The organism is Roseateles sp. P1_C1_2 (genome assembly GCF_056406535.1).
Genome location: NZ_JBFUAB010000017.1, coordinates 114,579 through 168,985, shown reverse-complemented (window position 1 = coordinate 168,985; position 54,407 = coordinate 114,579). Strand labels below are relative to the sequence as shown.

54 protein-coding genes, 1 tRNA gene and 1 riboswitch (2 of these 56 cut by a window edge) are annotated in these 54,407 nt (G+C 68.9%); of the genes, 27 read left to right on the top strand and 28 right to left on the bottom strand.

What is annotated here, in order from left to right; all coding sequences use genetic code 11:
• The 3 genes from AC1D2H_RS18250 to ampC all read left to right on the top strand — a co-directional run.
• Nucleotides 1-739, top strand: partial view of a M56 family metallopeptidase gene (locus AC1D2H_RS18250; protein ID WP_477934580.1) — the final stretch only. 986 nt of this gene lie to the left of the window's left edge; 739 of the gene's 1,725 nt are visible here — the last part of the coding sequence; the start codon falls outside the window, past its left edge; the stop codon is at nucleotides 737-739.
• 125 nt (nucleotides 740-864) lie between these two features.
• Nucleotides 865-1,992: an FAD-dependent oxidoreductase gene (locus AC1D2H_RS18245; RefSeq protein ID WP_477934578.1), complete on the top strand. Its 1,128-nt coding sequence runs from the start codon at nucleotides 865-867 to the stop codon at nucleotides 1,990-1,992.
• 14 nt (nucleotides 1,993-2,006) lie between these two features.
• Nucleotides 2,007-3,158, top strand: coding sequence for a class C beta-lactamase (ampC, locus tag AC1D2H_RS18240; RefSeq protein ID WP_478011954.1), 1,152 nt, complete (start codon nucleotides 2,007-2,009; stop codon nucleotides 3,156-3,158).
• Nucleotides 3,159-3,170: 12 nt separating this feature from the next.
• On the opposite strand, the gene AC1D2H_RS18235 is transcribed toward ampC, so the two are convergent.
• From AC1D2H_RS18235 to mutM, 4 genes are all read right to left on the bottom strand, one after another.
• Complete coding sequence (locus AC1D2H_RS18235) at nucleotides 3,171-4,943, bottom strand: methyl-accepting chemotaxis protein (protein WP_478011953.1); 1,773 nt, start codon at nucleotides 4,941-4,943, stop codon at nucleotides 3,171-3,173.
• A gap of 86 nt (nucleotides 4,944-5,029) precedes the next feature.
• Complete coding sequence (locus tag AC1D2H_RS18230; protein WP_477934572.1) at nucleotides 5,030-5,332, bottom strand: hypothetical protein; 303 nt, start codon at nucleotides 5,330-5,332, stop codon at nucleotides 5,030-5,032.
• Nucleotides 5,333-6,361: an A/G-specific adenine glycosylase gene (gene mutY / locus AC1D2H_RS18225; RefSeq protein ID WP_478011952.1), complete on the bottom strand. Its 1,029-nt coding sequence runs from the start codon at nucleotides 6,359-6,361 to the stop codon at nucleotides 5,333-5,335. It lies immediately after the preceding gene.
• A complete protein-coding gene (mutM, locus tag AC1D2H_RS18220; RefSeq protein ID WP_478011951.1) occupies nucleotides 6,346-7,164 on the bottom strand; it encodes a bifunctional DNA-formamidopyrimidine glycosylase/DNA-(apurinic or apyrimidinic site) lyase in 819 nt (272 codons plus the stop codon). The genes mutY and mutM overlap by 16 nt, the downstream gene beginning before the upstream one ends.
• 41 nt (nucleotides 7,165-7,205) lie before the next feature.
• On the opposite strand from mutM, the gene AC1D2H_RS18215 reads away from it, so the two are divergent.
• From AC1D2H_RS18215 to AC1D2H_RS18190, 6 genes are all read left to right on the top strand, one after another.
• Nucleotides 7,206-8,948 (top strand): tetratricopeptide repeat protein, encoded by a 1,743-nt coding sequence (locus tag AC1D2H_RS18215; protein ID WP_478011950.1) that lies wholly within the window; start codon nucleotides 7,206-7,208, stop codon nucleotides 8,946-8,948.
• The gene (locus AC1D2H_RS18210) at nucleotides 8,945-9,463 is read left to right on the top strand and encodes an outer membrane lipoprotein LolB (RefSeq protein ID WP_477934565.1); all 519 of its coding nucleotides are present in this window, start codon (nucleotides 8,945-8,947) and stop codon (nucleotides 9,461-9,463) included. The genes AC1D2H_RS18215 and AC1D2H_RS18210 overlap by 4 nt, the downstream gene beginning before the upstream one ends.
• Entirely contained in the window at nucleotides 9,460-10,353 is an 894-nt protein-coding gene (ispE, locus tag AC1D2H_RS18205) for a 4-(cytidine 5'-diphospho)-2-C-methyl-D-erythritol kinase (RefSeq protein ID WP_478011949.1), read from the top strand. Before AC1D2H_RS18210 ends, ispE begins: the two co-directional genes overlap by 4 nt.
• Nucleotides 10,354-10,393: 40 nt before the next feature.
• Nucleotides 10,394-10,470 (top strand) — tRNA-Gln (locus tag AC1D2H_RS18200).
• Between the two features lie 65 nt (nucleotides 10,471-10,535).
• Nucleotides 10,536-11,498 carry a ribose-phosphate pyrophosphokinase gene (locus tag AC1D2H_RS18195; protein WP_477934561.1) on the top strand — a complete coding sequence of 321 codons (963 nt, stop codon included), beginning with the start codon at nucleotides 10,536-10,538 and terminating at the stop codon, nucleotides 11,496-11,498.
• A 144-nt stretch (nucleotides 11,499-11,642) separates the two neighbouring features.
• Nucleotides 11,643-12,263, top strand: a complete 621-nt coding sequence (locus AC1D2H_RS18190) for a 50S ribosomal protein L25/general stress protein Ctc (protein WP_477934559.1) — start codon at nucleotides 11,643-11,645, stop codon at nucleotides 12,261-12,263.
• A gap of 51 nt (nucleotides 12,264-12,314) precedes the next feature.
• Here AC1D2H_RS18190 and AC1D2H_RS18185 read toward each other — a convergent pair whose 3' ends face one another.
• From AC1D2H_RS18185 to AC1D2H_RS18170, 4 genes are all read right to left on the bottom strand, one after another.
• A complete protein-coding gene (locus AC1D2H_RS18185; protein ID WP_478011947.1) occupies nucleotides 12,315-13,700 on the bottom strand; it encodes an efflux transporter outer membrane subunit in 1,386 nt (461 codons plus the stop codon).
• A 4-nt stretch (nucleotides 13,701-13,704) separates the two neighbouring features.
• On the bottom strand, nucleotides 13,705-16,818 hold the full coding sequence (locus AC1D2H_RS18180; protein WP_478011946.1) for a multidrug efflux RND transporter permease subunit: 3,114 nt from the start codon (nucleotides 16,816-16,818) through the stop codon (nucleotides 13,705-13,707).
• Nucleotides 16,815-19,934, bottom strand: coding sequence for an MdtB/MuxB family multidrug efflux RND transporter permease subunit (locus AC1D2H_RS18175; protein ID WP_478011945.1), 3,120 nt, complete (start codon nucleotides 19,932-19,934; stop codon nucleotides 16,815-16,817). The genes AC1D2H_RS18180 and AC1D2H_RS18175 overlap by 4 nt, the downstream gene beginning before the upstream one ends.
• Before the next feature lie 162 nt (nucleotides 19,935-20,096).
• On the bottom strand, nucleotides 20,097-21,536 hold the full coding sequence (locus AC1D2H_RS18170; protein ID WP_478011944.1) for an MdtA/MuxA family multidrug efflux RND transporter periplasmic adaptor subunit: 1,440 nt from the start codon (nucleotides 21,534-21,536) through the stop codon (nucleotides 20,097-20,099).
• A gap of 82 nt (nucleotides 21,537-21,618) precedes the next feature.
• Here AC1D2H_RS18170 and pth point away from each other — a divergent pair, with 82 nt between their 5' ends.
• The 13 genes from pth to AC1D2H_RS18105 all read left to right on the top strand — a co-directional run bounded on the left by pth (nucleotide 21,619) and on the right by AC1D2H_RS18105 (nucleotide 33,635).
• The gene (gene pth, locus AC1D2H_RS18165; protein WP_478011943.1) at nucleotides 21,619-22,251 is read left to right on the top strand and encodes an aminoacyl-tRNA hydrolase; all 633 of its coding nucleotides are present in this window, start codon (nucleotides 21,619-21,621) and stop codon (nucleotides 22,249-22,251) included.
• On the top strand, nucleotides 22,248-22,655 hold the full coding sequence (locus tag AC1D2H_RS18160; protein ID WP_478011942.1) for a hypothetical protein: 408 nt from the start codon (nucleotides 22,248-22,250) through the stop codon (nucleotides 22,653-22,655). The genes pth and AC1D2H_RS18160 overlap by 4 nt, the downstream gene beginning before the upstream one ends.
• Nucleotides 22,651-22,884: riboswitch (cobalamin riboswitch) on the top strand. Its footprint overlaps the gene before it by 5 nt.
• Nucleotides 22,885-22,961: 77 nt before the next feature.
• Nucleotides 22,962-24,830: a TonB-dependent receptor domain-containing protein gene (locus tag AC1D2H_RS18155; protein WP_478011941.1), complete on the top strand. Its 1,869-nt coding sequence runs from the start codon at nucleotides 22,962-22,964 to the stop codon at nucleotides 24,828-24,830.
• Between the two features lie 7 nt (nucleotides 24,831-24,837).
• The gene (cobU, locus tag AC1D2H_RS18150) at nucleotides 24,838-25,386 is read left to right on the top strand and encodes a bifunctional adenosylcobinamide kinase/adenosylcobinamide-phosphate guanylyltransferase (RefSeq protein WP_478011940.1); all 549 of its coding nucleotides are present in this window, start codon (nucleotides 24,838-24,840) and stop codon (nucleotides 25,384-25,386) included.
• Entirely contained in the window at nucleotides 25,379-26,233 is an 855-nt protein-coding gene (locus AC1D2H_RS18145; protein WP_478011939.1) for an ABC transporter substrate-binding protein, read from the top strand. Before cobU ends, AC1D2H_RS18145 begins: the two co-directional genes overlap by 8 nt.
• Nucleotides 26,233-27,213 carry a FecCD family ABC transporter permease gene (locus AC1D2H_RS18140; protein WP_477934539.1) on the top strand — a complete coding sequence of 327 codons (981 nt, stop codon included), beginning with the start codon at nucleotides 26,233-26,235 and terminating at the stop codon, nucleotides 27,211-27,213. Before AC1D2H_RS18145 ends, AC1D2H_RS18140 begins: the two co-directional genes overlap by 1 nt.
• Complete coding sequence (locus AC1D2H_RS18135) at nucleotides 27,210-27,968, top strand: ABC transporter ATP-binding protein (protein ID WP_478011938.1); 759 nt, start codon at nucleotides 27,210-27,212, stop codon at nucleotides 27,966-27,968. The genes AC1D2H_RS18140 and AC1D2H_RS18135 overlap by 4 nt, the downstream gene beginning before the upstream one ends.
• Complete coding sequence (locus tag AC1D2H_RS18130; protein WP_478011937.1) at nucleotides 27,965-29,398, top strand: cobyrinate a,c-diamide synthase; 1,434 nt, start codon at nucleotides 27,965-27,967, stop codon at nucleotides 29,396-29,398. Before AC1D2H_RS18135 ends, AC1D2H_RS18130 begins: the two co-directional genes overlap by 4 nt.
• Before the next feature lie 5 nt (nucleotides 29,399-29,403).
• On the top strand, nucleotides 29,404-29,973 hold the full coding sequence (gene cobO, locus AC1D2H_RS18125; RefSeq protein ID WP_478011936.1) for a cob(I)yrinic acid a,c-diamide adenosyltransferase: 570 nt from the start codon (nucleotides 29,404-29,406) through the stop codon (nucleotides 29,971-29,973).
• Nucleotides 29,973-30,317 (top strand): DUF1636 family protein, encoded by a 345-nt coding sequence (locus AC1D2H_RS18120; protein WP_478011935.1) that lies wholly within the window; start codon nucleotides 29,973-29,975, stop codon nucleotides 30,315-30,317. The genes cobO and AC1D2H_RS18120 overlap by 1 nt, the downstream gene beginning before the upstream one ends.
• Nucleotides 30,314-31,225 (top strand): adenosylcobinamide-phosphate synthase CbiB, encoded by a 912-nt coding sequence (gene cbiB, locus AC1D2H_RS18115; protein ID WP_478011934.1) that lies wholly within the window; start codon nucleotides 30,314-30,316, stop codon nucleotides 31,223-31,225. Before AC1D2H_RS18120 ends, cbiB begins: the two co-directional genes overlap by 4 nt.
• Complete coding sequence (locus tag AC1D2H_RS18110; protein ID WP_478011933.1) at nucleotides 31,222-32,196, top strand: aminotransferase class I/II-fold pyridoxal phosphate-dependent enzyme; 975 nt, start codon at nucleotides 31,222-31,224, stop codon at nucleotides 32,194-32,196. Before cbiB ends, AC1D2H_RS18110 begins: the two co-directional genes overlap by 4 nt.
• Entirely contained in the window at nucleotides 32,193-33,635 is a 1,443-nt protein-coding gene (locus tag AC1D2H_RS18105; protein ID WP_477934525.1) for a cobyric acid synthase, read from the top strand. The genes AC1D2H_RS18110 and AC1D2H_RS18105 overlap by 4 nt, the downstream gene beginning before the upstream one ends.
• Here the strand turns inward: AC1D2H_RS18105 and AC1D2H_RS18100 are convergent.
• On the bottom strand, nucleotides 33,632-34,492 hold the full coding sequence (locus AC1D2H_RS18100; protein ID WP_477934523.1) for an OmpA family protein: 861 nt from the start codon (nucleotides 34,490-34,492) through the stop codon (nucleotides 33,632-33,634). The genes AC1D2H_RS18105 and AC1D2H_RS18100 overlap by 4 nt on opposite strands.
• Nucleotides 34,493-34,603: 111 nt before the next feature.
• Here AC1D2H_RS18100 and AC1D2H_RS18095 point away from each other — a divergent pair, with 111 nt between their 5' ends.
• Complete coding sequence (locus AC1D2H_RS18095) at nucleotides 34,604-35,611, top strand: S1/P1 nuclease (protein ID WP_478011932.1); 1,008 nt, start codon at nucleotides 34,604-34,606, stop codon at nucleotides 35,609-35,611.
• On the opposite strand, the gene AC1D2H_RS18090 is transcribed toward AC1D2H_RS18095, so the two are convergent.
• The 6 genes from AC1D2H_RS18090 to hisF form a co-directional block, all read right to left on the bottom strand.
• Entirely contained in the window at nucleotides 35,608-36,942 is a 1,335-nt protein-coding gene (locus tag AC1D2H_RS18090; RefSeq protein WP_478011931.1) for a DUF1501 domain-containing protein, read from the bottom strand. The two genes, AC1D2H_RS18095 and AC1D2H_RS18090, sit on opposite strands and share 4 nt — an antisense overlap.
• Nucleotides 36,939-38,675, bottom strand: coding sequence for a DUF1800 domain-containing protein (locus AC1D2H_RS18085; RefSeq protein ID WP_478011930.1), 1,737 nt, complete (start codon nucleotides 38,673-38,675; stop codon nucleotides 36,939-36,941). Before AC1D2H_RS18085 ends, AC1D2H_RS18090 begins: the two co-directional genes overlap by 4 nt.
• A 77-nt stretch (nucleotides 38,676-38,752) precedes the next feature.
• Nucleotides 38,753-39,010 carry a YfhL family 4Fe-4S dicluster ferredoxin gene (locus AC1D2H_RS18080; protein ID WP_477935747.1) on the bottom strand — a complete coding sequence of 86 codons (258 nt, stop codon included), beginning with the start codon at nucleotides 39,008-39,010 and terminating at the stop codon, nucleotides 38,753-38,755.
• A gap of 2 nt (nucleotides 39,011-39,012) precedes the next feature.
• Nucleotides 39,013-39,513: a pantetheine-phosphate adenylyltransferase gene (gene coaD, locus AC1D2H_RS18075; RefSeq protein WP_477935748.1), complete on the bottom strand. Its 501-nt coding sequence runs from the start codon at nucleotides 39,511-39,513 to the stop codon at nucleotides 39,013-39,015.
• Entirely contained in the window at nucleotides 39,510-40,058 is a 549-nt protein-coding gene (gene rsmD, locus AC1D2H_RS18070) for a 16S rRNA (guanine(966)-N(2))-methyltransferase RsmD (RefSeq protein ID WP_478011929.1), read from the bottom strand. Before rsmD ends, coaD begins: the two co-directional genes overlap by 4 nt.
• Nucleotides 40,059-40,820, bottom strand: coding sequence for an imidazole glycerol phosphate synthase subunit HisF (gene hisF / locus AC1D2H_RS18065; protein WP_478011928.1), 762 nt, complete (start codon nucleotides 40,818-40,820; stop codon nucleotides 40,059-40,061).
• Nucleotides 40,821-40,931: 111 nt separating this feature from the next.
• Here hisF and AC1D2H_RS18060 point away from each other — a divergent pair, with 111 nt between their 5' ends.
• Nucleotides 40,932-41,537 carry a CHRD domain-containing protein gene (locus AC1D2H_RS18060; RefSeq protein ID WP_478011927.1) on the top strand — a complete coding sequence of 202 codons (606 nt, stop codon included), beginning with the start codon at nucleotides 40,932-40,934 and terminating at the stop codon, nucleotides 41,535-41,537.
• A 3-nt stretch (nucleotides 41,538-41,540) separates the two neighbouring features.
• On the opposite strand, the gene hisA is transcribed toward AC1D2H_RS18060, so the two are convergent.
• From hisA to AC1D2H_RS18025, 7 genes are read right to left on the bottom strand one after another with little or no spacing between them, the layout of a single operon-like run.
• Nucleotides 41,541-42,290 carry a 1-(5-phosphoribosyl)-5-[(5-phosphoribosylamino)methylideneamino]imidazole-4-carboxamide isomerase gene (gene hisA, locus AC1D2H_RS18055; RefSeq protein WP_477935756.1) on the bottom strand — a complete coding sequence of 250 codons (750 nt, stop codon included), beginning with the start codon at nucleotides 42,288-42,290 and terminating at the stop codon, nucleotides 41,541-41,543.
• A gap of 60 nt (nucleotides 42,291-42,350) precedes the next feature.
• On the bottom strand, nucleotides 42,351-42,998 hold the full coding sequence (gene hisH / locus AC1D2H_RS18050; protein WP_478011926.1) for an imidazole glycerol phosphate synthase subunit HisH: 648 nt from the start codon (nucleotides 42,996-42,998) through the stop codon (nucleotides 42,351-42,353).
• Nucleotides 42,995-43,591: an imidazoleglycerol-phosphate dehydratase HisB gene (gene hisB / locus AC1D2H_RS18045; RefSeq protein WP_477935759.1), complete on the bottom strand. Its 597-nt coding sequence runs from the start codon at nucleotides 43,589-43,591 to the stop codon at nucleotides 42,995-42,997. The genes hisH and hisB overlap by 4 nt, the downstream gene beginning before the upstream one ends.
• Complete coding sequence (gene hisC, locus AC1D2H_RS18040; RefSeq protein WP_478011925.1) at nucleotides 43,588-44,667, bottom strand: histidinol-phosphate transaminase; 1,080 nt, start codon at nucleotides 44,665-44,667, stop codon at nucleotides 43,588-43,590. Before hisC ends, hisB begins: the two co-directional genes overlap by 4 nt.
• Nucleotides 44,664-45,092 (bottom strand): PIN domain-containing protein, encoded by a 429-nt coding sequence (locus tag AC1D2H_RS18035; RefSeq protein WP_477935763.1) that lies wholly within the window; start codon nucleotides 45,090-45,092, stop codon nucleotides 44,664-44,666. Before AC1D2H_RS18035 ends, hisC begins: the two co-directional genes overlap by 4 nt.
• Complete coding sequence (locus AC1D2H_RS18030) at nucleotides 45,089-45,310, bottom strand: CopG family transcriptional regulator (protein ID WP_477935765.1); 222 nt, start codon at nucleotides 45,308-45,310, stop codon at nucleotides 45,089-45,091. Before AC1D2H_RS18030 ends, AC1D2H_RS18035 begins: the two co-directional genes overlap by 4 nt.
• Nucleotides 45,311-45,368: 58 nt before the next feature.
• A complete protein-coding gene (locus AC1D2H_RS18025; protein ID WP_478011924.1) occupies nucleotides 45,369-46,220 on the bottom strand; it encodes a substrate-binding periplasmic protein in 852 nt (283 codons plus the stop codon).
• An 88-nt stretch (nucleotides 46,221-46,308) separates the two neighbouring features.
• On the opposite strand from AC1D2H_RS18025, the gene AC1D2H_RS18020 reads away from it, so the two are divergent.
• Nucleotides 46,309-47,625 (top strand): GNAT family N-acetyltransferase, encoded by a 1,317-nt coding sequence (locus AC1D2H_RS18020; RefSeq protein ID WP_478011923.1) that lies wholly within the window; start codon nucleotides 46,309-46,311, stop codon nucleotides 47,623-47,625.
• Nucleotides 47,626-47,628: 3 nt separating this feature from the next.
• On the opposite strand, the gene hisD is transcribed toward AC1D2H_RS18020, so the two are convergent.
• The 6 genes from hisD to AC1D2H_RS17990 all read right to left on the bottom strand — a co-directional run bounded on the left by hisD (nucleotide 47,629) and on the right by AC1D2H_RS17990 (nucleotide 53,422).
• Nucleotides 47,629-48,936: a histidinol dehydrogenase gene (hisD, locus tag AC1D2H_RS18015; RefSeq protein WP_477935770.1), complete on the bottom strand. Its 1,308-nt coding sequence runs from the start codon at nucleotides 48,934-48,936 to the stop codon at nucleotides 47,629-47,631.
• Nucleotides 48,933-49,601, bottom strand: a complete 669-nt coding sequence (gene hisG / locus AC1D2H_RS18010) for an ATP phosphoribosyltransferase (protein WP_477935772.1) — start codon at nucleotides 49,599-49,601, stop codon at nucleotides 48,933-48,935. The genes hisD and hisG overlap by 4 nt, the downstream gene beginning before the upstream one ends.
• Entirely contained in the window at nucleotides 49,598-49,840 is a 243-nt protein-coding gene (locus AC1D2H_RS18005; RefSeq protein ID WP_056193694.1) for a BolA family protein, read from the bottom strand. Before AC1D2H_RS18005 ends, hisG begins: the two co-directional genes overlap by 4 nt.
• Nucleotides 49,841-50,024: 184 nt before the next feature.
• On the bottom strand, nucleotides 50,025-51,599 hold the full coding sequence (locus AC1D2H_RS18000) for an outer membrane protein assembly factor BamB family protein (protein ID WP_478011922.1): 1,575 nt from the start codon (nucleotides 51,597-51,599) through the stop codon (nucleotides 50,025-50,027).
• A gap of 150 nt (nucleotides 51,600-51,749) precedes the next feature.
• Nucleotides 51,750-52,505 (bottom strand): ABC transporter permease, encoded by a 756-nt coding sequence (locus AC1D2H_RS17995; protein ID WP_477935776.1) that lies wholly within the window; start codon nucleotides 52,503-52,505, stop codon nucleotides 51,750-51,752.
• Nucleotides 52,502-53,422: an ABC transporter ATP-binding protein gene (locus tag AC1D2H_RS17990; protein WP_477935778.1), complete on the bottom strand. Its 921-nt coding sequence runs from the start codon at nucleotides 53,420-53,422 to the stop codon at nucleotides 52,502-52,504. Before AC1D2H_RS17990 ends, AC1D2H_RS17995 begins: the two co-directional genes overlap by 4 nt.
• Before the next feature lie 61 nt (nucleotides 53,423-53,483).
• Here AC1D2H_RS17990 and AC1D2H_RS17985 point away from each other — a divergent pair, with 61 nt between their 5' ends.
• Together AC1D2H_RS17985 and AC1D2H_RS17980 are read left to right on the top strand one after the other, a co-directional pair.
• Nucleotides 53,484-54,137: a TetR/AcrR family transcriptional regulator gene (locus tag AC1D2H_RS17985; protein WP_477935780.1), complete on the top strand. Its 654-nt coding sequence runs from the start codon at nucleotides 53,484-53,486 to the stop codon at nucleotides 54,135-54,137.
• A gap of 10 nt (nucleotides 54,138-54,147) precedes the next feature.
• Nucleotides 54,148-54,407 carry the beginning of a hypothetical protein gene (locus AC1D2H_RS17980; RefSeq protein WP_478011921.1) on the top strand. 514 nt of this gene lie beyond the right edge of the window, so the window shows 260 of its 774 coding nt (coding positions 1-260); it begins with the start codon at nucleotides 54,148-54,150; the stop codon falls past the right edge of the window.

Genomic DNA, 54,407 nt, shown 5'->3' with positions numbered 1-54,407 from the left:
CCTGCCCGTCAACGCCAAGCATGTCGTCGTCATCGACGACGCCACGGGCAAGGTGCTGATGGCCCGCGACGCCGATGCCGTCGTGCCCATCGCCTCGCTGACCAAGCTGCTGACGGCCATGGTCGTGCTGGACGCCAAGCTGGACCCGAACGAGAAGCTGCGCATCACGAGCGACGACGTCGACACCCTCAAGCACAGCCGCTCGCGGGTGCGCGTGGGCACGCAGATGAGCCGCCAGGCAGCGCTGGAGCTGGCGCTGATGGAATCCGAGAACCGTGCGGCCGCGGCGCTGGCACGCACCTATCCGGGTGGTGACGCAGGCTTCGAGAAGGCCATGCTGGCCAAGATCCGCGCTCTGGGCCTGAAGCACACCGCCATCACCGACCCGACCGGCCTGTCGCCGGCCAACACCTCGACGGCCACTGAGATGGCGGCCATCACGGCCGCGGCGGCGCGCTACGGCGAGATCGAGCGCATCACCAGCGTCAAGAAGACCAAGGTGCCCGTGGACGGCCGCCAGCGCGAAGTGCGCAACACCAACCGTCTCGTCGGCGCCAAGGGCTGGAACATCCGCGTCTCCAAGACAGGTTACACCGAGGAAGCCGGCCGCTGCCTGGCGATGCGCATCCTGAACGGCAAGCGCCCGGTCACCGTCGTGCTGCTGGACGCCGATGGCTCGGCCAACCGCCTGCGCGATGCGGCGCTGATCCGAAAATCGCTGGCCAAACAAGCTTCATGAAGCCCCTCGTCCAAGGAGTACCTTGGCCGGCCCCCCGCGGGGACGGCGATGCTTGCCGGCTCGACCGGCAAGCACATCACCAGAGCGGGCCGGCTCGGGAGCGGCTCGTCGCTCGGCCCGCAAGCGTGCACCGCCGCCATTTGCTCGCAGCGGGCAGCGCCACGCTGACCCTGCCAGCCTGGGGTCTGGACTTCGCCGCACCGCGCGCGCCGGCCGCCATGCGCGCCAGCGTCGACCGCATCATCGACATCGCCGTCGGCATCCGCCCCTTCCGCGCCCAGGGGCCGCGCATCGAGGCCGAGAAGCGCTTTGGCAAGACCCTGGTCCACCACTACGGCCATGGCGGCAGCGGCTGGTCGCTGTCCTGGGGCTCGGCGCAGCGCGCGCTGGCGCTGATCCAGGCCAGCGGCATGCGCCCGGGCGAGCGCATCGCCGTCATCGGCTGCGGCGCCATCGGCCTGACGACGGCACGCACCGCCCAGCAGGCAGGCTACAAGGTCAGGCTCTACGCCAAGGATCGCCCGCCCCGCGTGCATTCCTCGGCCGCCACCGGGCTGTGGACGCCAGACTCGCGCATCGTCACCGAAGAGCACGCCAGCGAGACCTGGACGGCCGACTGGGAGGCGATGGCGCGCGCCTCGTTCAAGGTGCACCAGGGCTATCTCGGCCTGCCATCGGGCCCCGTTGAATGGCATGACGGCTATGTCGTCGCCGACGAGGATTTCAACCAACCCCTGCCCGGCCATATCGGCGAGCCCGACTACCCAGAGCTCGCGTCGCGCATCGCCGATCTGCGCCCGCAGGGCAAGGCGCTCTCGCCCGCGGAGCATCCTTTTCGCACGCCCCACGCACGCCGCTTCACCCAGCTCATCTTCAACATCCCGGCCTATCAACGCCTGCTGCTGGACGACTTCGCCCGCGACGGCGGCGAGTTGGTGCAGCGCGAGTTCCAGCAGCCGCGCGACTTCGCACGCCTGCCCGAGCGTGTCATCGTCAACTGCACCGGCGACGGCGCGCGCAAGCTGCTCGGCGACACGGGCATGACGCCGGTACGCGGCCAGACGGCCCGGCTGATTCCACAGCCCGAGGTGGACTACGCACTGATCTACCGCGGCCAGAACCTCGTCGTGCTGCCGCGCCGCGACGGGCTGCTCGTCGCCGCCATGGGCGAGCACGACTTCGGCAACGCCGACCTCACGCCCGACCGGGCCCAGTCCGAAGACGCCGTGCGGCGTCTGGCCGCGCTGTTCTAGCCGGGGTGGGAGCTATGCACCGCTTCATGAGGACGCCTCTCATCCTCTGCGCATTGCTGGGGCCTGCCGCGGCCCACGCCGTAGATGAAGGCCGCATCCGCGCCGCCGTGGAAGCCGCCCTCCTGCCGATGATGTCGCGCCACGACATCCCCGGCATGGCCGCAGCCTTGACCGTGGACGGCCGCGCCTACGTCTTCAACTTCGGCGTCACCTCGAAGCAGGCCCAGGCGCCCGTCACGGATGCCACGCTGTTCGAGATCGGCTCGGTGAGCAAGACCTTCACGGCCACCCTGGCGGCCTACGCACAGAGCACCGGCAAGCTGTCGCTGGACGACCATCCCGGCAAATACCTTCATGAACTGACGGGCACGGCCATCGACAAGGCCACGGTGCTGCATCTGGCCACCTATACCGCCGGCGGCCTTCCGTTGCAGTTCCCGGATGCGGTGGTGGGTGACGCCGCGACCTTGCGCTACTTCCGCGACTGGAAGCCGACGGCGCGGCCGGGCAGTGTGCGCGGCTACTCCAACCCCAGCCTGGGCCTGCTGGGTCTCGTCACGGCGAAGGCGCTCGGCGAAGACTTCGCGACGGCGCTCGAGACGCGGCTGTTCCCTGCGTTCGGCATGGCCCACAGCCACGTCCGCATGCCCGAGCACGCCATGAAGGACTACGCCTGGGGCCATCGCGAAGACAGGCAGGTCAGGATGCAGCCCGGGCCGCTCGCCGAACCCACCTACGGCATCAGGACGACCGCCTCGGACCTGCTGCGCTTCGTGCAGGCGAACATCGATCCGAGCTCATTGGCGCCCGCGATGCGCCGCGCCGTCGAGGCCACGCAGGTCGGGCACTTCCGCTCGGGGCCGCTCGTCCAGGGGCTGGGATGGGAGCAATACCCCTTCCCCGTCTCGCGCGAATGGCTGCTGGGCGGCAACTCGGCGGAAATGATCTTCGACGCACGGCCTGCAGAGCGCCTGCCTCGCACAACGCCGGGCGAACCTCGACTCTTCAACAAGACGGGTTCGACGGGAGGTTTCGGCGCCTATGTCGCCTTCATCCCCTCGCGGCGCGTGGGCCTCGTGCTGCTGGCGAATCGGAACTACCCGATTCCGGCACGCATCGAGGCGGCGTGGTCCATCCTGCAGGCCTTGACCGAAGCGCCCGACTGAGACGCGCGGCGCTCAGAAGGTTTCCCAGTCGCCTTCGCTGGTGCTGGGTGTCGGTGCAGGCGCGGGCCTGGGTGTCGGCGCCACGACGGCAGCCGTCGCAGGCGCGGGCCTGGGCGCCGCGGGCCTGGCGGCCGGCCTGGCTGCCGCCTTGGGCGCGGCGGCAGGCCTGGACGCCGGCTTGGGCGAACTGCGCGGCGCGGCGCTGGCGTGGCCCGCCATGTGCGCTTCCACGCGGAAGGCCGCCACCGCTTCGGACAATTTGGCCGTCTGCATGCGCATGCTCTCCGCCGCGGCCGCCGTCTGCTCCACCAGGGCCGCGTTCTGCTGGGTGGCCTGGTCGAGCTGGCTGACGGCGGCATTGATCTGGCCCACACCCTCGCTCTGCTCGCGGCTGGACACCGTGATCTCGCCGACGAGATCGGTCACCTTGCGCACCTCGTTGACCATCTGGCCAATGGTCTCGCGCGCGGCCAGCACCTGGGCACTGCCGCTCTCGACCTTGCCGACGCTGTCGCCGATCAGGCTCTTGATCTCCTTGGCTGCCTCGGCGCTGCGCTGTGCCAGCAGGCGCACCTCGCCGGCCACGACGGCGAAGCCGCGCCCCTGCTCGCCCGCCCGCGCCGCCTCGACGGCCGCGTTCAGCGCGAGGATATTGGTCTGGAAGGCGATGCCGTCGATGGTGCCGATGATGTCGGAGATCTTGCGGCTGGAGGTCGAGATGGCATCCATCGTCGTGACGACCTCACCCACCGCAGTGCCGCCGGCGCCGGCCACTTCGGAGGCATGGTTGGCGAGCTGGTCGGCCTGGCGGGCGTTGTCGGCATTGGCCTTGATCTGCGCGGCCATCTGCTCGACCGAAGCAGCCGTCTCTTCCAGGCTGGAAGCCTGGCTCTCGGTGCGCGCCGACAGGTCGGCATTGCCCTGGGCGATCTCGGCCGCGGCGACATTGAGCTGGTCGCAGCCCTGGCGCACGCCCGACACCATGCGCGCCAGGTTCTGCGTCATCTCGTCCAGCATGTTCACCAGCTGGCCGAGCTCGTCGCGCGAACTGCTCTGCAGGCGCATCGTCAGGTCACCGGCCGCCACGGCCTTGACGGCCTCGGAGGCGCGTTGCACCGGGCCGGTGATGGAGCGGGTGATCCACAAGGCCGCGAACACGCCGATGACCAGGGCAACGACGGATGCGATACCGAAGATCAGCAACACGCGCCGGTAGGCACTCTCTGCGGACGCCGTCGTCTGCGCGGCCAGCTTCTCGTTGTAGTCCCACCACTTGTTGACGTTCTGGCGCAGCGGCAGAAACGTGCTGCGGACGGCGGTGGCGCTCATCTCGCGGGCGGCGGTGCCCTGGGTCGGGTCGGCAGCGCTTTCTTCGGAGGCCTTGAGGACTTTTTCCTGCCCCGTGAAATAGGCCTCGGCGCCCTCGCGCACCGTCTTCAGCAGCCCACGATCCTCGTCGTCCGCCGCCAGCAGCTCATAGTCCTTGAGGCGCTGCCTGATGTCGTCGCGGGCCTTGGCAATCTGTGCGCCGAGCGCCTTCTTCTCCTTGTCGTCATCGGTCAGGATGTGCTGTTGCTCAAGCCGCCGCGAGTCTGAGACCGTGCCGTCGATCAGGTGAATGATGCGCAGCGACGGCAGGATGTTCTCGGGGTAGTACTCGGCGTAGTAGTTGATCGACTTCGCGAGCAGCGTTCCCACGCCGGCCATCGCGAGCATCAACACCAGCAGGATGGCGAATGCAAGGCCAAGGCGCGCACCGACGCGCAGGTTCTTCAAGGCATCCAAGGCTGTCCCCTCTCATTGTTGTTCGGGGGACTTTGCTCCTTTCAGCGCGGGCAGGCAATGCGCTGGAGCGTGAAGAGTGCGCAGTGTCAGCTTTCCGCCGCGTCCGACTCGCCGAGCAGTTGGGCCAGCAACACGGCCGTGCCTATGGGCGCGAAGATGACGATGGCAATGAACCAGGGCCAAAAGCGCCGGCCGGTGCGCCGCACCAGTTGCATCATGAAGACGCAGTGCATGCTGCTGGCAATCATCAGCCCCAGCCCCAGAAGCGCGAGCTTGGACGCCGGTGGCTCATCGTCCTGCGTGCTGCTGATGAGCTGCCACAGGCACAGGCCGGCGACGAGCAGGGTGATCACCGCGTACTCGATGCCGCTCTTGATTGCGGGTTTCATTCAGCTTTCCTCGATCAGTTTCTTCAGCGGCGCTGGCAGCGCGTAACTCGCGAGTTTCTCCCGGGCGACCCAGGTGCCCGAGCCAAATTCGGGCAGGTTTCCCCCAAGCGCCTCGACCCGCATCGTGTGCAGCACCCAGTCGAAATGGGTCAGCGCATGCTCGATGCGCGGCAGCGTCTCCAAGGCGACATCGGGCAGGGCCGCGCGGGCGCTGGCCTCATCGTCGAACATGGGCAGCGTCCACAGGCCCGCCCAGACGCCCGTCGCGGGCCGCTGCTGCAGCAAGACCTGGCCCTCTGCACCGGCCACCCACAGCCACCAGTTCTCGCGGCGGCCGCGCTTGAGCTTCCTGGTCTTGACCGGATAGCGGGTCGGGTCACCGGCATGCTGGGCGCGACACATGGGCTGCACCGGGCAGAGCAGACAGTCCGGCGCGCGCGTGCTGCAGATGGTGGCGCCCAGGTCCATCAGGCCCTGGGTGTAACGGTCCACGTCCAGGTCGGGCAGCAGCTCGGTGGCGCAGCTCCACAGCTTCTTCTCGGCCGCGCCGCTGCTGAGGTCGCCGTCGAAGGCCAGCACGCGTGACAGCACGCGCTTCACATTGCCGTCCAGGATGGCGACGCGCTCGCCGAAGCAGAAGGCCGCGATCGCCGCGGCGGTGGAGCGGCCGATGCCCGGCAGCGTCTGCAAGCCGGCCGCCGTGCCCGGGAACGCGCCGCCGTGCAAGGTCGCCACGGCCTGGGCGCAGGCATGCAGATTGCGCGCCCGGCTGTAGTAGCCCAGGCCCGCCCACTGCGCCAGCACCTCGTCCAGCGTCGCCGCGGCCAGGTCGGTGACCTTGGGCCAGCGCGCCAGGAAGCGCTCGTAGTAGCCGAGCACGGTGTTCACCTGGGTCTGCTGCAGCATGACTTCCGACAGCCAGACGCGGTAGGGGTCGCGCGTGTTCTGCCAGGGCAGGGTGTTGCGGCCATGGCGGCGCTGCCAGGCGACGACGGTCCTGCCGAAGTCCTTGATCAGCGCTTCTGGCATTGGGGGCAGAAAAAGGTGGAACGCTGGCCCTGCACGATGCGCTTGATGAGGGTGCCGCAGCGCCGGCAAGGCTCGCCCTCGCGGCCATAGACCTGGGCCTGCATCTGGAAGCTGCCGGCCACGCCGTGGGCATCGCGGAAGTCGCGCAGCGTCGTGCCGCCGGCTTCCAGCGCCTGGCCGAGCACCGTGCGCACGGCGGCGGCCAGTTTGTCCGCCCGTGGACGGCTGAGCTTGCCGGCAGGCAGGCGGGGGTCGATGCCGGCCATGAACAGCGCCTCGCAGGCGTAGATGTTGCCGGCGCCGACGACGATGTCGCCCGCCAGCAGCGCCTGCTTGATGGCGACGCGCCGGCCGCTCAGGGCCGCATGCAGGTGCAGGCCGTCGAAGCGCTCGTCGAAGGGTTCCAGGCCCAGGCTGCCCAGCAGCGTGGCGACGGGCTCGGCATCCAGGGCCGCGCCCCAGACGACGGCACCGAAGCGGCGCGGGTCGGTCAGGCGCAGCAGGCCGTGGTCGGTATGCAGGTCGAAATGGTCATGCGCGCCCGCTGCCGGTGTCGTGTCCAGGAAGGCCAGCGACCCCGACATGCCCAGGTGCATCAGCAGGCCGYCGCGCTCATCGAGCGGCAGCCACAAATATTTACCCCGCCTTTGCGTGCTGCCGACGCGAGCGCCGAGCAGGGTTTCCGGGTCCACGCCGAGGGGCCAGCGCAGCGGTTTTCCCAGGCGCAGACCGGTCACCCGGGCGCCTTGGATGGCATCCGCAAAGCTGCGGCGCGTGACTTCGACTTCAGGTAACTCGGGCATGGGCTGGAAATCATAATCAGCCCCTGCCCCCTGGAGTTCGAATGCCCCTGCCTTACCGTCGCGTGATCGCCGCCGCCGCCCTGCTGGCCGTGCTGCAAGCCCACGCCCAGGATGTCGCCCCCAGCGCGCCTGCCGAACCGACTGCCAACTCGGCCATGGACGCGCCGCTGTTCTACCAGCTGCTGATCGGCGAGCTCGAATTGCAGAACGGCCAGGCCGGCGTCGCCTTCCAGGTGCTGCTGGACGCCGCCCGCCGCACCGGGGACGAGGAGCTGTTCAAGCGCGTCGTCAACATCGCCGTGCAGGCCCGCGCCGGCGACCAGGCCCTGATGGCCGCCCGCGCCTGGGCCGAGACCGTGCCGACCTCGTCGGAGGCCCTGCAGAACTGTGTGCAGTTGCTGGCCGTCATGAACAAGCCCGCCGAGGTGCCGACGCCGCTGGCCAGCCTGCTGCGCGTCGCGCCCGCGCCGCAGCGCCCCAGCCTGATCCTCGCGCTGCCGCGCCTGTTCCAGCGCTCGCCCGACCCCAAGTCCGTGCTGACAGCGCTGGCGCCAGTGCTGCAGACCCAGACCGGCCCGCTCAAGCCCGCCGCCCTCTATACGGAGGCGCGCCTGGCCATCAATGCGGGCCAGAGCGCCCGCGCGCTGGCGCTGACCCGCGAGCTCAACCAGCTCGTGCCCGAGAACGACGACGCGATGCAGTTGGCCGTCGACCTCATGCCCACCGAGCCGCAGGCCGAGGCACTGATCACCGCGCGGCTGCAGCAGAACCCCGCGCAACACGGGCTGCGCCAAGCCTATGCCCGCTCGCTGATCCTGACCCAGCGCCCGACCGAAGCCGCTCGCGAGTTCCGCCTGCTGACGGAGGCCACGCCCGACAACCCCGCGCCCTGGCTGGCCCTGGGCGCCATCGAACTGGAGCTCAAGCACTTCGCCGCCGCCGAGACGGCCCTGCGCGAGGCGCTGAAGCGCCTGGACACGCCGGCCTCGGGCACCGACGCCGAGATCCGCGCCCGCGGCGAAGGCCGCCAGCAGGCCTGGCTGATGCTGTCCCAGACCGCCGAGCAGCGCGGTGACTTCAAGGCCGCCGAGGCGGCGCTGCAGAAGGTCGACGGCAACAGCCTGGAGCTGCGCTACCGCCGCGCCAGCCTGCTGGCCCGCCAGGGCAAGCTCGGCGATGCGCGCAAGCTGCTGCAGCCGGCCGCCGACGCCAGCGACGCCGACGCCCGCGCCACGCTGCTGGCCGAGGCCCAGTTGATGCGTGAGCAGCGCGACTACGCCGCCTCCCTCACCGTCCTCAAGGCGGCGACGACCCGCTTTCCCGCCGACCCCGATCTGGTCTACGAGCAGGCCATGATGACCGAGAAGGTCGGCAAGTTCGACGAGATGGAGACGCTGCTGCGCAAGGTCATCGAGATCAAGCCCGACTATCACCATGCCTACAACGCCCTCGGCTATTCGCTGGCCGAGCGCAATCTGCGCCTGCCCGAGGCCAAGCAGCTCATCGAGCAGGCACTCAAGCTGGCGCCTGGCGAGCCCTTCATCGTCGACAGCCTGGGCTGGGTGGAGTACCGCCTGGGCAACCTGGGCGAAGCCACCAAGCTGCTGCGCCAAGCCCATGGCAGCCGGCCCGACGCCGAGATCGCCGCCCACTTCGGCGAGGTGCTGTGGGCCAGCGGCGCGGAAGAAGAGGCCCGCCGCGTCTGGCAGGACGCCGCCCAGCGCGAACCGCGCAACGAGGCCCTGCGCGAAACGCTGGACCGGCTGAAGGTCAAGCCGCGATGAGACGCGTCGCCACTCTCCTGCTCGCCCTCGCCTTGGCCGGCTGCGCCCAGCTGCCGCAGACGCCGCCGGCCGCATCGGCCGAAGCCCGGCTCGGCGGCCGCATCAGCGTGACCGTGGCCGGCGACGTGCACAACCGCGGCACCGGCGGCGCGGCCAGCTTCGAGCTCTTTGGCGGCCCGCAGGCCGGCCGGCTGGAGCTGACCTCGCCGCTGGGTGCGTTGGTGGCCCGCGCGAACTGGCAGCCGGGCCGCGCCACGCTGCAGACGCCCAGCGAAGAGCGCCGCTTCGATGACCTCGATGCGCTGACCCGCGAGCTGCTCGGCGAGCCGGTGCCGATCGCCGCCCTGTTCGACTGGCTGCAGGCCCGCCCCTGGCCGGCCGCGCCGCATCAGAAGACGCCGGGCGGCTTCGAGCAACTCGGCTGGCGCATTGAGCCCAAGCTGCCCGCCCTCGTCGCCACGCGCCTGGCCGCGCCCACCGTCACGCTGCGCGCCAGGCTGGACAGCGGCGAATGAAGGCGCTGTACGACCTGGCCGCGCCCGCCAAGCTCAATCTCTTTTTGCACGTCGTCGGCAAGCGGCCCGATGGCTATCACCTGCTGCAGTCGCTCTTCGTGCTGGTCGACTGGGCGGACACGCTGCATGCCGAGGCCCGCACCGACGGGCGGCTGCGGCGTCACGACGTGCTCGGTGGTGACCTGCCCGCCGACGATCTCTGCCTGCGCGCCGCGCGCCTGCTGCAAACCGAAACCGGCTGCACGCTCGGCGCCGACATCCACCTCGAGAAGCGCCTGCCCGCTGGTGCCGGCATGGGCGGCGGCTCGTCCGACGCGGCGACGACACTGCTGGCGCTGAACCGCCTGTGGGATCTGCGCCTGCCGCTGAAGCGGCTGCTCGCTCTCGGGCTCAAGCTCGGCGCGGACGTGCCCTTCTTCCTCGGCGGTGGGCCGGCCTTCGTCGAAGGCATAGGCGAAATCCTGCACCCGCTGGCCTTGCCCGAGCAGCGCTTCGCCGTCATCAAAGGCCCGGCCGGACTGGCCACCAAGGACATCTTTTCAAGCCAACTCTTGGCAAGGAGCGAAAACCTGGCTATAGTCGCGGGCTTTCCCGCCCTGGCTGGAACTGCAGAAAACCTGGTTACAGGCTTTGGTCGAAACGATCTTCAGCCCGCAGCCGAAAGTATCAGCAGTGAAGTGCGAGATGCGTTGGTTCTGATGTCGAAGCGATTCGGCAACGCCCGGATGACGGGCTCCGGGGCCGCTGTGTTTTCAGTGCTCGCCGGAGATGGAAAAAATGGCAATGACGACCAGTCCCTGGCGACACTGCTGCAGGCCCAGCCCGCAGCATGGACCGGTCGAATCTGCCGCAGCTTGGCTCAACACCCGCTTGCGGGCTGGGCTGACTGAAAACGGTTATGGGGTGCAGCAGCTCTGCTGTGTCCTGTGTAGGGGAGTCGCCAAGTTGGTCAAGGCATCGGATTTTGATTCCGACATGCGAGGGTTCGAGTCCTTCCTCCCCTGCCAAAGTTTTTCTGTAATTCGCTGAACCGGCTTGCGCTTCAGCGAGCCACTGACACCAGAGGCTCCAAGTGCTGCTCAACACGGTTCTCTTCACCGGCAACGCGAACCCGGTCCTCTCCCAGGAAATGGCGACCCATCTCGGTCTCGAGCTGGGCAAGGCTGTCGTCGGGCGTTTCTCCGATGGCGAAGTCGCCGTCGAGATCCAGCAGAACGTGCGCGCCCGTGACGTCTTCGTCATCCAGCCCACCTGCGCGCCGACGAACGAGAACCTGATGGAGCTGCTGATCATGGCTGATGCCTTGAAGCGCTCCAGTGCCCGCCGCATCACCGCCGTCATCCCCTACTTCGGCTATGCCCGCCAGGACCGCCGCCCGCGTTCCACCCGCGTGCCCATCTCGGCCAAGGTCGTCGCCAACCTGCTGGAAACCGTCGGCGTCGAGCGCGTGCTGACCATGGACCTGCACGCCGACCAGATCCAGGGCTTCTTCGACATCCCGGTCGACAACATCTACGCATCGCCGGTGCTGCTGTCGGACCTGAAGAGCCGCAACTACCAAGACCTCGTCGTCGTTTCGCCCGACGTCGGCGGCGTGGTGCGCGCCCGTGCGCTGGCCAAGCAGCTCGGCTGCGACCTGGCCATCATCGACAAGCGCCGTCCGGCCGCCAACGTGTCCGAAGTGATGCACGTCATCGGCGAGATCGACGGCCGCAACTGCGTGATCATGGACGACATGATCGACACCGCCGGCACCCTGGTGAAGGCGGCCGAGGTGCTGAAGGCCCGCGGCGCCAAGAGCGTCTTCGCCTATTGCACCCACCCGATCCTGTCGGGCCCGGCCATCGAGCGCATCGCCGGTTCGCAGCTGGACGAAGTCGTCATCACCAACACCATTCCGCTGACCGACGCGGCCAAGGCCTGCAAGAAGATCCGCCAGCTGTCGGTGGCCTTCCTGTTTGCCGAGACCATCCGCCGCATCTCTGATGGCGAGTCGGTCACCTCCCTTTTCTCGGAACAAAACAACAATTTCTAGTCAGTCCGAGTAGGGTCCCTCCCGCAAGCGGGGCCCTCCCTTTTCTCCGAGCAGAACAACTTCTGATCGGAATACATGGCTGTCGCAAGACGGCTTTTTCAAACGGCGCCTGGTCGCGGGTGCCGTTCTCTTTTGGAGAAAACCATGAAGTTTGTCGCTTTTGAGCGCAAGTTGCAGGGGACCGGAGCGAGCCGCCGCCTGCGAGTGGCCGGCAAGGTGCCGGGCATTGTTTTTGGCGCCGGTGAGCCCGTCATGATCGAACTCGATCACAACGCGCTGTTCCACGCCCTCAAGAAGGAAGCCTTCCACAGCTCGCTGCTGGACATGGAACTGGCTGGCGCCACCACGCAAGTGCTGCTGCGCGATTTCCAGATGCACCCGTACAAGCCGCAAGTCCTGCACTGCGACTTCCAGCGCGTGGACGGCACGACCAAGATCACGAAGAAGGTGCCTTTGCACTTCATCGGCGAAGAAACGTCCGTGGCCGTCAAGACCGACCACTGCACGGTCAACCACGTCGTGACCGAGCTGCTGATCACCTGCCTGGCCAAGCAACTGCCCGAGTTCATCGAGGTGGATCTGTCTGGCCTGACCCAGGGTCACTCGCTGCACGTCAACGACATCAAGCTGCCGGAAGGCATCAAGGTCGTGACGCACGGCAAGCCGAACCCGGTCATCGCCACGCCGATCGCTCCGGCTGCTGAAGAAGTCATCGTCGTCGCCGCTCCGGTCGCCGACGACGGCAAGAAGAAGAAGAAGAAGTAATTTCTTCCCGGCTTCATGCCAACGACGAGGGGCTCCGCAAGGAGCCCTTTTTCATTGCGGCGGCAGCCGGCCGCCCAGGTTCTTCAACAGCAGATTGGCCGCCACGAGCTGGCGGTTGCGGGAAGACAGCAGATTGCCCTCGGCCGACAGCGCCGAGGCCTGGGCGGCACTGACGTTGAGGAAGCTGACCGTGCCGGCGCGGTACTGGGCCAGCACGATCTCGAGATTGCGACCCGCCGCCTCGAAGGCATCGCGCTGCAGCGCCAGCGCGGCGCCGGATTCGGCGAACTGCACGAGGTTGTCCTCGACCTCCTGGAAGGCCGTCAGCACCGCCTGGCGGTAGTTGGCCGTCGCCACGTCCGCCGAGGCGCGGGCCTGGGCCGAGGCCAGCTTGCGTTGGCCGCCGTCGAAGATGGGCTGCGCCACCGCCGCGCCAATGCTCCACAGCAGATTCGGTGCCGACACGAGGTTGGACCAGGACGAGCCGCGGTAGCCGGCGCTGGCCGACAGGTCGATGGAGGGGAAGAAGGCCGCGTCGGCGATGCCGATCTGCGCATAGGCCGCTGCCTGGCGGGTGCGCGCGGCGGCGATGTCGGGGCGCTGGGCCAGCAGCGCCGACGGTACCAGGTCGGGTACCGGCGGCAGCTCGGGCAGGCGCGCGTTGGGCAACAGCTGGAACTGGCCCGCCAGCTTGCCGACCTGGGTGGCGATGGAATGTTCCAGCTGGGCACGCTCGGCGCGCATGTCGCTGAGCTGGGATTGCGCGCTGCGCAACTGGGTGCGGGCCTGCAGCACATCGGTCTGCGCGACGACGCCGCTGGCGTAGCGCACCTCGGTCAGCTCCAGCGCGCGCTGATTGGAAGCAACCGTGCGCTCCAGCAGGGCCTGCTGGGCCTCGGCCGTGCGCAGCGCGAAATAGCTCTGCGTCAGCGTCGCCTGCGCCGACAGGCGCAGCGCGGCGAGGTCGGCCTCGCTGGCCCGGTAGTTCGCGCCAGCCGCCTTGACGCCTTCGGCCAGGCGCCCCCACAAGTCGATCTCCCAGGCCGCGTTGGCCGTCAGCGAGTTGTTGGTCTGCACGGTGCGCTGGCCGTTGCCGTTCTCGGCCGTCGCCGAGCGGGTGCTGCTGCCGTTGACCGACAGCGTCGGGAAGATGGCCGAGCGGCTGGCGCCGAGCACCGCGCGGGCCGACGTGACCTGGGCCAGCGCGGCGGCGAGGTTCTGGTTGCCGACGACGAGGTCGGCCTGCAGGCTGTCCAGCACCGGGTCCTTGAACATCGTCCACCAGGCCTCGGGGACGGTCACCTCGGGCGCGACGCGGCGCCATTCGGTGGAGCCCGTGAAGGTGGCCGGCGGTGCGGGTTCGGCGGGCGGATGCTGGGCCGTGATGGCGCATCCGGCGAGGGCCAGGACGAGAGGAAGAAGAGCAGTCTTCAGCATGGCTTCAGGTCGCGGTCTGGAGGACATTGGCAGGGGCCGGGGCTGGCTGGCGCTTCTTGCGGCTCAGCCTGTCCATGCAGCAGAACACGACGGGCGTGGTGTAGAGGGTCAGCAGCTGGCTCAGCAGCAGGCCGCCGACGATGGAGATGCCCAGCGGCACGCGCAGTTCGGCGCCTTCGCCATGGCCCAGGGCCAGTGGCACGGCTCCGAAGACGGCAGCCACCGTCGTCATCAGGATGGGCCGCAGCCGCAGCAGGGCCGCGCGGTAGATGGCGGCACCAGGCCTCAGCCGGCTGCCACGCTCCTCGGCCGCGCGCTGGGCCGAGATGGCGAAGTCCAGCATCATGATGGCGTTCTTCTTCACGATGCCGATCAAGAGGATGACGCCGATCAGCGCAATGATGGTGAAGTCGGTCTTGAAGGCCATCAGCGCCAGCAGCGCGCCGACGCCGGCCGACGGCAGCGTCGACAGAATCGTGATCGGGTGGATGAGGCTCTCGTAGAGCATGCCCAGCACCAGGTAGATGGTCACGATGGCCGCGAGGATGAGCAGGGGCTGGGACTTCAGCGAGGCCTGGAAGGCCTGAGCCGTGCCCTGGAAGCTGCCGCGCACCGACACCGGTGCGCCGCTGCCGGCCACGGCGTCGTTGATGGCGGCGACGGCGTCCGACAGCGACACACCTTCCGAGAGGTTGAAGCTGATGGTGCTGGCCGGCGTGCCGCTCTGGTGGTTGACCGACAGCGGCGTGTTCGTCACCTCGACGCGTGCCACCGCCGACATCGGCACCTGCTGGCCGGCGCTGCTCGTCAGCATCATCCGGTCCAGCGTCTGCGGGCTCTGCAGCCAGACGGGCGCCAGCTCCATGACGACGCGGTACTGGTTCAGCGGGTTGTAGATGACGCCCACCTGGCGCTGGCCGAAGGCGTTGTTCAGCGTGCCGTCGAAGGCGCTCATCGTGATGCCCAGTCGCGCCAGCGCATCGCGGTCGACGACGAGAGATGTCTGAGTGCCCTTGTCCTGCTGGTCGGTGTTGACGTCGGTGATCTCCGGCACCTCGGTCAGCGCGCGGCGGATGCGCGGCTCCCAGGTGCGCAGGTCATTCAGGTCGTCGGCCTGCAGCGTGTACTGCAGCGAGGCGTTGGACTGGCGGCCGCCGATGCGGATGTCCTGCACCGGCGCCATGAAGAGGTTGGCGCCCGGCACCTTGGCCAGCTTGCCGCGCAGCCGGTTGATGACGGCATCGATGCTCTCCTCGCGCTCGGCCTGCGGCTTCAGGCTGATGAACATATTGGCGCTGTTGCGCTGGCCGCCACCGGTAAAGCCGGTGACGTTGGCCACCGCCGGGTCGGCGCGCACGATGTCGTGGAAGGTGCGCAGCTTGAGCTGCATGGACTGGAAGGAGGAGGCCTGGTCGGCCTGCACGCCGCCGATCATCAGCCCCGTGTCCTGCTGCGGGAAGAAGCCCTTGGGGATGGTCATGTAGAGGTGCACGTTCAGCGCGACGACGCCGGCCAGTACCAGCAGCGCGATKGGCTGATGGCGCAGGGTCCAGCGCAGGCTGCGGCGGTAACCGCGCATCAAGCCGCGCTGCAGACGGGCCAGCCAGCGGCCGAAGCGGCCCGGCTTCTTCGCCTGGGCATGCGGCTTGAGCAGCGTCGCGGCCATCATGGGCGTGGTGGTCAGCGACACCACCATGGACACCAGGATGGCCACCGACAGCACGACGGCGAACTCGCGGAACAGCCGCCCGACGATGCCGCCCATGGCCAGGATGGGGATGAAGACGGCGATCAGGCTCAGCGAGATGGAGACGACCGTGAAGCCAATCTCCTTGGCCCCCTTGAGCGCCGCCTCCCGCGGCGGCACGCCGCGCTCGATGTGGCGCGAGATGTTCTCGAGCACGACGATGGCGTCGTCGACGACGAAGCCCGTGGCCACCGTCATCGCCATCAGCGACAGGTTGTCGATGCTGTAGCCCAGCAGGTACATGAAGCCGCAGGTGCCGGCCAGCGACACCGGCACGGCCACGGCCGGCAGCAGGGCCGCACGGAAGCGCCGCAGGAAGATGAAGACGACGACGATGACCAGGCCGAAGGAGATGGCCAGCGTGCGCTGCACTTCCTTGATGCTGCCGCGGATGGTGGACGTGCGGTCCATGACGACGTCGACATTGATGGCCGGCGAGATGGAGGCGCGCAGCTGCGGCAGCAGGGCCCGCACGGTGTCGACGGTCTTGATGATGTTGGCGCTGGGTGCCTTGTTGAGGATCAGCAGCACGGCCGAGCGGCCATTGGCCAGGCCGTCGTTGCGCAGGTCCTGCACGCTGTCCTCGATGGAGGCCACGTCGCGCAGCTGCACGGCGGCGCCGTTCCTGTAGCTCAGCACCAGGGGTGCGTAATCGCTGGCCAGCCGGGCCTGGTCGTTGGCGATGATCTGCCAGGTGCGGTCACCGCTCTCCAGCTGCCCCTTGGGCCGGTTGGCATTGGTCGCGACGACGGCTGCCCTGACCTGATCCAGCGAGATGCCCTGGGCCGACAGCTTGTTCGGGTCCAGCTCGATGCGCACCGCCGGCAGCGCGCCGCCGCCCACGCTGACCTGGCCGACGCCGTCGACCTGCGACAGCCGCTGCGCCAGCACGGTGGAGGCGGCGTCGTACATCTGGCCGCGCGTCAGCGTGTCCGACGTCAGCGCGACGATCATGATGGGCGCGTCCGCCGGGTTGACCTTGCGGTAGCTCGGGTTGCTCGGCATGCCGGTGGGCAGCAGCGCGCGCGAGGCGTTGATGCCGGCCTGCACGTCGCGGGCGGCGCTGTCGATGTCGCGGCTGAGGTCGAACTGCAGCGTGACGCGGCTGCTGCCGAGCGACGAGGACGAGGTGATCTCGGTGACGCCGGCGATGCTGCCGAGCGTGCGCTCCAGCGGCGTGGCCACGGTGGCGGCCATGGTGTCGGGGCTGGCACCGGGCAGGGAGGCGCTGACCGAGATGGTCGGGAACTCGACCTGGGGCAGCGGCGCAATCGGCAGCAGCAGATAGGCGATGGCGCCCGCCAGGGCCAGGCCGCAAGTGATCAGCGCCGTACCGATCGGCCGCTCGATGAAGACGCGTGACGGGTTCACGCCGCGGCCTCTGCGGGTTTACGGCCGCGCTTCAAACGCGCAGCCAGCGCCGCGAAGCCGAGATAGATGACCGGCGTCGTGAAGAGTGTGAGCAACTGGCTGACGATGAGGCCGCCGACCATGACGACACCCAGTGGATGGCGCAGCTCACTGCCCACGCCCGAGCCCAGCATCAGCGGCAGCGCGCCGAGCAGGGCCGCCATCGTCGTCATCAGGATGGGCCGGAAGCGCAGCAGGCAGGCCTCAAAGATGGCGTCGCGCGGAGCCTTGCCGTGGTCGCGTTCAGCCTCCAAGGCGAAGTCGATCATCATGATCGCGTTCTTCTTGACGATGCCGATCAGCAGCACGATGCCGATGATGGCGATGATGTCCAGGTCGAGGCGGAAGGCCAGCAGGGCCAGCAGCGCACCCAGTCCCGCCGAGGGCAGCGTGGACAGGATGGTCAGCGGGTGGATGGTGCTCTCGTAGAGCACGCCCAGCACGATGTACATCGTCACGATGGCCGCGAGGATGAGCAGCAGCGTGCTCGTCAGCGACGCCTGGAAGGCCAGGGCCGCGCCCTCGAATCGCGTCTCGACGCTGAGTGGCAGCTGCAGCGCATCGACCTCGGTGCGGACGGCCTTGACCGCCTCGCCGAGCGAGGCGCCCGGCGCGAGGTTGAAGGACAGGGTCGACGACGGGAACTGCGCCACGTGGTTGACGGCCAGCGGCGCCAGCCTCTCACTGAAGCGCGCCACCGAGCTGAGCGGCACCTGCACGCCACCCGCGCCGGGCACATAGAGGCGCTTCAGGCCGTCCAGCCCCTGGCGGTACTCGGGCGCCACTTCCAGCACGACGCGGTACTGGTTGCTCTGCGTGAAGATGGTCGAGATCAACCGCTGGCCGAAGGCGCTGTACAGCGCGCTGTCGATGGCCGCGACGCTGACGCCCAGCCGCCCGGCCGCATCGCGGTCGATGTCGACGTAGGCCTGCAGGCCTTTCTCCTGCTGGTCGCTGGCCACGTCGACGATCTGCTTCAGGCCACGCAGCCGCTCCAGCACGGCCGTCGTCGAACGGCTCAGCTCGGCGGAGTCCGGCGAAGACAGCGTGAACTGGTACTGCGTCTTGGCGATGCGGTCTTCGATGGTCAGGTCCTGCACGGGCTGCAGGTACAGCGCGATGCCGGGCTCGTCGGCGGCCGCGTCGGCGATGCGCCGCGCCACCTCGGCCGCGCTGGCGCCACGCCCCTCCTTGGGCTTGAGCGAGATCTGCAGGCGGCCCTGGTTCAGCGTCGTGTTGCCGCCGTCCACGCCGATGAAGGACGAGACCGTCTCCACGGCCGGATCCTTCAGCACGCGTTCGGCCAGGCGTTGCTGGTGCTCGGCCATGGCGCTGAAGGAGGTGGACTGCGCCGCCTCGGTGATGCCCTGCAGCTGGCCGGTGTCCTGCACCGGGAAAAAGCCCTTGGGCACCAGCAGATACAGCACGCCGGTGAGGCCCAGCGTCGCGATGAAGACGATCAACGTCGCGGCCGAACGGTCCAGCACCCAGTTCAGCATGCGGCCATAGCCGGCGATGGTGTCGTCGAAGGCCTTGCCCACGCGACGCCACAGCCAGCCATGGTCCTCGTCGTGCTCATGCTTGAGCAGGCGCGCGCACATCATGGGTGTCAGCGTCAGCGACACGAAGGCCGAGATCAGGATGGACACGGCCAGCGTGATGGCGAACTCGTGGAAGAGGCGGCCGACGACGTCGCCCATGAAGAGCAGCGGGATCAGCACGGCGATCAGCGACACCGTCAGCGAGATGATGGTGAAGCCGATCTGCTTGGAGCCGGTCAGCGCCGCGTCATAGGCGCTGACGGCCTCACCGCCCTCCTCCATGTGGCGGGCGATGTTCTCGATCATGACGATGGCGTCATCCACCACGAAGCCGGTGGAGATGACCAGGGCCATCAGCGTCAGGTTGTTGATCGAGAACCCTGCCATGTACATGACGCCGAAGGTGCCCACCAGCGACACGGGCACGGCCACCGCGGGAATGATGGTGGCCGGCAGGCTGCGCAGGAAGACGAAGATGACGCCGATGACCAGCACGATGGCGAACAGCAATTCGTGCTGCACGTCGGTCACCGAGGCACGGATGGTGGTGGTGCGGTCGCTGAGCAGCTGCACGTCCAGCGAGGCCGGCAGGCTGGCCTGCAGCTGCGGCAGCACGGCGCGCACGCGGTCCACGGTCTCGATGACATTGGCGCCCGGCTGGCGCTGCACGTTCAGGATGACGGCTGACACGCTGGACTTGCTGGCCTGGCCGGCCCAGGCGGCCAGGCGCAGGTTCTCGGCGTCGTCCACCAGCTGGGCCACGTCCTTGAGGCGCACCGCGTTGCCGTTTTTGTAGGCAATCACCAGATTGGCGTATTCAGATGCGCTGCGCAGCTGGTCGTTGGCGTCCAGCGTCGAGGCGCGCAGCGGGCCGTCGAAGCTGCCCTTGGACTGGTTGACGTTGGCGCCCGAGATGGCCGTGCGCACATCGTCGATGGACAGGCCGAGCGTGGCCAGCGAACCCGGGTTGGCCTGGATGCGCACGGCCGGCCGCCGGCCGCCAGCGATGCCCACCAGGCCCACGCCCGGCACCTGCGAGATCTTCTGCGCCAGCCGGCTCTCGACGAGGTCATGCACGCGCGTGATGGGCAGCGTCGTCGAACTGATGGCGATGGTCAGCACCGGCGCGTCAGCGGGGTTCACCTTGCTGTAGACCGGCGGCATGGGCAGGTCGCTGGGTAGCAGATTGCTGCCGGCATTGATGGCGGCCTGCACCTCCTGCTCGGCCACGTCCAGGGCCAGGCTCAGCTCGAAACGCAGCGTGATGACCGAAGCGCCGCCCGAACTGGTCGACGACATCTGCGCCAGGCCCGGCATCTGGCCGAACTGGCGCTCCAGCGGCGCAGTGACGGACGAGGTCATCACGTCGGGGCTGGCACCGGGGTAGAGCGTCGTGACCTGGATGGTCGGGTAGTCGACCTCGGGCAAGGCCGACACCGGCAGCAGCCGGTAGGCCAGGGCGCCGGCCAGCACGATGGCCAGCATCAGCAGCGAGGTTGCGACCGGCCGCGCGATGAAGAGACGTGACGGGTTCATGGGAAGCTGCGAATGGACTCTGCGCGGCCGAACAGACCGTCGCGGCGTCGCCAATCAAGGCGCAAAGCACAGCCGTAGCAGGGACTACGGCGAGCATTTGCAACGCCGTGTGGCGGCGTTGCGGCGGGATGAGCGGGTGCGCGGGGTGCGTTCACAGCTTCCTCATTGGGCGGGAGCCGAGGCGCGGTGCTGCTGGATCCAGGTGCGGCGGTCCTCGGGACTCATGGCCTTGAGCTTCTCGACCATCTCGGGCGGCACGCGGTCGGCCCAGCGCGGGCGCTCGCCGTCGGCGGCAGCCGCCGCTGCGCTCGCGCCACTGGCACTCGCGCCCGGCGCACTGGCCGCGCCAGCGCCACGCCCACGGCCGCCACGTCCACCCGCACCGGAGGCACCGCCGGCCGGCACCTTGATGACCTCGGCCTTGCCGCCGTCCCGCAGGCGGTCGGCACCGTCGGTCACGACCTGGTCACCCTCCTTCAGCTCACCCTGCACGGCGGTGGCATCGCCGTCGGTCGCGAGGGTCTGCACCTTGCGAAGGGCCACCTGGCCGTCGGCCACCACGTAGACAAAGATGCCCTGCGAGCCGCGCTGCACGGCCGCGGTCGGCACGACCAGGACATCCTTCAGCGTGTCCAGCTGCAGGCGCACATTGACGAACTGGTTGGGAAAGAGGCCGCCGTCCTTGTTCTCGAACAAGGCCTTGACCTTGATGGTGCCGGTGGTGGCGTCGATGGCGTTGTCGGTGCTGGCCACGCGCCCTTCGGCCAGCTTGCTGCGGCGCTCGCGGTCCCAGGCCTGCACGGGCAAGGCCTGCTTGTCGCCAAGCTGCTGGCGGATGCGCGGCAGGCGCGCGTCGGGCACGGCAAAGACGACCGCCGCCGGCTGGGTCTGGGCGATGGTCAGCAGGCCATTCGTATCGCCCGGCGTGATGTTGTTGCCCAGGTCGGCCTGCTTCAAGCCGGCCTGGCCGGCGATGGGCGCCGTGACACGGGTGTAGGACAGCTGCAGCTTGGCGTTGTCCACGGCGGCCTTGTCGGACAGCAGCGTAGCTTCCAGCTGGCGCACCAGGGCCTGCTGGGTGTCGAGCTGCTGGCGCGGCGCGGCGTCCTTGGCCACCAGGTCCTTGTAGCGGGCCAGGTCGGCGCGGGCGTTCTCCAGCTGGGCCTGGTCGCGGGCCAGCGTGGCCAGGGCCTGGTCGCGGGCGATCTCATAGGGCCTGGGGTCGATCAGCGCCAAAAGCTGGCCGGCCTTCACCGGCTGGCCTTCATGGAAGTAGATGGCCTTGAGCTCGCCGCTGACCTTGGCGCGCACGACGGCGGTATCGGCTGCGGCGATGCTGCCGATGGCGTCGACGACGACGGGCATGTCGCGCTTTTGCACGGCGGCGACGGTGACCGGCTGCGGCCCGCTGCGGCCGAAGCGCCCACCGGCCGGCCGCCCTGCGCCGGCGCCGGATGCCGCCGATGCCGCGCCGGCCGGGCCGTCGGCGGCGCCTTCGCCACCCCGGCCCTTCCACCACCACGCCGCAGCCGCGACGACGACGACGGCCACCGTCACCCAGATCCAGGTCTTGTTTGCGCCCTTGGATTTCTTGTTCTGCATTCGGTCCACTCCTGGTTGCAGCCAAGTTTCCCGGCCGAATGTAGSTGGAGCATTGCTGAGGGCAAAAGCTACGATCACGTTCATGATCAAGCTGATGGTGGGCCTGGGCAATCCGGGTGCCGAGTACGAAGACACACGCCACAACGCCGGTTTCTGGTGGATAGACGGCCTGGCCCGTGGCCTCAAGGTGAGCCTGGCACCCGACAAGGCCTATCACGGGCTGGTGGCCCGCGTGAACCATGCGCCGGGTGCCAGCGGCCCCGTCTGGCTGCTGGAACCCATGACCTATATGAACCTCTCGGGCAAGTCGGTCGCGGCGCTGGCGCGCTTCTTCAAGATCGCGCCGGAAGAGATCCTGGCCATCCACGACGAGTTGGACCTGCCTCCCGGCGAGATGAAGTTCAAGAAGGGCGGCGGCGACGGCGGCCACAACGGGCTGAGGGACATGCGGGCCCAGCTCGGCAGCGGCGACTTCTGGCGGCTGCGGCTGGGCATCGGCCACCCCGGCCACAAGGCCGAGGTCGCCAACTATGTGCTGCGCAAGCCGCCGCTGGCCGAGCGCCAGGCGGTGGAGGACTGCATAGCCAAGAGCTACGGCGCCGTCGAGCTGATGCTGAGCGGCCAGATGGACAAGGCCTTGGCCAAAATTCACGCCAAACCGCCGCGCCCCAAGCCCCCCAAACCCGAGCCGCCGGTAGAAACTCCGGCTCCATGAAGCCGCTGCTGCTGGTTCTGGCCCTCGCATCCCTGCCCGCCCTGGCGCAGACCCAGACCCGCAGCGCCCAGGTTTTCCGCTGCGGCCCCGAGGGCCGCGACCTGCGCGACTCCCCCTGCCCCGCGGGCGAAGGCCCCAGCAGCGTCAGCTTCGACCAACCCAGCGCCGCCGACAGCAAGGCCGCGCGGGACCGCCACCTGGCCGACGCCAAGCAAGCGGCCGCCCTGGCCCAGTCGCGCCGCGCCAGCGAGGCCGAGGCCCGCCGCCAGCGCGCCCAGGCCGTCGGCCTGCAGGCACCACCGGCGCCGGTCCAGGCCGCCAGCAGCCCGCCGGTCGTTCAGCTCAAGCCACCGAAGACGGCCCGGCCTCACAAGCCCTCGGCCCCGGCCAGCGGCCATCGATAGAATCCCCCCCGTTGGTGCTCGCGCCCGCCTTCACGGCGGATGCAGTTCAACGGGAATCAGGAGGGCAGACCGCCACGCGGCACGCCTAACCTGAGCTGTCCCCGCAACGGTAAGTGGACGAGGCTCACACAAGCCTCAGCGTTCGATCCATGACCACTGGCTTCACGGCTGGGAAGGTCTCGAATGCAGCGCCATCAGCCCGGATACCGGCCAACGACGGGGCCGCCTCGCGCAATTGCGCGGTGGCCGTTTTTCAGCCTTGCTGCGGGGGTCAGCACGGCTGGGTGTTCGTTCGCGTCTCCTTTCATGCCTCATTCCCTCCTCGCGGCCCGTCGGTCGCTGCTCGCCCTGGCCGTGCTGGCCCTGGCCTCGTCCGCCCACGCCCAGAACAAGCTCGACACCGTCGTCACCACCGCCGCGCGCACGCCGCAGCGCCTGTCCGAGGTGCTGGCCGACCTGACCGTCATCACCCGCGCCGACATCGAACGCCAGGCCGCCGCCAGCGTGGCCGACCTGCTGCGCAACAACGGTTGCGCCGAGATGGTCCGCAACGGCGGTGCAGCCTCGACGACCTCCCTCTTCCTGCGCGGTGCCGACACGCGCCACACCCTGGTCCTCGTCGACGGCGTGCGCATGGACTCGCAGTCCACCGGCGGCGCCAGCTGGCAGGGCATCCCGGTCTCCCAGGTCGAGCGCGTCGAAGTGCTGAAGGGCCCGGCCAGTGCCATCTACGGCTCGGACGCCGTGGGCGGCGTCGTGCAGATCTTCACCCGCAAGGGCGGCGGCAAGGTCAGCGCCGACCTCGGCATCGGGCTGGGCACCCAGGGCACGATGAAGGCCGACGGCGGCCTGTTCGGCAGCCAAGGCATCATCGACTTCGCCTTCACCGGCGCCATCGAGGAGAGCGACGGCTTCAACTCGACCGTCGACTATCCCGGCTCCTTCAGCTACGTCCCCGACCGCGACGGCTGGCGCAAATACCAGGGCACGGCCCGCGTCGGCGCCCAGCTGGCCGAAGGCCATCGCGCCGAGATCATCGCCATCCGCAGCCACATCAACGGCCAATACGACGCCTCCAAGTCCAGGCCCCTGGCAGATGACCGCAGCCTGCAGGACACCGACGCCACCCGCCTGGCCTGGACGGCGCAATGGGCACCCGCCCTGCAGACCCAGCTCAGCTATGGCGAGTCGCGCGACCGCTACGAGACCAGCCCCTCGCCCTATCTGACCGTCACCAAGGTCAAGAACCTGGCCCTGACCGGCTCCTACCTCATCGGCAAGGGCCAGCAGGTCAATTTCCAGGGTGAGCGCATCGAGGACGAGCTGCAGAACAGCGGCCTCGTCACCGCCGGCGTCGGCAAGCGCCACCGCAATGCCTTCGGCGCGGGCTATCTGCTCAATGCCGGCGCCTTCAGCCTGCAGGCCCATGCCCGCCACGACGACGACAGCCAGTTCGGCAGCGTCGACACCGGCACCCTGCTGGCCGGCTTTGAGGTCGTGAGCGGCCTGCGCGTCGTCGGCTCCATCGGCAACGCCTTCCGCGCGCCGACGCTGTACCAGCAAGGCACCGTCTACGGCCCCGACCTCAGCAAGCCCGGCGTCAAGCCGCTGGAAGCCGAGCGCGGCCGCAATGTCGAGCTGGGTCTGAAGTACGGCAGCGGCGACACCGAATTCACCGCCACGGCCTATCGCAACCGCGTCAACAACCTCATCATCTTCGGCGCGGCGGGCAGCTGCCAGAGCGCCTTCGGCTGCTACCAGAACGTGTCGGCGGCCCGCCTGCGCGGCGTGACCCTGGCCGGTGCCACCAAGGCCGGCATCGTCAACCTGCGCGCCACCATGGACTTCCAGAAGCCCACCGACGCGAACACCGGCCTGCTGCTGGCCCGCCGCGCCAAGCGCCTGGCCACGCTGGGTGCCGACACCGAGCTGGGCGACTGGCTGCTGGGCAGCAGCGTCCAGGCCTCGGGCGCGCGCTGGGACAACGCCGCCAACACGCGCAAGCTGGGCGGCTATGGCCTCGTCAACTTCAGCGCGCAGTACAAGCTCCGCAAGGATCTCAAGCTGCAGCTGAACCTGGACAACGCCTTCGACCGCGAGACGTCCACGGCCTATGGCTACGCCTCGGCACCGCGCACGGCGCTGATCTCTCTGCGCTTCACCCCCACGCTTTAATGGCGCCATGAGCGCACACGAACTCATCGTCGGCGGCCAACGCAGCGGCAAGTCGCGCCGGGCCGAGAAGCTGGCCCTGGCCTGGCCGGGCCGCGTGGTGGTCATCGCCACCGCGCTGGCCGCGGACGACGAGATGCGCGAGCGCATTTCCCACCACCGCGCCGCCCGGCCGGCGGGCTTCGAGACCCTCGAGGCCCCGCTGGCCCTGAGCGCGGCCCTTCGACAAGCCGATGACGCCAACACCCTGGTTGTCGTCGACTGCCTGACGCTGTGGCTGGTGAATTGGTTGATGCCGATGAGCGGCCTGCCCGACACGGCCGGCTGGCAGGCCGAGCGCACCGCGCTGCTGGACCTGCTGCCCCGGCTGACGTCCCGCGTCGTCTTCGTCTCCAACGAGGTCGGCTGGGGCGTGTCGCCGCTGGGTCGCGAGGTGCGCGACTACATCGACGAACTCGGCCGGCTCAACCAGGACGTGGCCCGTCTGTGTGGCCAATTGACACTGATGGTGGCGGGCCAGGCCTGGACCCGCCCCGTCGAGGATTCAAACCATGCATAGATTGCTTGCGCTGCTGCTGTTGGCCATCGCGCTGCCGGCCGCCGCCGTCGAGATCAAGGACGATCTCGGCCAGGTCACGCAGATCACCACGCCGCCGCAGCGCATCGTCAGCCTGCTGCCTTCGCTGACCGAGACCGTCTGCGAACTCGGCGCCTGTGCCAGGCTGGTCGGCGTCGACCGCTATTCCAACTTCCCCGCGAGCGTGAACGCCCTGCCCAAGCTCGGTGGCATGGAAGACACCAATGTCGAGTTGATCGCGTCGCTGAAACCCGACGTCGTGCTGGTGGCCGTGTCCTCGCGCGTGGCCGAACGGCTGAAAGCCCTCGGCATGAAGGTCATCGCGCTGGAGCCGCGTTCCTACAAGGACGTGCAGCGCGTGCTGAACATCATGGGCCAGGTGCTGGGGGTGACCGACGCCCAGCGCGTCTGGCGCCACATCGAAGCTGGCGTGGCCGCAGCCGCCAGCAGCGTGCCGGCCTCGGCGCGTGGCGTGCGCGTCTACTACGAGGTGGCCAGCGGCATCTGGGCGGCAGGCGAATCGTCCTTCATGGGCGAGACGCTGACCAAGCTCGGCGCCGGCAACATCATTCCGGCGAGCCTGGGTCCCTTCCCCAAGATCAATCCCGAGTTCGTCGTCAAGGCCAACCCCGCGCTGATCATGATCGGCCTGCGCGGCTCCGAGGGCCTGACCCAGCGCCCCGGCTGGGACCGCATCGACGCCATCAAGCGCGGCCGCATCTGCGTCTTCAAGCCTGAGGACGGCGACATCCTCTCCCGCCCGGGCCCGCGCATGGCCGAGGCGGCGCAGATCATGGCCAGGTGCCTGCGAGAAAAGGCCTCCTCGTGATGAGCATGCGCCCCGGGCTGCTGCTGACGCTGCTCCTGGTCATCGGCGGTCTCGGCGTGCTGGCCGGCGTGGCTGTCGGCAGCACCGGCTGGGCCGACCTGGGCAACGACAGCATGGGCATCATCCTGTGGGAGATCCGCCTGCCGCGTTCGCTGGGCGCCTGGTTGGCCGGTGCGCTGCTCGGCATGGCCGGTGCGATGTCGCAAGGCCTGTTCCGCAACCCGCTGGCCGACCCCTATCTGCTGGGCAGCGCCTCGGGCGCCGGCCTGGCCGTCGCCATCGCGCTGGCACTGACTGGCATCTCGCCGCAGACCTCGTCGCTGCTGGCCCATGTCGGCCTGACCGGCATCGCCTTCGTCGGCACGCTGGTGGGCGTGGGGCTGACGCTGATCCTGGCGCGCGGCGTCGAGCAGACGCTGCGGCTGCTGCTCGCCGGCGTCGTCGTCGGCGTCGTGCTGAATGCACTGACCGGCCTGGCCACGCTGTGGGCGCCAGACATCCTGCGCGCCATGCAGGCCTTCCTGCTGGGCAACACCGGCCTGCTGGGCTGGAGCAGCGTCACGGTGATGACGGCCTGCGGCGTCGCAGCCGTCGTCATCGGCCTGCTGGCCAGCCCGGCCCTGGACGCGCTGACCCTGGGCGAAGCCACGGCCGCGTCGCTGGGCATGCGCATGGGTCTGATGCGGCTGCTGCTGATCTTCGCGTTTGCGCTGGCCACCGGGGCCGCCGTCGCGCAGACCGGCATCGTCGCCTTCGTCGGCCTGGTGGCGCCCCATCTCGTGCGCACGCTCTGCCCCATGCTGCACGGCAAGCTCATCCTGATGTCGGCCGCGGCCGGCGGCGCGCTGCTGCTGATGGCCGATGTGCTGGCACGCGGGCTGATGCGGCCACAGGAGCTGCCGGTCGGGCTGGTCACCGCCTTGCTCGGCGGCGTCTATCTCTTGGTGCTGATGCACCGCCGCGGAGCGCCCAAGCGATGAACGCGCTGCAGGCCCGCATCAACCGCGTCCGCATCGACGGCCGCGACCTCATCCATGACATCGAGCTGGCTATCGTCGCTGGCCGCTGGACGGCCATCGTCGGCCCCAACGGCGCCGGCAAGTCGACGCTGCTGCGCGCCATCGCCGGCCTGCAGCGCTGTGACGGCGCGATTCAACTCGCCGGCAAACCGCTCCACGATTGGCCCTCCCGCGAACGCGCCCGCCAGTTGGCCTGGATGGGCCAGCAGGAGACCGGCGCCGACGACCTGATGGCACATGACGTCGTCATGCTCGGCCGCCTGCCGCATCGCCCGTGGCTGGCGCCACCGACCGCGGCCGACCATGCCGCCGTGCAGGCGGCGATGGAGGCCACACAGAGCTGGGCCTGGCGCGAGCGCCGCCTGGGGTCACTCTCGGGCGGCGAGCGCCAGCGCGTGCTGCTGGCCCGTGCGCTGGCCGTCGACGCGCCGCTCACCTTGATGGACGAGCCTCTCGCCCATCTGGACCCACCCCACCAGGCGGAGTGGATGGCCCTGGTGCGCGCCCGCGTCGCGGCCGGCCACAGCGTCGTCAGCGTGCTGCACGAACTGCATCTCGCGCTGCAGGCCGACCACCTCGTGCTGATGGCCGACGGTCGCATCGTGCACACCGGTGCGCCCGGTGACGCCACCACACACGAAGCCCTGCGCCAGGTCTTCGGCCCCCGCCTGCACATCGCTCAGATCGAAGGGCGCTGGGTCGCCCTGCCCCTATGACCTCCTGCGCCGCTCTCTTCATCAGTGCCCCGTCCTCAGGCTCGGGCAAGACCTGCATCACGGCGGCCATCGCCCGCAGCCATGCCCGTCGCGGCAAGCGCGTGCGCGTGTTCAAGACCGGGCCCGACTTCCTCGACCCCAGCATCCTCGAGCGCGCCAGCGGCCAGCCCGTCTACCAGCTCGACCTCTTCATGGGCGGCTTCCAGCATTGCCAGGCCCTGCTGGCCGAGGCGGCGCACGAGGCCGACCTCATCCTCGTCGAAGGCGTCATGGGCCTGTTCGACGGCAGCCCCAGCAGCGCCGACCTGGCCGCCGCCTTCGGCCTGCCGGTCGTCTGCGTCATCGACGCCTCGGCCATGGCCCAGACCTTCGCGGCCCTGGCCACGGGGCTGGCGCGTTTCCGGCCCGAGCTGCACCACTGTGGCGTCATCGCCAACCGCATCGGCAGCGCGGCGCATGGCCGCATGCTCAGCGAAGGCCTGCCCGACGACCTGCCGCTGATCGCCGCGCTGCCGCGCGAGCCCAGGCTCATCCTGCCCGAACGCCATCTCGGTCTCGTGCAGGCGCTGGAACAGCCCGAGCTGGACGCCCAGCTCGACGCCTGGGCTGATGCCTGGGAGGCCGGCCTGCGGCCAGGCCTGGCCTTCAAGCCCTTGAGCTTCGAGGACACGGCCGAACCGCCGCCGCCGAAGCCGCTGCTGGGCCGGCGCATCGCCATCGCCCGCGACGCCGCCTTCGGCTTCATCTACCCGGCCAACGTCGACCTGCTGCGGGCCCTCAGCGCCGAGCTCGTCTTCTTCTCGCCGCTGGCGGGCGAACGCCTGCCCGCCTGCGATGCACTCTGGCTGCCTGGAGGCTACCCCGAGCTGCATGCCAGGGCGCTGCGCAACAACGCGGCGCTCTTCGACGACCTGCACGGCCATGTCGCATCGGCCAAACCGCTGCTTGCCGAATGCGGTGGCATGCTGGCCCTGCTGGATTCACTGACCGACGCGGCCGGTGATGCCCATGGCATGGCCGGCCTGATGCCAGGCCGCGCCCATGTGCAGCATCGCCTGGCGGCCCTCGGTCTGCAGGCCATTGACTGGCCCGAGGGCCCGCTGCGCGGCCACAGCTATCACTACTCGACGCTGCAGACGCCGCTGGCGCCGATCGCGCAGGCGAGCAACCCCAACGGCGGCAAGACCGCCGAGGCCCTCTACCAGCAGGGCTCGCTGCGCGCGAGCTATGTGCACCACTACTTCCCCTCCAACCCGGAAGCTGTGGCCGCGTTCTTCCTCGGCCCCTCGTCCAAGGATTGCCTTGGCCGGTCCCCCGAAGGGACGGCGACGCTTGCCGGCTCGACCGGCAAGCACATCGCCTACGCGGGCCGGCTAGGGAGCGGCCCGGCGCTCGGCCCGCAAGGTCCCGCGCGACAACATCATGGATAGCTGACATGGAAATCGAACAACCGCCGGTGAATCGCGAGCGCGCCATCCCCAGCGGCGAACGCCGCGGCCTCGTCATCGTCCACACCGGCGACGGCAAGGGCAAGAGCACCGCCGCCTTCGGCCTCGCGCTGCGGTCGCATGGCCGCGGCAAGCCGGTGCGCATCTACCAATTCATGAAGGTGCCCAGCGCCCGCTTCGGCGAGCACCGCGTCTTCGAGCAGCTGGGCGTGCCCATCGAGGGCCTGGGCGACGGTTTCTCGTGGAAGAGCAAGGACCTGGAGCATTCCGCCGAGCTGGCCCGCGAAGGCTGGGGCCGGGCCGAATCGGTCATCCGAGCGGGCGACCATTTCCTCGTCGTGCTGGACGAGATCATGTACCCGCTGCGCTATGGCTGGCTGGCGCTGGAGGCGGTGCTGGCCTGCCTGCGCGAGCGCCCGCCGCATGTGCACGTCGTGCTGACGGGGCGCGGCGCGCCGGCCGAGCTCATCGAGCTGGCCGACACCGTCACCGAGATGACGATGATCAAGCACCACTACAAGGCCGGCGTGCCGGCCCAGCGAGGCATCGAAGACTGATGAGCAGCGCCCTCGTCATCTGCACCACCTGCGCCGACGGGCAGGGCCAGGCCCTGCTGGAGGCCGTCGAGAACGCGGCGCTGGCGCGCGACTGGCCGCTGCCCATCCACGGCCAGGCCTGCATGGCGGCCTGCAAGCAGAGCTGCACGGCGGCCCTGCAGGGCGCCGGCAAGCACAGCTATCTGTTCGGGCAGCTCGCGCCCGACGCGGCCAGCGTTGACGCGCTGCTGGCCGTGGCGGCCCAACATGCCGAGCCCGGCAACGGCCTGCTGGCCTGGGACCGCCGGCCCGAGCGGCTCAAGAGCGGCCTGGTGGCTCGCCTGCCGCCGCTAGGTGGTTCATGAACCTGCTGCTGCCGCTGGCCATGGGTATCGCCCTGCTGGTAGACCGGCTGGGCGAGCCCCCGGCCTGGGCTCATCCTGTCGTCGGCATGGGGCGCTACCTCGGCCTGTTCAGGCTGACCAGGCTGCCACCGGTCCTGGGCTTCATCGCTGGCGCATTGGCCTGGCTTGTCGGCGTTGCGCTGGTCGCCTTCATCGCGCTGTGGCTGGAGGGCTGGGTGCTGCTCCTGCTGCAGCCCTGGAACTCGCCGCTGCGCCTCGTCGGCGCCGCGGTGCTGATCGGCCTGTTGTTGAAACCGCTGCTGGCCTGGCGCATGCTGGCCGACGAGGCCATCGCCGTGGAGACCGCATTGAACGAATCGCTGCACGCCGGCCGCACACGTCTGTCGCACCTCGTCAGCCGCGACACCTCGGCGCTGAGCGAGACCGAGGTGCGCGAGGCCGCCGTCGAGACCCTGGCCGAGAACCTCAACGATTCGGTCATCGCGCCGCTGTTCTGGTTCGCCATCGCCGGCCTGCCGGGCGCGGCGATCTACCGCTTTGCGAACACGGCGGACGCGATGTGGGGCTACCGCGACGAGCGCGAGTGGTGCGGCAAATGGGCGGCGCGGGCAGACGATCTGCTGTCCTGGCTGCCGGCGCGGCTGACGGCCCTGGTGCTGATGCCGCCGTCTTTTGGCCGGCTGCCGCGCGAAGCTCGGCGCACACCCTCGCCCAACAGCGGCTGGCCGATGGCAGCGATGGCGCTGCGGCTGGGCCGGCGGCTGTCCAAGCCCGATGTCTATGCGCTGAATGCCGAAGGCGCGCCGGTGCAGGCCGGCGACCTGCATGCCGCCCGCGCCGTGGCTCAGCAGGCCGTCATCGTCGGCGCCGTGCTGATCGCCGCGCTCGCCTGGGCGCTGAGGGCATGAGGGAAGTGCTGCTGCCGGAGCATGGCGGGCCGGACGACGGCCCGCCGGCCGAACATGACTTCTCGACCAACGCCAGCCCCATGGGCCCACCGCCGACGTTGATGAGTGCCGTGCAGGCCGCCAACCGCCAGGCCTACCCCGATCCGAACTATCGCGCGCTGCGCCGCCACCTCGGTGATGCCGAGTTGATCCTGCCCACGGCCGGTGGCGCCGAGGGCATACGCCGGCTGACGCTGGCGGCGATGCTCTCCGGTCGCCGCGAGGTCTGGGTGCCGCAACCCGGCTTTGGCGACTACGCCCTCGCCGCTCAAGCGCTGGGCCTGGCTGTGAAGGCCTATGCCGCGCCCGCTGACATCCAACCCACGGCGCCGGCCCTGGTCTGGATCTGCGAACCCTGCAACCCGACCGGCGCCACCGTCGCGTCATGGCCCGCGCTCGACGCCCTGGTCGTGGTCGACCGTGCCTACGAGCCGCTGCGCCTGCACGGCGAAGCCAGCACGCTGCCGCCCGGCGCCTGGCAGCTCATCTGCCCCAACAAGGCCCTGGGCCTGACCGGCGTGCGGGCCGGCTATCTCGTTGCGCCCATGGCCGACGACGTCTGGGCCCATGCGCTGTCGCTCGCGCCGAGCTGGGTGCTGTCCGCCGAAGGCGTGGCCATGCTGATGCACTGGCACAGCGACGACACGCAGGCCTGGCTGGCCCAAGCTCGCACTCAGCTGCGTGAATGGACGGCACAGCAGCGCGCGATGCTGGCCGACCTGGACTGGCTCCAGGAGCCCAGTTGCACCCACTTCTGGCTGGCCCGCCCACCACGGCCGGACTACGCGCTGCGCCTGCGTGAACGCGGCATCCGCGTGCGCGATGCGGCCTCCTTCGGCCTGCCCGGCTGGGTGCGCGTGTCGGCCCAGCCTCCGGCCGCCCAGCAGGACCTGCAGCAGGCCCTGCTTGAAATCGAAAGCGAAGACTCATGAGCAGTAAAGCGGTGATGGTGCTCGGCACGACGAGCGGCGCGGGCAAGAGCTGGCTGGCCACGGCGCTGTGCCGCTGGTATGCCCGCCAGGGGCTCAAGGTCGCGCCGTTCAAGGCGCAGAACATGAGCAACAACGCGCGTGTCGTGCCCGGCGTGAATGGGTTGATGGGCGAGATCGGCAGCGCCCAGTACTTCCAGGCCCTGGCCGCGAATCGCGTGCCCGAGGTGCGCATGAACCCGGTGCTGCTCAAGCCCGAGGCCGACACGCAGAGCCAGGTCGTCGTGCTCGGCGAGGTGGACCCGGCCATGGCCAACATCCCCTGGCGCGAACGCAGCGCCTTGCTCAAGCCGCGCGCCCGCGCCGCCCTGCACGAGTTGATGCGCGAGAACGATGTGGTCGTCATCGAGGGCGCGGGCTCGCCGGCCGAGATCAACCTGGCGCCCAGCGACTACGTCAATCTCGGCACCGCACGCGACGCCAACGCCGCGTGCCTGCTCGTCACCGACATCGACCGCGGCGGCGCCTTCGCCCATCTCTACGGCACCCACCAGCTGATGCCCGAGGACGTGCGCAGGCTGGTGCGCGGCTTCGTGCTGAACCGTTTCCGCGGCGACGCCGGCCTGCTGTCGCCCGGGCCCGAGCAGCTCGAAGCCCTGACCGGCGTGCCCACCATCGCCACGCTGCCGATGTGGCGCGGCCACGGCCTGCCGGAAGAAGACGGCGTGTTCGACGACTCGACGACCGGCAGCGGCCTGCGCATCGCCGTCGTCGCCTACCCGCGCATCTCCAACCTCGACGAATTCCAGCCGTTGCGCCAGCTGCCCGGCGTGCGCCTGAGCTGGGCGCGCGAACCCAAGGATCTGCAAGGCGTGGACTGGATCATCCTGCCCGGCTCCAAGTCCACTGCGGCCGACCTGGCCTGGCTGCGTGCGCAAAAGCTCGACGCCGCCATCAACAGCCACCGCGGCCGGGTGCTCGGCATCTGCGGCGGCCTGCAGATGCTGGGCGAGGCGCTGATCGACCCACACGGCCTGGACGGCAATGCACCGGGCCTGGGCCTGCTGCCATTGGTGACCGTCTTCGAGCCCGAAAAGCTGCTGCGCAGTGCCGAGTTCAGCTTCTCCACTTCGCTGGATGGCGGCTGGCAGGCCCTGTCCGGCGTACAGGCCGGCGGCTATGAGATCCGCCACGGCCGCACCCAGCCCCATGCCGGCCTGCCGCCGCCCCGCGTGGCCCTGCGCAACGCGGCCGGCGAGGCCGTCGGCTGGCAGGCCGGCCAGGTGCTGGGCGTCTATGCCCACGGCCTCTTCGAGCAGCCCGCCGTGCTCAAGGCCCTGTTCGGTCAGCCGGGCCGGTCGCTGGATGCCGTCTTCGACGGCCTGGCGGATTTCGTCGACCTGCACTTCCAGCCGGGCAGGCTGGCAGGCCTGATCGCTTAAGGCTTCTTGACGAGCTCCACGCGCCGGTTCTTGGCGCGGCCTTCCTCGCTGCGGTTGTCGGCAATCGGCCGCTCCGCGCCCAGGCCCGCGGCGCTGAGACGGGCGGCCGCAATGCCGCCCGCCGCCACGGCATTCATCACGCTCCTGGCGCGCTGCTCCGACAGGCTCTTGTTGGCCGCGGCCGAGCCGACGTTGTCGGTGTGGCCTTCGACGGCGATCTTCAGCGCCGGCGCCGCCTTCAGCATGGCGACGATCTCGCGCACCGTGGCCTGGCCGTCGGGCTTGAGCTCTGCCTTGCCGGTGTCGAAGTTGATGTACAGCGCGATGAAGCCGTTCTTGTTGATCTCGTCGAGCATCTTGTTGGCCGTGACCACCTGCTGCATCGCCGCCACCTCGACGACGGTGAGCTTGTAGCTCTGCGTCGGCGCGCTGAAGATGCCGGGCTCCACCAGCACCCACACCTCCTTGCCACCGGCGTTCACACGCAAGGTCGTCTCGCCGCCATCGCCGTCCTTGGGCAGGCGCTCATAGACCACTTCGCCGCCTATGCCCTTGATCGCGTTCTGGTAGTTGCGGATCAGCTGCAAGGCGCTGGGCTGGCGGTCGCCGTCGTTGTGGAAGTAGAGGATGTCCGTCATGTCGCCCTCGACGCGCTTGCGTGTCGGGTTGCCATCGGCGCCGCGGGCCACGGCGAAGTCCGCGCCGTTGAAGTTCCTGGCGTATTCGACGATGTGGGAATTCGGGTAGCGCGTCAGCAGCGGGTGGTCCTTGCTGCGCGCCACGTCGGCCGGCTGGGCCCAGGCGAAGTTCAGGCACAAGAGGAACAGGCCGAAGAGGCGGGCAAGCTGAAGTCTCATGGCGGATCTCCTGACTCGACGGAGGTGGGCGGGTTGATGCTACCCGGCGGCGCGGCTGTGCCCATCGCCAACAGGGCAAGATTGCGGGTTTGATCGACAGAAGAATCCCGCATGCGCCGCCTGCTCGCCACCGCCCTGCTCGCCCTGCCCCTGGCTGCCCACGCCTGGGGCTCCGAGGGCCACCAGACCGTCGCCACCCTCGCCGCCGGCCTCATCAAGGGCAGCCCGGCCGAGGCCCGCGTCCTCAAGCTGCTGGGCGACATGTCGTTGGCCCAGGCCTCGATCTGGGCCGACTGCGTGAAGGGCATCTCGCCCAGCCAGGGCTACACCTACCCCTCGCCCGGCAAGTTCCCTGCCTGCGCCCAGCTCGAGACGCCGGTGCGCATCGCCGAGATGGCCGACTATGTGAAGCGCAATGACCGCCAGTGCAAGATCGGCCTCGACGAGGACAGCTGCCACAAGCAGACCCATTACGCCGACGTCGCCGTGCAACGCGGCCACTATCTGCCGGACGTGACGGGGGCTCGCCCCGATGACGTGGTCGGCGCCCTGCGTGCGGCCATCCGCGTGCTGCAGGGCGAGCCCTCGCGCGGCCAGCCCAACTTCAAGAGCCGGCGCGAGGCCCTGCTGGTGCTCGTGCATCTGGTGGGCGACATCCATCAGCCCCTGCACGTCGGCAGCCTCTACCTGGACGCTCAGGGCCGGCGTGTCGACCCCGACCAACGGGGCCTCGATCGCGCCAGTTTCACCATCGGTGGCAACAGCTTTGTGCTGGCGCCGACAGGCCCCTTCGCGCCGAAGAATCTCCATGCCCTGTGGGACAGCGTGCCCGAGGCGTTCAGGCCCCAGCACGTCGATGCCGCCTGGCTGGCCGAGGCGCGCCGGGTGCCGCGGGACCCGGGCGATCCGCTGGGCTGGCCGGCACGCTGGGGCAGCCAGTCGATGGAACTGACGAAGGTCGCCTTCGATGGCCTCGGCGTCTCGCCCCGGCAGGGCGAGAACTGGAATGTCAGCCTGCCCGACGGCTACGCAGCCAAGGCCGATGCGATCAAGCGCCAGCAGCTCACGCAGGCTGGCGCCCGGCTGGCCTTCGTGCTGAAGGCGGTGTTTCCGAACTAGGCCCAGCCGGCCAGGCGATCGAAGCCGCTGCCATGCGGCCACACGGCCGCCAGCGTCGTCGCATCGGCGCCGAACCAGCGCGCCAGCTCGGTGCCGAGCTGGTCGGTCGCCGTCGTCGGTAGCCACACGCCCTGGCCGACGTCGTCGGGGCCATTGATCGTCAGGTCGGGCATGCGGCCCAGCAGCTTGCCCCCATTTGACCCACGCGCCGCGCCGCCGACCACGAAGTGGTGGCTGCCCCAGCCATGGTCGGTGCCGGCGCCGTTGCTCGTCAGATTGCGGCCGAAGTCGCTGGCGCTGAAGAGGGTCACGCTGTCGGACAAGCCCTGGGCGGCCATGGCGGCGTTGAAGGCGGTGACGGCACCGTCGATCTCGGTGAAGTTCTCGTTCTGGCGCTGCAACTGGTCGTCGCCATGGGTGTCGAAGCCGCCAATGGACGTGAAGAAGCATTGGCGCGACAGGCCGAGCGCACTGCGCGCCGCGATGAGCTTGGCGGCCATGCCGAGCTGGCGACCCAGGCCGGTATCCGGGAAGGCGGTCGTGACGCTGCTGCTGGCCAGGGCGCCGGCCAGCGTGCGCTGCACCTCCAGGCTGCGGCTCATCATGTTGAGCCAGGTCTGCTCGAAGGGGTGGCTGCGCGCCTCGGCCAGCGTGGCGGCGACGGCAGCCGACAGCGGGTCACTGCCGGCCTTGGCATTGGGGTTGTAGAAGTCGAAGCCAAAGCGGCCCGAGGCCGACACCCGATAGGGCGTCAGCGCCTTGTCGCCGGCTTCCCAGATGTTGCCGCCGGACAGGCTGAGGGCCGCGTAGCCCCGATTCGTCTGGCCCTCGGCCACGGCCCGCTCCAGCAGCCGCCCGCCCCAGCCATTGCGCGGCGGCGCCTCGACGACGCCGCTCTGCCAGGCGCCCTGCTGGTCGCTGTGCGAGAACAGGTTGTAGGGCAAGGGCACGCTGCGTGCGTCCCACTGAGCCTTGGTCGTCGGCACCAGCAGCGGACCGATGTTGGCGATGACGCTGGCCTGGCCGCCGTTGACCAGGCCTTGCAGGCCGGCAAAGGCCGGGTGCAGGCCCAGGCCCGTCGCGTTGGAGAGGGTCAGCGGCCTCAGCGTGGCGCTGTCCAGCGCCAGGTTGGGCCGGGCGCGCTGGTAGGCGGCATAGCGCGCATCGGTCGGCACCAGCAGGTTGTTGCCGTCGTTGCCGCCGAACATGAAGACGCAGACCAGGGCGYGGTAGTCGCCCGCGGCTGGTGCCGTCTGGGCCAGGGCGCGCATCTGGGCCCAGGGGTTGAGCGCCGCGGCCGCGCCCAGTTGGAGCAGGTGGCGGCGCTTCATCGTTGGATGACGTGGTCGGGGCTGAGGGCGGTCACGATCAGGGCAGCCTTGACCTTGTCGGTCTTGCCTTTGATCGCACCAACGAGGGTGTTGAGGCGCTCGCGCGTGCTGGCGCTCATGCCGAGGTTGAAGAACAGCAGGTCGAGGCGGTCGATCAGCGCCGCGGCGTCGAGGGCCGCGAGGCTGGCGAGATCGAGCTTGAGGCGGTGCTCCTCGGGCCAGCCATAGCCGCCGCCTTCGACGAGGTCGGCGAAGAAGTTCAGCGAACCGGCCACGGCCGCCTCGCCGCTGATCTGGAACTCGGGCGCCACCCAGCCCTGCGCCGCGATAGGCCCGGCGGGGCGGTAAGCGGGCGAATAGAAATTGAAGACGGAGGGCGCCAGCAACGGGCTCTGGCCGAGGGCATCGTCGCTGCTGTCGAGGTACTGGATGCGGTTGAGGCCGCTGGCGCTCCTGGCCCCCAGGCCACGCAGCATGTTGGCGAAGCGGATGACGGGCTCGCGCTGCTTGGCGACGTTGGCGGCGGGGCTGACGCCGCGCGCCTCGGCGTCCATCAGCACGGCCCGCACGACCGCCTTCAGATTGCCGCGCACGCCCGCGCCGTCGTTGACGAAGACGGCGGCGACGCGGCCCACATAGGCCGCGCTGGGATTGCTCGTCACCAGGCGCTGGATGAGCTGCTTGCTGAAGAAGGGCGGCACATTGGGGTGCTGGAAGATGGCGTCCAGCGCGTCCTTCATGTCCTGCTCGGGCGTCTGGCCGCCAGTCAGCGTCTTGCCGTCCAGCAGCAGCTTGTCACTCGGCGAGTGGTAGTTGGCCCAGGCCTTCATCGGCACCGTCCACAGCGCCTCGATGTTGTCGTCGTGGTTGTGGAACTGCGAGTTCTTGCTGTTGTCCAGCCCACCGAAGCTCCAGCCGCTGAAGGCCTTGGCAAAGCCCTTGACGACGGCCTCGTCATAGGTGGGCTGGCTCTTGCCTGCCGAGTCGAGCTTGGGGGTGCCGTCGGCATTGAGCTGGATGAGGCCGATGGAGAAGAGCTGCAGCACCTCGCGCGCGAAGTTCTCGTTGGGGTGGGTGCCCTTGCTCGCGTTCTCCTTCTCGCTCTCCAGCATGTTGAGGTAGTAGCCCATGGCAGGGTGCAGGGCCACATCCTGCAGCAGCGTGCGCCAGTTGCCGAAGGCGTTGCGGTTGAGCATGTCCAGATAGCTGCTCATGGCCGCGGGGCGGATGTCGGGCGCGATATTGCTGATGACGAAGATCTGCAGCAGGGCCCAGGTGACCCGCGCACGCAGCTGGTCCTCGCCGGTCAGCCATTGCTGCCAGATGGCCTCGTAGCTCATCTCCTCGCTGATCCGCGGCTTCTCGCCGGCGGGCTGGTCGCGGCCGCGCTGGGCGTTCAGATAGTCCAGGTGCAGGGCCGCGGGCCTGGCGAACTGCGCGGTCAGCCAGGCGTCGAAACCCTGGGCGACAAGGGCATCGACTTGGGGCCCGCCGGTGGCGCCGAAGCTCGCCTGGCTCAGGAAGCGGGCGGCGTCGCGCCGGCTGGGTGGCGGCGCGGGCGGTGCGCCCGGCGCGGGGTCGGGCGTGGCCGGCGTGGCGGTTCCGGGACCACCGCCACCGCCTCCGCCGCAGGCGGCCAGCAACGCTGCTGCCGCCAGGGCCGCCGAAGCCGTGCCCGCGCTCGGATCAGGCGGCGCCTGCTCAAGCTCCGTTGTATCTGCGTTGTTGTCCACCACGCTGCCTCCTGCGTCGCGGTGCGACTCTAGGCAGGCACGCCGCTTGCCGGCGTGAGCAATCGTGAGAGATGTTGCTAGGCCGCGGCCGTGCCCGTCAGGCGCTGGTACTTCTGCATCAGCGCCTCACGGCTCTCGATGTGGGCGGGGTTGATCGGGATGCAGGCGACGGGGCAGAGCATCACGCACTGCGGCTCGTCGAAATGGCCGACGCACTCGGTGCATTTGCTCGGCTCGATCTTGTAGAACTCTTCGCCCATCGAGATGGCGTTGTTCGGGCAGGCGGGTTCGCAGACGTCGCAGTTGATGCACTCATCAGTAATCATCAAGGCCATCGTCACTCCCCTTTCTTGCAGCGCTCATTCAAGCGCGCGAGAACTCCGGGCGACACGAACTCCGCCACCTCGCCGCCCAGCGTCGCGATCTCGCGCACGAAGGTGCTGGACGTGTACTGGTGATGTTCGCCGGGCGTCAGGAAGATGGTCTCGACCTCGGGCATGAGCTTGCGGTTCATGCCGGCCATCTGGAACTCGTACTCGAAGTCGCCGCCCGTGCGCAGGCCGCGCACGACAACGCGGCCGGCGTGGGTACGCACGAAATCGCGCAGCAGGCCGTCGAAGGCGATGACCTCGACATTGCCCAGCGGTGCCGCCACCTCCTGGGCCATGGCCAGGCGCTCCTCGAGCGTGAACAGGGTCTTCTTGTGGTGGCCGACAGCCACCGCCAGCACCAGGCGCTCGAACATGCCGGCGGCGCGGCGCATCAGGTCTTCGTGGCCCAGCGTGATGGGATCGAAGGTGCCTGGGTAGATGGCCGTGATGGTGATGCGCGAGGTCATGAGGTCGGATTGTCCTCGCGCCGCAGCAATTGGTAGTGCACGGCGCCGGCACGCCCCTGGCGCCAGGCGGTGAATCCGGCCGGTGCGGCGATCTCGTGGGGCGACTCGACATAGATCAGTCCGTCCTCCGCCAGCAGCGGCTGCGCAGCGGCCAGCGCGCGGTCGAACAGATCGTCCGCGAACGGCGGGTCCAGAAAGATCAGGTCGAAGCGGTCGGCGCTGGCCGTCATCCAGTTCAGCGCATTGGCGCGGTGGATGGTGATGGCCGTGGCCTGAAGGCGCTTCTGGCTGGCGCGCAGCCCGTCCACCAACGCGGCCTCGCGCTCGATCATCACCACCGCAAGCGCCCCTCGCGAGGCGGCCTCGAACCCCAGCGCGCCGCTGCCGGCGAAGGCGTCCAGCACGCGCCAGCCGTCCAGCGTCTGACCCAGCCAGTTGAAGAGGGTTTCACGGATGCGGTCGGCGGTGGGGCGCAGGCCCGGCAGGTCGGGAACCGGCAGCTTGGAGCGCTTCCACTGCCCGCCAATGATGCGAATTTCACCCATCTATTGCCGAACGGGGATGCCGCGAGCCGCCATCAGCGCCTTGGCCTCGCCCACCGTGTGCTCGCCGAAATGGAAGATGCTGGCAGCCAGCACCGCGTCGGCGCCGCCCTTGGTGATGCCGTCGGCCAGGTCTTCCAGCGAGCCGACGCCGCCCGAGGCGATGACGGGCACGGGCACGGCGTCGGACACGGCGCGGGTCAATTCGAGGTCGAAGCCACTCTTGGTGCCGTCACGATCCATGCTGGTCAGCAGGATCTCGCCGGCGCCGAACTCGGCCATCTTGCGGGCCCACTCGACGGCGTCCAGGCCGACGTTCTTGCGGCCGCCATGGGTGTAGACGTCCCAACCCGAACCATCGGCACGGCGCTTGGCGTCGATGGCGACGACGATGCACTGGGCGCCGTATCGGTCGCTGGCAGCACGGATCAGCTCGGGGTCGGCCACGGCCGCGGAGTTGAAGCTGACCTTGTCGGCACCCGCGTTCAGGAGGCGCCGCACGTCGGCCACGGCGCGCACGCCGCCGCCTACCGTCAACGGGATGAAGACCCGGCTGGCCACGGCTTCGATGATGGGCAGGATGAGATCGCGGCCATCGCTCGTCGCCGTGATGTCGAGGAAGGTCAGCTCGTCGGCGCCCTGCTCGTTGTAGCGGGCGGCGATGTCCACCGGGTCGCCCGCGTCACGCAGGCCGACGAAGTTGACGCCCTTGACCACGCGGCCGGCAGTGACGTCGAGGCAGGGAATGATTCGTTTGGCGAGCATGGGAGGGGGACGGAAAACCAGCCTGGATTATTCCTTTCCTGATTAGGTCTTCGCAGGGGCCGTGAAGCATCGCCCAATCGCGGCTGCTCAACCCACCCCACGGAGACGACGATGAGACTGACCGCCCTTGCCCTGCTCGCCGCAACGCTAGCCTTCGGCGCCACCATGGCCTCTGCGCACACCGTGACCTATGTCGGCACCTTGAGCAACCTCGGCGAGCCTGCCGCAGCCGCCAGCTCACTGGGTACCGGCACGGTCAGCGTGGCCTTCGACGACGACACCTTCTCGATGACGGTCAATGTGCTCTTCAGCAACCTGACCGGCAATGTGACGGCCAGCCATATCCATTGCTGCACGGCGGCGGTCGGCGCGGGCTCGGCCGGTGTCGCGACACCGGTACCGAGCTTCCCGGGCTTTCCGTCGGGCGCGGGCGTCACGTCGGGCAGCTATTCGCACACCTTCGACATGACCCAGGCATCGAGCTGGAACCCGGCCTTCATCACCGCCAACGGCGGTACGGTCTCGAGCGCCTTTGCCGCCTTCGCCACCGGCCTGGCCGACGGCAAGGCCTATCTGAACATCCACTCCACACTGTCGGCAGGCGGCGAGGTCAGGACCTTCCTGGTGCCGTCTCCCGTGCCGGAACCCGAAAGCTATGCGCTGATGCTGGCCGGCATGGGCGTGCTGGCACTGGTGGCTCGCCGCCGCAGGAGCTGAAACTCAGCCCGCCGCCGCGATCAACTCGTCCGCCCGCACCTGGGCGGCCGTGAAGTCCAGCGCGCCGGTGTAGATGGAGCGACCGCAGATGACGCCTTCGACGCCGTCGCCCATGACGGCGCACAGGCGTTCGATGTCGGCGATGTCCGAGAGGCCGCCCGAGGCAATCACCGGGATGGTGAGGGCCTGGGCCAGCTTGACCGTGGCCTCGATGTTGATGCCGGTCAGCATGCCGTCGCGGCCGATGTCGGTGTAGATGACGCCTTCGATGCCGTAGTCCTCGAACTTGCGCGCCAGGTCGATGACCTCATGGCCCGTGAGCTTGCTCCAGCCGTCGGTGGCAACCTTGCCGTCCTTGGCGTCCAGGCCCACGATGATGTGGCCGCCGAAGGCGCTGCAGGCGTCCTTCAGGAAGCCGGGGTTCTTGACCGCGGCCGTGCCGATGATGACGTAGGAGAGGCCGTCGTCCAGGTAGCGCTCGATGGTGTCGAGGTCACGGATGCCGCCGCCGAGCTGGATGGGGATCTCGTCCCCGATCTCCTTGATGATGGCCTTGATGGCCGGCTCGTTGACCGGCTTGCCCGCGAAGGCGCCGTTCAGGTCCACCAGGTGCAGCCGCCGCGCGCCGGCGTCGAGCCAGCGGCGCGCCATGGCGGCGGGGTCTTCGCCGAAGGTGGTGGAGTCGTTCATGTCGCCTTGCTTGAGGCGGACACAGCGACCGTCTTTCAGGTCGATGGCAGGGATCAGCAGCATGGCCGGGGGCTGAGGGGCTGGAGGGGGAGGAAGGCGGAGGACGAGAAAGTGCAGACCCGTTCAGGGTTTCCAGTGCAGGAAGTTGCGATAGAGGGCGAGGCCCAGCGCGGCACTTTTCTCGGGGTGGAATTGGGTCGCAAAAATGTTATCCCGGGCCACCGCGCAGGTAAAGCGAGTGCCATAGTCGGTCTCGCCGGCGCTGTGCTGCGGCAACGCGGTGGTCGCGTAGAAGCTATGGACGAAGTAGAACCAGCTCTCGTCCGGAATGCCATCCCACACCGGGTGGGCACGCGGCTGGTGCACGCGGTTCCAGCCCATCTGGGGCACCTTGAAGCGGCTGCCGTCCTCCTGCAGCCGGCCTTCCAGCCGGAAGCGCTGCACGCGCCCCGGGATCAGGCCCAGGCCGGGGGTGTCCTGCTCCTCGCTGTGGTCCAGCAGCATCTGCATGCCGACGCAGACGCCCAGCAGCGGCTTGGTGGCGGCGGCCTCCAGCACGGCTTCCTTGACGCCCGAATCGGCCAATTCGCGCATGCAGTCGCGCATGGCGCCCTGGCCGGGCAGCACGACACGTTCGGCGGCGCGCACCACGGCGGGGTCGCAGGTGATGGCGACTTCGAAACCCTGGCCTTGGGCCGCATGGATGACGGCCTGGGACACCGAGCGCAGATTGCCCATGCCGTAATCGACGACGGCGACGGTTCGCGTCACAGCGATCCCTTGGTCGACGGGATGACACCCGCCGAGCGCGGGTCAGGCGTCGTCGCCATGCGCAGCGCGCGGCCGAAGGCCTTGAACATGGTCTCGGCCTGGTGGTGGGCGTTGTGGCCCTTCAGGTTGTCGATATGGACCGTGGCCAGCGCGGCGTTGGCGAAGCCCTGGAAGAACTCGAACGTGAGCTGGGTGTCGAAGGCGCCGATGCTGCCGGCCGTGAACTTGACGTCCATGTGCAGGCCCGGGCGGCCCGACAGGTCGATGACGACGCGCGACAGGGCCTCGTCCAGCGGCACATAGCTGTGGCCGTAGCGGGTCAGGCCGGCCTTGTCACCGACGGCCTTGGCAACCGCCAGGCCCAGCGTGATGCCGACGTCTTCCACCGTGTGATGGCCGTCGATGTGCAGATCGCCCTCGCAGGCGATGTCCAGGTCGATCAGGCCGTGGCGGGCGATCTGGTCGAGCATGTGGTCGAAGAAGCCGATGCCGGTCTGCAGCTTGGACTGGCCCGTGCCGTCGAGGTTGATGCGCGCGGTGATGCGCGTCTCGCGGGTGTTGCGGGTGACTTCGGCGATGCGAGGGGCGTTCATAGACAGCTCGGGAGTTCAGCCAGCAGGCGGGTGTTTTCGTCGGGCGTTCCGACCGTGAGGCGCACACAGTTCGCGAGCAGCGGGTGCATGGCCGAGACGTTCTTGATCAGCACGCCCCGGGCCTTCAGTGCCGCGAAGGTGGCGGCCGCGTCCTGCACCCTCGCAAGGATCATATTGCCCTGGCTTGGCCATGGCGTGACACCGGGCATGGCCTGCAAGGCGCTGTAAAGGCGTTCGCGCTGCTGGCGCAGCTCGGCGGCTTGCGCGGCGTAGACGTCGGCATGCTCGAGCGCGAAGAAGGCGGCCTCGGCGTTCAGCACGCTGATGTTGTAGGGCGGGCGCAGCTTCTCGACCTGCTCGACCAGCTCGGGCGCGCCCAGCAGATAGCCGATGCGCACGCCGGCCAGGCCAAACTTGCTCATGGTGCGCATGACCAGCACGTTCTTCTGGCGGGCCATCAGCGCCAGGCTGTCGGCGCTGGCGAAGGGCTGGTAGGCCTCATCCATGACAACCAGGCCCGGCGCGGCCTGGGCGATGCGCTCGATGACGGCGGCGTCCCACAGCGTGGCGGTCGGGTTGTTGGGATAGGCCAGGTAGATCAGCGCCGGCTGGTGCTTCTCGATGGCCGCCAGCATGGCCACCTCGTCCAGCTCGAAGTCGTCGGCGCGCAGCGGCACGCCAATGAAGTCCAACCGTTGCTGGCGCGCCAGCGCCTCGTACATGACGAAACCGGGCAAGGGGGCCAGCACCGTCGCGCCGGGTTTGGCGACGGCGATGGTCAGCAGGCCGATCAGCTCGTCCGACCCATTGCCCAGGGTGACACCCACGTCGTCACCCACGCCGGCATGACGGGCCAGGGCCCGCGCCAGTTCGGCGGTGCGCTCGGCCGGGTAGCGGTTCAGCGCCAAGGCACCGAGGCGTGCGCCCAGGGCCTGCTGCAGCTCGGGCGGCAGGCGGTAGGGGTTCTCCATCGCGTCCAGCTTCAGCAGGCCGGTGCTGGGCTGCACGGCATAGGCGTGGGCGGCGCGCACGTCGGGGCGGATCTGGGCGAGGGCTTGGTCCAGCGAAGTGGTCATGGCGCGGTGACGAGAGGGTTGAGGACCTGCACGCTGTCGTAGACGGCGTCATGCGGCAGGGCGAGGCTGAGCAGGCGGGTGCAGCCCTGGGCCTTGGCGCTGGCGACGATGAGGGCGTCGGCAAACGGCAGGCCGAAGCGGCTTTCCAGCGACCAGGCGGATTCGACCGTCGCCTGGTCGACGCCCCAGGGCCGCCAATGCTGGTAGCGGCGCACCTCGGCGCGCACATCGCCCTGGGGCATGGGCGGGCTGATCTGGCGTGTGGCCAGCAGGTAGAAGTCGTTCAGCACCTGCACCGACACGCGGCCGGTGCGGGCGGCCCACAGCGACCGCAGCCAGGCCAGCACCTGCTCGCGCTCGGCGGGGCGGGCGCCGTCCTCGCTGAAGAGCAGGACCGAGGTGTCGACGAAGACAGGATCCTTCATCCCAGCACCTGTCTGCCGGGATAGGGATGCCCGTCCGAGGCCCAGGCGCGCTCACGATGCAGCCAGTCCTGCAAGGCGCGTTCATAGGCATCGTCATGCTGCATCTTCTCGGCCAGCAGTTCGCCGAGCAGGCGGGAGACGCTGGTGTTGCGTCGCGCCGCCTCCAGCCGGGCCCATTCGGCCACGGCGTCGTCCATAGACACGGTGACGTTCTTCATGAGCCGGAGATTACACGAAGTTCGTGTTGCACGAACTTCGTGTCCAAATAACCCGCACTTAAGGCCGATACCAGAGCTCGGGCTTGTCGAGTGGCGTCTGCGACGGCATCAGTGGGTTGCGCAGCTCGATGATCCGCCGCGAGCCGAGCTTGGCGCGGGCCAGGTCTTCGCCGTGGTGTTTCATGAAGAGGCTCTCGAAGGCGCCGCTGGCGCGCAGGCGCTTCAGGCCCAGCTCGATGGCGGCGGCCAGCTCGGGCTCCTCGAAGGCGACGAAGTAATAGATGGCGGCCGGATAGTGCAGGCAGATGTTGGGCACGACGCTCAGGCCCTGGCCGTAGCGCTCCAGCTCCCACCAGACCTCCTCCACGGAGCGCGGGAAGGCGTCGGCGCGCCCCAGGCGCAGCTGCTTGAACATCGCGTCGTAGCTGGGCGACACGATGACGTTGAGGCCGTTGGCCTGCAGGATGCCCGTGTCGGGCCATTCCAGGCCCTGCACCATGGAGAAGCGCCGCAGCTCGTCGAGCGTCTGCACTTCGCCCATGCGTGAGGCCACCTCGGCCGAAGCCAGCAACAGCCGCCAGCCGTACAGGCCCTTGAAGATGGGCACGCGGACGGGCTGGGCCTGCTGCTCGCGCTCGACCGAGGTCATGGTCCAGAGCACATCCAGCTGGCGGTGCCGGCCCAGCTCCTGCAGCGCGCGGTTCTGCGGAATCAACCCGGCCGTGGGATTCAGCGTGACCGGCATGCCGGCTGCGGCCAGGGCCTGCTCCAGCAGCACGGCGGCATAGCTGTGCTCCGTCTCGGCCTTGGGCGAGACATGCGGAATGCGCAGGCGGCGCGGCGCGCCATGGGCGGCGGCAAGCGGCACGGCGCCCGAAGACAGCAGGAGATCGCGGCGACGCAGAGGCATGCGTCAGCGTAGCCGAATCGACACTGCCGATCCAATCCTGAGATGCCGCCTGCGTTAGCCTTTGCATCCCGTCGCCACCCCTTCATCGATGCCTTTGTCACCTCTCGCCAAGAAGCCCCTGCAAGCCACCGTCGCCAAGCTCAAGCGCACCGGCCGCGCCCTCGGCAAGCTCAAGCCCCAGCAGGTCAATCCCGTCCAGGCCCTGCAGGACATCAAGGCCCGGCGCGTCGCACGGCGCACAGCCTCCGGCCTGCAGCTGGTGCTGGCCGACCGCGTCGACTTCCTGAACCCCGTGCACTGGGACGCGCTGGCCGCCCAGACGATCTTCCTGTCCCGCGACTATCTGCGCGTGCTGGAGCAGCATGCGCCAGACAACGTCGAGCCGCGCTATGCCATGGCCTATGCCGATGGCGTGCCGGTGGCGGCCCTGTTGCTGCAGCGCGTGGCCGTGGGCGGCGCCCAGTTGCGCAAGCCCGGCAGCAAGAAAAAACTGGTCGATGCTCCCATGGCCGGGCTCAAGGAACATCTGCTGGTCTGCGGCAATCTGCTCGTCTGGGGTGCGCGCGCCATGGCGCTGGCGCCGCACGCCGATGAGGGCCAGCTCTGGCATGCGGTCTGCGAAGCCATCTACCGGCTGCGCCGCGCCGACAAGCTGGATGGCCAGTCCGACTTCGCGTTGATCAAGGATCTCGGCATGGCCCTCGCAGAAGTCCCGCCGGCGCTGCGCCTGCTGGGCTATCGCAGCGTCGAGACCGAGCCCGACATGGTGCTGACGCTGCGCCCCGAATGGCGCAGCTGGGACGACTACCTGGCCAGCATGACCTCGGGCTATCGCAGCGCCGCCAAGAAGCTCATCAAGGACTGCGCCGGCGCGGGACTGACGTTGCGGCTGGCGACCGCCGAGGAGATGCTGGCGCGCGCCGACGAGCTGCACGCCCTTTACGGCCAGGTACACCAGGCCCAGGGCCTGCGGCTGGCGACGCTGTCACCGCACTACCTGCCAGCGATGGCGAAGGCGCTGGGCACGCGCTTCCGCTGCCGCGTCGCCGAAACGGCCGATGGCCGCTGGCTGGGCTTCGTGACCAGCGTGCATGACGGTGCCACGGCGCTGGGCTACTACATCGGCTACGACCGCGCTGCCAATGTCGATGCGCCCATCTATCTGACGCTGCTGCAGTCCACCGTGCAGGACGCCATCGCCTTCGGCTCGACGCGGCTGAGCCTGGGGCGCACGGCACTGGAGCCCAAGGCCAAGATGGGCTGCAAGCCCGAGCCGCTGAGCTGCGCGGTGCGGCACCGCGTGTCGGCGCTGAACTGGATCACCACCGCCCTGACCAAGACGGCCGAACACGACGAGCCGCCGGAGCGCAGCCCGTTCAAGGCTGCGCCGAGCGAGTCGTCCTGAGAGTCATTTCAAGCGCATCTCGGCCGCACGTGCATGGGCCTGCAGGCCCTCGCCGTGAGCCAATTCGCTGGCGATACGGCCCAGGGCCTGCGCGCCCTCGGCGCTGACTTCGATAAGGCTGCTGCGCTTCTGGAAGTCGTAGACCCCCAGCGGCGACGAGAAGCGTGCGGTGCCGGCCGTGGGCAGCACATGGTTGGGGCCGGCGCAGTAGTCGCCGAGCGATTCGCTGGTGTAGGCCCCCATGAAGATGGCACCGGCATGGCGCAGCAGCGGCTCCCAGCGCTGCGGTTCGGCGGCGCTGATCTCCAGGTGCTCGGGTGCGATGGCGTTGCTGATCTCGCAGGCCTCTTCCATCGAGCGCGTCAGGATCAACGCGCCGCGGCCGGCCAGCGAGGCGCGGATGACGGCCTCGCGCGGCATCTCTTCGACAAGACGCTCCATGCTGGCGCTGACGGCATCCAGGAAGGCAGCGTCCGGGCTGAGCAAGATGCTCTGGGCCAGCTCGTCATGCTCGGCCTGGCTGAACAGGTCCATGGCCACCCAGTCGGGCGGCGTCGTGCCATCGGCAATGACGAGGATCTCGCTGGGGCCGGCAATCATGTCGATGCCGACCTGGCCAAACACATGCTTCTTGGCCGAGGCGACGTAGGCGTTGCCCGGGCCGGTGATCTTGTCGACGCGCGGGATGGTGGCCGTGCCGTAGGCCAGGGCCGCGACCGCCTGCGCGCCGCCGATGGTGAACACGCGGTGCACGCCGGCCACGGCCGCAGCAGCCAGTACCAGCGGGTTGCGCACGCCGTCAGGCGTTGGCACGACCATGATGATCTCGCCAACGCCCGCGACCTGTGCGGGGATGGCGTTCATCAGCACACTGCTCGGATAGGCCGCCTTGCCGCCCGGCACATAGATGCCGACGCGGTCCAGCGGCGTGACCTTCTGGCCGAGCAGGTTGCCGTCCTCGTCGCGGTAGCTCCAGCTGCGCCCGCAGGCCTCCATCTGGCGCTCGTGATAGGCCCGCACGCGCTTGGCGGCGGCCTGCAACGCGGTGGCCTGGGCCGGCGTGATCGAGGCCAGCGCGGCCTGCAAATCCGCCTGCGTGATCTCCAGCGCGGCGACCTTGTCGGCCGTCACGCGGTCGAAGCGCGCGGTGTAGTCCAGCACGGCAGCATCACCCCGCTCGCGCACATCGGCCAGGATCTCGGCGACGCGGGCTTCGATGGCGGCATCGTCCGCGGCCGACCAGAAGCGCAGGCGCTCGAACTCGGTCGCGAAGTCGGCATCAGCCGTGGAGAGTTGGCGAACGAGTTTCATGCGATGGCCGAGGCAAAGGCGTCGATCAGCGGACGCAGCGCGTCGCGCTTGAGCTTGAGTGCGGCCTGGTTGACGACGAGGCGGGACGAGATGTCCATGATCTGCTCGACCTCGACGAGCTTGTTCGCCCGCAGCGTGCCGCCGGTGGAGACCAGGTCGACGATGGCCTCGGCCAGCCCCGTCAGCGGGGCCAGCTCCATGGAGCCGTAGAGCTTGATGAGGTCGACGTGCACGCCCTTGTCGGCGAAATGCTGGCGGGCGATCTCGGTGTATTTGGTGGCGACGCGGATGCGCGAGCCCTGCTTGACGGCCGCGGCGTAGTCGAAGTCGGCGCGCGTGGCCACGCTCATGCGGCAGCGGGCGATCTTCAGGTCCAGCGGCTGGTAGAGGCCATGCGAGCCGCCCTGGGCCAGGGCCTGCTCATGCAGCACGTCGCGGCCGGCCACGCCGAGGTCGGCGCCGCCGTATTGCACATAGGTCGGCACATCGCTGGCACGCACCAGCACCACGCGCACGCCGTCTCGGTTGGTCGGCAGGATGAGCTTGCGCGAGGTCTCGGGGTCTTCCAGCACCTCGATGCCGGCGGCGCGCAGCAGCGGCAAGGTCTCTTCGAAGATGCGGCCCTTGGAGAGCGCGAGGGTCAGGCCGCGGTCAACGGCGCTCATTGGGCGCTCCACTCTTCGGGGCTGAGCGTCTTCATCGACAGCGCATGGATCTGCTCGCGCATGCGCTCGCCCAGGGCCGCGTAGACACGCTGGTGGCGCTTGATGCGCGAGAGGCCGTTGAACTCGTCCGACACGATGGTGGCGAAGAAGTGGCGGCCGTCGCCCTCGACTTCCAGATGCGCGCAGGGCAGGCCTGCGGCAATGAAATCGCGCACTTCTTGCGGGGTCGGGTCGGCCATCACGGGTCCTTGGGAGAAACCCGGGATTTTAGAGAGGGTTCGCGCGGCGCCCTTCGGCGCTGCGCAAAGCACCCTTTAGAGAGGGTTCGCGCGGCGCCCTTCGGCGCTGCGCAAAGCACCCTTTAGGGAGGGTTCGCGCTGCCCTCTTCGGGCATGCGCAAAGCACCCGTCAGAAACGCCGGCCTCACTGCAGATTGAAGGCCCGCATGCCGCCGTCGAAGTGCCTCTGGACATACAGAGCACCGTTGGGCGACAACGTCATGGGGCCGCCGCCGTTGTCCCGCCAGACTTCCTTGCGCGTCGTCAGGTCGACGGCAAGGGTCCGCCAGAAGTTGGACACGAAGGCGTGCTTGCCGCTGACCACCAGCCCACCCTCGAAGTCACCCAGCCCCGACTCGCCGCTCATCCACGTCCACAGCACTTCTCCGGTGTCCGGTGAACGGGCTTCCAGCCAGGAGCCGTTGACGATGTAGATGGCGTCGTTCCCGACCACGGCATGGCTGCTGAAACGCGAGCCGACCACATTCCACAGCACGCTGCGCTTCACGGTGTCGAAGGCGATCAGCCGGGAAACGAAGGGAGTCCCGCTCCAGGGGGACCACAAGGCGAAGTAGACGCGGCCATTGGGGCCCAGCACGGGCGCCTGCTGCAGAGACGGCGGCACATAGCCTTCGCTGGGTGCTGCGATCCAGAAGAGCCGCACCCCTGTGTCCCGGTCGAAAACCTGCAGGCTGGGCTGCTGGATGAAAAAGCCTGCCTGCTGATAGATGTAGACATGGCGGTCATCCACCGCCGGTGAACAAAGCGGGTTGCCGCCAATCCCGTCCAGACTCGCCGTCCACTCCTTCGTCAGCGTCTTCGCATCGAAGCGGCTCATCGAGTAGGCGGACTCGCATAGGTAGACCTTGCCGTCGCGAACGACTGGGTTGGCGCTTGTCGACACACGGTCTCTCAACTGGACCTGAGCCAGCGGCTGGCCCGACGTGACGTCGAAGCTGCGCAAGGTGCTGACGGCGGGAGACTCGCGCGAGGTGGTGATCATGAACACGCGATCTCCGGCCCAGGTGGGGCCAGTGACTGGCGCGTCCTCAAAATTGCGCTGCCAGGTCTGCGTGCCGTCGCGCTCGCTGTACGCCGTCAGCGTCGTCCAGCCCGTGACAAACAGCTGGCCGCCGCCCGCAGCCGAAGGCAGGGTGGCAAAGGCATTCGCATTGCTCCAGCGCCTGTTGAAGCGGGAGGGGTCGAGCACGGCGCTCGACAGGGCGTTGTGACCGGCGCTGCCGAAGTGGTTGCTCGAGTCCGGCAGGGGAGCCAGCACATGCGCATCCGTCTCGGGCCGCACCGTGAAGCTGTAGCTCAGGTTCCAGGGGGAACCGGCGACGGGCCTGGCGCAGGTGCGGGGGTCGTCCAGACAGGCGCGCACGACGATGGCGCCCTTGTGCACGCCGGCACCCAGGGTCGGCGCCACCTTGAGCGTGGCCTTGAACGTCGTGCTGCTGGTTTGCATGATCTGCGCGTCGGGCTGCAACACGCCGGTCGCGTCGACCACACCGACATTGACCTGGCTGCCCGGGTCCGGCAGCACGCCCCCAGCGGTTGCGGCAACCTCGAAGGTCGGCCCTTCGCCTTGGTAGAAGCTCGCTTCGAGCGTCCCCGGCGTGAAAGCCAATTGCATGCCTTGCGGCGCTGGCGTCGACCCCGAGCCGCCACCGCCGCAGCCGACCAACACCAGGCCCAGCAGGGCATATCCAAGCTTCAATCCCACAGTCCTCCCTCGCGCGCCGGCAGCGTCATGCGGTGCCGAGTCAGCGCTGATCTTTTTGGTGAATCCGAAATCGTAGGGGCGGCAGCCCGGCGAAATGGCCGCGGCGCACCGATACGGGGGCCCCTCAGTCGAGGGTCTCGCCCCTCATGACCTGATCTTGTAGCCCCGCTTCAGCAGCGACAAGGCCAGTCCGGCGGTGACCGCGAAGCTCACGCCGACGACGCCCAGGCTCAGCCACGGCGACACATCGCTGACCCCGAAAAAGCCGCGACGGAAGCCGTCGATCATGTAGAAGAAGGGGTTCAGGTGGCTGATGCCCTGCCAGAAGCCGGGCAGCGAATGCACCGAGTAGAAGACGCCCGACAGGAACGTCATCGGCATGATGATGAAGTTCTGGAAGGCCGCGAGCTGATCGAACTTCTCGGCCCAGAGGCCGGCGATGAGCCCAAGCGTGCCCATCAGGCCGGCGCCCAGCACCGTGAAGGTCAGCACCCACAGGACGTTGTCCAGGCCCGGCGGCGCGAACCAGGCCGTCACCAGCAGCACGCCCGCCCCCACCGCCAGGCCGCGCACGACGGCGGCGCCCACGTAGGCGACGAACCAGGCCGAAGGCGACAGCGGCGTCAGCAGCAGGAAGATCAGGTTGCCGGTGATCTTGCTCTGGATCAGGCTGGACGAGCTGTTGGCGAAGGCGTTCTGCAGCACGCTCATCATCACCAGGCCGGGGATCAGGAACTGCGTGTAGCCGACGCTGTCGTAGACCTTCACATGGTCTTCCAGCGTGTGGCCGAAGACGAGCAGGTACATGACGGCCGTCAGCACCGGGGCGCAGACGGTCTGGAAGGCAACCTTCCAGAAGCGCAGCACTTCCTTCTTGAAGAGGGTGGAGGCGCCATTCATGCGTGTTCTCCCTGCATGATTTCAAGGAACACGTCTTCGAGGTCGGCACGGCCGATCTCCAGGTCTTCGACGGGCACGCCCGCGGCGCGCAGCGCGGCCAGCGTGGTCTCGACCTCGGCGGCGTCATGCGCCGTCACCTGCACGATGCGGCCCGTCACCCGGGCGCGCGCCGCAATGTCCGGCGGTAGCGCCGCATCGGTCTTGAAGCGCAGCATCGTCGATGCGGTGCCGGCCAGCAGCTGCGAGGTGCGGTCCAGCGCGACGATGCGGCCGTTCTTCAGCATGCCGATGCGCTGGCACAGGGCCTCGGCTTCTTCGAGGTAGTGCGTCGTCAGCAGCACCGTGTGGCCTTCCTTGTTGAGGCGGGCGATGAACTGCCACAACGTCTGGCGCAACTCGACGTCGACACCGGCGGTGGGCTCGTCCAGCACGATGACGGGCGGGCGGTGCACGAGGGCCTGAGCCACCAGCACGCGGCGCTTCATGCCACCCGACAGCTGGCGCATGTTGGCGTTGGCCTTGTCGGTCAGGCCCAGGTTGTGCAGCAGCTCGTCGATCCAGTCGTCGTTGCCATGCACGCCGAAATAGCCGCTCTGGATGCGCAGCGACTCGCGCACGCTGAAGAAGGGGTCGAACACCAGTTCCTGCGGCACCACGCCCAGGGCCTTGCGGGCAGCGGCGTAGTCGTCGACAACATCGTGGCCCATCACGCGCACACGGCCCTCGGTGGCCTTGGCCAGGCCGGCCAGCACGCTGATCAGCGTCGTCTTGCCGGCGCCGTTGGGCCCCAGCAGGCCGAAGAATTCACCGCAGTGGATGTCGAAGCTGACGCCGTCCAGCGCCTTCACCTGCCCTCCCCGGTATGTTTTCTTGACGTTCTCGAAGGAGATGGCGGGCGGGGAGGCTGAATTCGGCATGGGGCGCGATTCTAAAAGTCGTCCCTATTTCGGTGCTGATCGCTGCCAGAATGCCCTGAGCATGCCGACCCCCAAACGCCCCCGCCGCACCGCCGAACGCATCCTGGAGGTCACCCTGGAGCTCTTCAACAGCTTCGGTGAGCCCAATGTGTCGACGACGCTGATCTCGGCCGAACTGAAGATCAGCCCGGGCAATCTCTACTACCACTACCCGGCCAAGGACGAGCTCGTCAATGCGCTGTTCGGCCGCTACGAGGCCGAGCTCAACGAGTTGCTGGCCGCCGCCGACAACGTGCGCAATGTGGAGGACGCCTGGCTGTTCTTCCACATGCTGTTCGAGCTGATCTGGAAGCACCGCTTCCTCTACCGCGACCTGAACGACCTGCTGTTCAAGAACCGCCGACTGGAGACGCACTTCCAGACGCTGCTCGCAGGCAAGGAGCAGGCCATGCGCCATGTGCTGTCGGGCCTGCACCTGGGCGGCGCGCTGAAGATGGACCTGCGCGAAGCCGCGCCGACGGCCAACGCCATGGTCGTCGTCGTCAGCTACTGGCTGAGCTACGAATACGTGCGCGACCCGCGCCGTGCACTGGAGCCCGACCGCGCGGGCGCCGCACTGATGCGCGGCGCCTTCCACGCGCTGAGCCTGCTGCTACCCTACCTTGAGCCCGCATCCAAGGATCATCTGTTCAAGCTCGCCGGCAACTACCAATAGGAGACAAGCCATGGCCAAGTGGACCGCCTTTCCCTACGACAACAGCGCCTTCGTCTACACGGCGGCCACGCTGAAGAAGCACTGGGCCAGGCTGCATGCCGGCGATGCCGAACCCTTCCCCAAGGACGCCGCCGTCGTGCAGGCCTGGATCCATTTCCACGCCGGTGAATTCCAGGCTGCCTATGACGCGGGCCTGGCCGCCGGTGGCGCCGGCATCACGGTCGCCAACAAGGCCCAGGGCATCTACGCCAACTACCTCGAGAAGAAGGA

Excerpts from the sequence above, each read along its gene's own strand:
- ampC (WP_478011954.1), top strand. The coding sequence starts at position 2,007 with ATGCACCGCTTCATGAGGACGCCTCTCATCCTCTGCGCATTGCTGGGG.
- AC1D2H_RS18230 (WP_477934572.1), bottom strand. The coding sequence starts at position 5,332 with ATGAAACCCGCAATCAAGAGCGGCATCGAGTACGCGGTGATCACCCTG.
- mutY (WP_478011952.1), bottom strand. The coding sequence starts at position 6,361 with ATGCCAGAAGCGCTGATCAAGGACTTCGGCAGGACCGTCGTCGCCTGG.
- AC1D2H_RS18215 (WP_478011950.1), top strand. The coding sequence starts at position 7,206 with ATGCCCCTGCCTTACCGTCGCGTGATCGCCGCCGCCGCCCTGCTGGCC.
- AC1D2H_RS18210 (WP_477934565.1), top strand. The coding sequence starts at position 8,945 with ATGAGACGCGTCGCCACTCTCCTGCTCGCCCTCGCCTTGGCCGGCTGC.
- ispE (WP_478011949.1), top strand. The coding sequence starts at position 9,460 with ATGAAGGCGCTGTACGACCTGGCCGCGCCCGCCAAGCTCAATCTCTTT.
- AC1D2H_RS18190 (WP_477934559.1), top strand. The coding sequence starts at position 11,643 with ATGAAGTTTGTCGCTTTTGAGCGCAAGTTGCAGGGGACCGGAGCGAGC.
- AC1D2H_RS18185 (WP_478011947.1), bottom strand. The coding sequence starts at position 13,700 with ATGCTGAAGACTGCTCTTCTTCCTCTCGTCCTGGCCCTCGCCGGATGC.
- AC1D2H_RS18175 (WP_478011945.1), bottom strand. The coding sequence starts at position 19,934 with ATGAACCCGTCACGTCTCTTCATCGCGCGGCCGGTCGCAACCTCGCTG.
- AC1D2H_RS18170 (WP_478011944.1), bottom strand. The coding sequence starts at position 21,536 with ATGCAGAACAAGAAATCCAAGGGCGCAAACAAGACCTGGATCTGGGTG.
- pth (WP_478011943.1), top strand. The coding sequence starts at position 21,619 with ATGATCAAGCTGATGGTGGGCCTGGGCAATCCGGGTGCCGAGTACGAA.
- AC1D2H_RS18160 (WP_478011942.1), top strand. The coding sequence starts at position 22,248 with ATGAAGCCGCTGCTGCTGGTTCTGGCCCTCGCATCCCTGCCCGCCCTG.
- AC1D2H_RS18155 (WP_478011941.1), top strand. The coding sequence starts at position 22,962 with ATGCCTCATTCCCTCCTCGCGGCCCGTCGGTCGCTGCTCGCCCTGGCC.
- cobU (WP_478011940.1), top strand. The coding sequence starts at position 24,838 with ATGAGCGCACACGAACTCATCGTCGGCGGCCAACGCAGCGGCAAGTCG.
- AC1D2H_RS18145 (WP_478011939.1), top strand. The coding sequence starts at position 25,379 with ATGCATAGATTGCTTGCGCTGCTGCTGTTGGCCATCGCGCTGCCGGCC.
- AC1D2H_RS18140 (WP_477934539.1), top strand. The coding sequence starts at position 26,233 with ATGAGCATGCGCCCCGGGCTGCTGCTGACGCTGCTCCTGGTCATCGGC.
- AC1D2H_RS18135 (WP_478011938.1), top strand. The coding sequence starts at position 27,210 with ATGAACGCGCTGCAGGCCCGCATCAACCGCGTCCGCATCGACGGCCGC.
- AC1D2H_RS18130 (WP_478011937.1), top strand. The coding sequence starts at position 27,965 with ATGACCTCCTGCGCCGCTCTCTTCATCAGTGCCCCGTCCTCAGGCTCG.
- cobO (WP_478011936.1), top strand. The coding sequence starts at position 29,404 with ATGGAAATCGAACAACCGCCGGTGAATCGCGAGCGCGCCATCCCCAGC.
- AC1D2H_RS18120 (WP_478011935.1), top strand. The coding sequence starts at position 29,973 with ATGAGCAGCGCCCTCGTCATCTGCACCACCTGCGCCGACGGGCAGGGC.
- cbiB (WP_478011934.1), top strand. The coding sequence starts at position 30,314 with ATGAACCTGCTGCTGCCGCTGGCCATGGGTATCGCCCTGCTGGTAGAC.
- AC1D2H_RS18110 (WP_478011933.1), top strand. The coding sequence starts at position 31,222 with ATGAGGGAAGTGCTGCTGCCGGAGCATGGCGGGCCGGACGACGGCCCG.
- AC1D2H_RS18105 (WP_477934525.1), top strand. The coding sequence starts at position 32,193 with ATGAGCAGTAAAGCGGTGATGGTGCTCGGCACGACGAGCGGCGCGGGC.
- AC1D2H_RS18100 (WP_477934523.1), bottom strand. The coding sequence starts at position 34,492 with ATGAGACTTCAGCTTGCCCGCCTCTTCGGCCTGTTCCTCTTGTGCCTG.
- AC1D2H_RS18095 (WP_478011932.1), top strand. The coding sequence starts at position 34,604 with ATGCGCCGCCTGCTCGCCACCGCCCTGCTCGCCCTGCCCCTGGCTGCC.
- AC1D2H_RS18080 (WP_477935747.1), bottom strand. The coding sequence starts at position 39,010 with ATGGCCTTGATGATTACTGATGAGTGCATCAACTGCGACGTCTGCGAA.
- coaD (WP_477935748.1), bottom strand. The coding sequence starts at position 39,513 with ATGACCTCGCGCATCACCATCACGGCCATCTACCCAGGCACCTTCGAT.
- rsmD (WP_478011929.1), bottom strand. The coding sequence starts at position 40,058 with ATGGGTGAAATTCGCATCATTGGCGGGCAGTGGAAGCGCTCCAAGCTG.
- hisF (WP_478011928.1), bottom strand. The coding sequence starts at position 40,820 with ATGCTCGCCAAACGAATCATTCCCTGCCTCGACGTCACTGCCGGCCGC.
- AC1D2H_RS18060 (WP_478011927.1), top strand. The coding sequence starts at position 40,932 with ATGAGACTGACCGCCCTTGCCCTGCTCGCCGCAACGCTAGCCTTCGGC.
- hisA (WP_477935756.1), bottom strand. The coding sequence starts at position 42,290 with ATGCTGCTGATCCCTGCCATCGACCTGAAAGACGGTCGCTGTGTCCGC.
- hisB (WP_477935759.1), bottom strand. The coding sequence starts at position 43,591 with ATGAACGCCCCTCGCATCGCCGAAGTCACCCGCAACACCCGCGAGACG.
- hisC (WP_478011925.1), bottom strand. The coding sequence starts at position 44,667 with ATGACCACTTCGCTGGACCAAGCCCTCGCCCAGATCCGCCCCGACGTG.
- AC1D2H_RS18035 (WP_477935763.1), bottom strand. The coding sequence starts at position 45,092 with ATGAAGGATCCTGTCTTCGTCGACACCTCGGTCCTGCTCTTCAGCGAG.
- AC1D2H_RS18030 (WP_477935765.1), bottom strand. The coding sequence starts at position 45,310 with ATGAAGAACGTCACCGTGTCTATGGACGACGCCGTGGCCGAATGGGCC.
- AC1D2H_RS18025 (WP_478011924.1), bottom strand. The coding sequence starts at position 46,220 with ATGCCTCTGCGTCGCCGCGATCTCCTGCTGTCTTCGGGCGCCGTGCCG.
- AC1D2H_RS18020 (WP_478011923.1), top strand. The coding sequence starts at position 46,309 with ATGCCTTTGTCACCTCTCGCCAAGAAGCCCCTGCAAGCCACCGTCGCC.
- hisD (WP_477935770.1), bottom strand. The coding sequence starts at position 48,936 with ATGAAACTCGTTCGCCAACTCTCCACGGCTGATGCCGACTTCGCGACC.
- hisG (WP_477935772.1), bottom strand. The coding sequence starts at position 49,601 with ATGAGCGCCGTTGACCGCGGCCTGACCCTCGCGCTCTCCAAGGGCCGC.
- AC1D2H_RS18005 (WP_056193694.1), bottom strand. The coding sequence starts at position 49,840 with ATGGCCGACCCGACCCCGCAAGAAGTGCGCGATTTCATTGCCGCAGGC.
- AC1D2H_RS17995 (WP_477935776.1), bottom strand. The coding sequence starts at position 52,505 with ATGAATGGCGCCTCCACCCTCTTCAAGAAGGAAGTGCTGCGCTTCTGG.
- AC1D2H_RS17990 (WP_477935778.1), bottom strand. The coding sequence starts at position 53,422 with ATGCCGAATTCAGCCTCCCCGCCCGCCATCTCCTTCGAGAACGTCAAG.
- AC1D2H_RS17985 (WP_477935780.1), top strand. The coding sequence starts at position 53,484 with ATGCCGACCCCCAAACGCCCCCGCCGCACCGCCGAACGCATCCTGGAG.